General features: G+C 69.6%; 35 protein-coding genes and 10 pseudogenes. 24 read left to right on the top strand and 21 right to left on the bottom strand.

All coding sequences use genetic code 11. From position 1 onward, the window contains the following. Nucleotides 1-91: 91 nt before the first annotated feature. Together ABT063_RS45545 and ABT063_RS45540 are read right to left on the bottom strand one after the other, a co-directional pair. On the bottom strand, nt 92-484 hold the full coding sequence (locus tag ABT063_RS45545) for a PIN domain-containing protein (protein WP_351067002.1): 393 nt from the start codon (nt 482-484) through the stop codon (nt 92-94). Continuing rightward, nucleotides 481-747: a hypothetical protein gene (locus ABT063_RS45540; protein ID WP_093779986.1), complete on the bottom strand. Its 267-nt coding sequence runs from the start codon at nt 745-747 to the stop codon at nt 481-483. The genes ABT063_RS45545 and ABT063_RS45540 overlap by 4 nt, the downstream gene beginning before the upstream one ends. Nucleotides 748-1,169: 422 nt before the next feature. On the opposite strand from ABT063_RS45540, the gene ABT063_RS45535 reads away from it, so the two are divergent. Next, the gene (locus ABT063_RS45535) at nt 1,170-2,243 is read left to right on the top strand and encodes a tyrosine-type recombinase/integrase (protein ID WP_351067001.1); all 1,074 of its coding nucleotides are present in this window, start codon (nt 1,170-1,172) and stop codon (nt 2,241-2,243) included. 223 nt (nt 2,244-2,466) lie between these two features. Here the strand turns inward: ABT063_RS45535 and ABT063_RS45530 are convergent, their stop codons facing one another. Both ABT063_RS45530 and ABT063_RS45525 read right to left on the bottom strand, forming a co-directional pair. Next, on the bottom strand, nt 2,467-2,742 hold the full coding sequence (locus ABT063_RS45530; RefSeq protein WP_351066999.1) for a tyrosine-type recombinase/integrase: 276 nt from the start codon (nt 2,740-2,742) through the stop codon (nt 2,467-2,469). 2 nt (nt 2,743-2,744) lie between these two features. Next, nucleotides 2,745-2,867, bottom strand: a pseudogene (locus tag ABT063_RS45525) (XRE family transcriptional regulator); the annotation flags it as partial. On the opposite strand from ABT063_RS45525, the pseudogene ABT063_RS45520 reads away from it, so the two are divergent. The 7 genes and pseudogenes from ABT063_RS45520 to ABT063_RS52490 all read left to right on the top strand — a co-directional run. Continuing rightward, nucleotides 2,868-3,179, top strand: a pseudogene (locus ABT063_RS45520) (tetratricopeptide repeat protein); the annotation flags it as partial. It lies immediately after the preceding pseudogene. 1 nt (nt 3,180) lies between these two features. Continuing rightward, nucleotides 3,181-3,717, top strand: a complete 537-nt coding sequence (locus ABT063_RS45515; protein WP_351066997.1) for an NUDIX domain-containing protein — start codon at nt 3,181-3,183, stop codon at nt 3,715-3,717. Then, the gene (locus ABT063_RS45510; RefSeq protein ID WP_351066996.1) at nt 3,714-4,175 is read left to right on the top strand and encodes a hypothetical protein; all 462 of its coding nucleotides are present in this window, start codon (nt 3,714-3,716) and stop codon (nt 4,173-4,175) included. The genes ABT063_RS45515 and ABT063_RS45510 overlap by 4 nt, the downstream gene beginning before the upstream one ends. A 164-nt stretch (nt 4,176-4,339) precedes the next feature. Beyond that, the gene (locus ABT063_RS45505) at nt 4,340-4,726 is read left to right on the top strand and encodes a hypothetical protein (RefSeq protein WP_351066995.1); all 387 of its coding nucleotides are present in this window, start codon (nt 4,340-4,342) and stop codon (nt 4,724-4,726) included. Nucleotides 4,727-4,779: 53 nt separating this feature from the next. Then, nucleotides 4,780-5,229, top strand: coding sequence for a hypothetical protein (locus ABT063_RS45500; RefSeq protein WP_502991019.1), 450 nt, complete (start codon nt 4,780-4,782; stop codon nt 5,227-5,229). Beyond that, nucleotides 5,226-5,841: pseudogene (locus ABT063_RS52495) on the top strand (YopA family protein); the annotation flags it as partial. The gene ABT063_RS45500 and the pseudogene ABT063_RS52495, both read left to right, overlap by 4 nt. 27 nt (nt 5,842-5,868) lie before the next feature. Further along, nucleotides 5,869-6,453, top strand: a complete 585-nt coding sequence (locus ABT063_RS52490; protein WP_502991022.1) for a hypothetical protein — start codon at nt 5,869-5,871, stop codon at nt 6,451-6,453. Here ABT063_RS52490 and ABT063_RS45495 read toward each other — a convergent pair. From ABT063_RS45495 to ABT063_RS45475, 5 genes and pseudogenes are all read right to left on the bottom strand, one after another. Further along, nucleotides 6,388-7,191 carry a DUF6000 family protein gene (locus ABT063_RS45495; RefSeq protein ID WP_351066993.1) on the bottom strand — a complete coding sequence of 268 codons (804 nt, stop codon included), beginning with the start codon at nt 7,189-7,191 and terminating at the stop codon, nt 6,388-6,390. The genes ABT063_RS52490 and ABT063_RS45495 overlap by 66 nt on opposite strands. Nucleotides 7,192-7,194: 3 nt before the next feature. Then, nucleotides 7,195-7,926, bottom strand: coding sequence for a HEAT repeat domain-containing protein (locus tag ABT063_RS45490; RefSeq protein WP_351066991.1), 732 nt, complete (start codon nt 7,924-7,926; stop codon nt 7,195-7,197). Between the two features lie 205 nt (nt 7,927-8,131). After that, nucleotides 8,132-9,268: a glycosyltransferase family 4 protein gene (locus ABT063_RS45485; protein WP_351066989.1), complete on the bottom strand. Its 1,137-nt coding sequence runs from the start codon at nt 9,266-9,268 to the stop codon at nt 8,132-8,134. Nucleotides 9,269-9,275: 7 nt separating this feature from the next. Continuing rightward, a pseudogene (locus tag ABT063_RS52485) lies at nt 9,276-9,896 on the bottom strand (FkbM family methyltransferase); the annotation flags it as partial. Between the two features lie 204 nt (nt 9,897-10,100). Next, nucleotides 10,101-11,398: pseudogene (locus ABT063_RS45475) on the bottom strand (glycosyltransferase 87 family protein); the annotation flags it as partial. Here ABT063_RS45475 and ABT063_RS45470 point away from each other — a divergent pair. Beyond that, the gene (locus ABT063_RS45470; RefSeq protein WP_351066985.1) at nt 11,393-12,715 is read left to right on the top strand and encodes an MFS transporter; all 1,323 of its coding nucleotides are present in this window, start codon (nt 11,393-11,395) and stop codon (nt 12,713-12,715) included. The pseudogene ABT063_RS45475 and the gene ABT063_RS45470 overlap by 6 nt on opposite strands. A gap of 529 nt (nt 12,716-13,244) precedes the next feature. On the opposite strand, the gene ABT063_RS45465 is transcribed toward ABT063_RS45470, so the two are convergent. Then, on the bottom strand, nt 13,245-14,180 hold the full coding sequence (locus ABT063_RS45465; protein WP_351067009.1) for a LysR family transcriptional regulator: 936 nt from the start codon (nt 14,178-14,180) through the stop codon (nt 13,245-13,247). A gap of 205 nt (nt 14,181-14,385) precedes the next feature. Between ABT063_RS45465 and ABT063_RS45460 the strand changes: the two are divergent. Both ABT063_RS45460 and ABT063_RS45455 read left to right on the top strand, forming a co-directional pair. Next, nucleotides 14,386-15,100, top strand: a pseudogene (locus ABT063_RS45460) (PHP domain-containing protein); the annotation flags it as partial. Between the two features lie 123 nt (nt 15,101-15,223). Next, nucleotides 15,224-17,404, top strand: a complete 2,181-nt coding sequence (locus tag ABT063_RS45455; RefSeq protein WP_351066984.1) for a DEAD/DEAH box helicase — start codon at nt 15,224-15,226, stop codon at nt 17,402-17,404. Between the two features lie 13 nt (nt 17,405-17,417). Here ABT063_RS45455 and ABT063_RS45450 read toward each other — a convergent pair. Beyond that, a pseudogene (locus tag ABT063_RS45450) lies at nt 17,418-18,165 on the bottom strand (LysR family substrate-binding domain-containing protein); the annotation flags it as partial. On the opposite strand from ABT063_RS45450, the pseudogene ABT063_RS45445 reads away from it, so the two are divergent. The 3 genes and pseudogenes from ABT063_RS45445 to ABT063_RS52480 form a co-directional block, all read left to right on the top strand. Next, nucleotides 18,160-18,609 (top strand): annotated as a pseudogene (locus ABT063_RS45445) (SDR family NAD(P)-dependent oxidoreductase); the annotation flags it as partial. The pseudogenes ABT063_RS45450 and ABT063_RS45445 overlap by 6 nt on opposite strands. Before the next feature lie 226 nt (nt 18,610-18,835). Then, complete coding sequence (locus tag ABT063_RS45440) at nt 18,836-20,395, top strand: S8 family peptidase (RefSeq protein WP_351066982.1); 1,560 nt, start codon at nt 18,836-18,838, stop codon at nt 20,393-20,395. Between the two features lie 32 nt (nt 20,396-20,427). Continuing rightward, on the top strand, nt 20,428-20,712 hold the full coding sequence (locus tag ABT063_RS52480) for a hypothetical protein (RefSeq protein WP_502991018.1): 285 nt from the start codon (nt 20,428-20,430) through the stop codon (nt 20,710-20,712). Between the two features lie 138 nt (nt 20,713-20,850). On the opposite strand, the gene ABT063_RS52475 is transcribed toward ABT063_RS52480, so the two are convergent. Next, nucleotides 20,851-21,165, bottom strand: coding sequence for a hypothetical protein (locus ABT063_RS52475; protein ID WP_502991017.1), 315 nt, complete (start codon nt 21,163-21,165; stop codon nt 20,851-20,853). A gap of 237 nt (nt 21,166-21,402) precedes the next feature. Between ABT063_RS52475 and ABT063_RS45430 the strand changes: the two genes are divergently transcribed. The 6 genes and pseudogenes from ABT063_RS45430 (at nt 21,403) to ABT063_RS45405 (ending at nt 28,132) form a co-directional block, all read left to right on the top strand. Then, a complete protein-coding gene (locus tag ABT063_RS45430) occupies nt 21,403-22,614 on the top strand; it encodes a DUF4190 domain-containing protein (protein WP_351066980.1) in 1,212 nt (403 codons plus the stop codon). A gap of 147 nt (nt 22,615-22,761) precedes the next feature. After that, nucleotides 22,762-23,514: a GntR family transcriptional regulator gene (locus ABT063_RS45425; RefSeq protein ID WP_351066979.1), complete on the top strand. Its 753-nt coding sequence runs from the start codon at nt 22,762-22,764 to the stop codon at nt 23,512-23,514. Between the two features lie 354 nt (nt 23,515-23,868). Further along, nucleotides 23,869-24,108, top strand: a pseudogene (locus ABT063_RS45420) (SPOR domain-containing protein); the annotation flags it as partial. Nucleotides 24,109-24,156: 48 nt separating this feature from the next. Next, entirely contained in the window at nt 24,157-24,561 is a 405-nt protein-coding gene (locus tag ABT063_RS45415; protein ID WP_351066978.1) for a (deoxy)nucleoside triphosphate pyrophosphohydrolase, read from the top strand. 179 nt (nt 24,562-24,740) lie between these two features. Further along, entirely contained in the window at nt 24,741-25,148 is a 408-nt protein-coding gene (locus ABT063_RS45410) for an ATP-binding protein (protein WP_502991021.1), read from the top strand. Between the two features lie 359 nt (nt 25,149-25,507). Further along, a complete protein-coding gene (locus ABT063_RS45405; protein ID WP_351066975.1) occupies nt 25,508-28,132 on the top strand; it encodes a SpoIIE family protein phosphatase in 2,625 nt (874 codons plus the stop codon). Between the two features lie 30 nt (nt 28,133-28,162). Here ABT063_RS45405 and ABT063_RS45400 read toward each other — a convergent pair whose 3' ends face one another. The 5 genes from ABT063_RS45400 to ABT063_RS45380 all read right to left on the bottom strand — a co-directional run bounded on the left by ABT063_RS45400 (nt 28,163) and on the right by ABT063_RS45380 (nt 35,707). Further along, entirely contained in the window at nt 28,163-28,360 is a 198-nt protein-coding gene (locus ABT063_RS45400) for a DUF397 domain-containing protein (protein ID WP_351066973.1), read from the bottom strand. Between the two features lie 8 nt (nt 28,361-28,368). After that, nucleotides 28,369-29,184: a helix-turn-helix domain-containing protein gene (locus ABT063_RS45395; RefSeq protein ID WP_351067007.1), complete on the bottom strand. Its 816-nt coding sequence runs from the start codon at nt 29,182-29,184 to the stop codon at nt 28,369-28,371. Between the two features lie 944 nt (nt 29,185-30,128). Further along, entirely contained in the window at nt 30,129-30,989 is an 861-nt protein-coding gene (locus ABT063_RS45390) for an immunity 49 family protein (RefSeq protein ID WP_351066971.1), read from the bottom strand. Nucleotides 30,990-31,001: 12 nt separating this feature from the next. Beyond that, complete coding sequence (locus ABT063_RS45385) at nt 31,002-33,917, bottom strand: hypothetical protein (RefSeq protein ID WP_351067006.1); 2,916 nt, start codon at nt 33,915-33,917, stop codon at nt 31,002-31,004. Nucleotides 33,918-34,018: 101 nt separating this feature from the next. Then, nucleotides 34,019-35,707: a hypothetical protein gene (locus tag ABT063_RS45380; RefSeq protein WP_351066970.1), complete on the bottom strand. Its 1,689-nt coding sequence runs from the start codon at nt 35,705-35,707 to the stop codon at nt 34,019-34,021. A gap of 126 nt (nt 35,708-35,833) precedes the next feature. Between ABT063_RS45380 and ABT063_RS45375 the strand changes: the two genes are divergently transcribed. The 3 genes and pseudogenes from ABT063_RS45375 (at nt 35,834) to ABT063_RS45365 (ending at nt 38,360) form a co-directional block, all read left to right on the top strand. Beyond that, a complete protein-coding gene (locus tag ABT063_RS45375) occupies nt 35,834-36,985 on the top strand; it encodes a glycoside hydrolase family 18 protein (protein ID WP_351066969.1) in 1,152 nt (383 codons plus the stop codon). Between the two features lie 88 nt (nt 36,986-37,073). After that, nucleotides 37,074-37,301: pseudogene (locus ABT063_RS45370) on the top strand (aminoglycoside phosphotransferase family protein); the annotation flags it as partial. A 105-nt stretch (nt 37,302-37,406) separates the two neighbouring features. After that, nucleotides 37,407-38,360 carry a class I SAM-dependent methyltransferase gene (locus ABT063_RS45365; RefSeq protein WP_502991020.1) on the top strand — a complete coding sequence of 318 codons (954 nt, stop codon included), beginning with the start codon at nt 37,407-37,409 and terminating at the stop codon, nt 38,358-38,360. Nucleotides 38,361-38,371: 11 nt separating this feature from the next. Here the strand turns inward: ABT063_RS45365 and ABT063_RS45360 are convergent, their stop codons facing one another. From ABT063_RS45360 to ABT063_RS45345, 4 genes are read right to left on the bottom strand one after another with little or no spacing between them, the layout of a single operon-like run. Further along, the gene (locus ABT063_RS45360; RefSeq protein ID WP_351066967.1) at nt 38,372-39,148 is read right to left on the bottom strand and encodes a succinate dehydrogenase/fumarate reductase iron-sulfur subunit; all 777 of its coding nucleotides are present in this window, start codon (nt 39,146-39,148) and stop codon (nt 38,372-38,374) included. After that, nucleotides 39,145-41,079: a fumarate reductase/succinate dehydrogenase flavoprotein subunit gene (locus tag ABT063_RS45355; protein ID WP_351066966.1), complete on the bottom strand. Its 1,935-nt coding sequence runs from the start codon at nt 41,077-41,079 to the stop codon at nt 39,145-39,147. The genes ABT063_RS45360 and ABT063_RS45355 overlap by 4 nt, the downstream gene beginning before the upstream one ends. Next, nucleotides 41,079-41,915: a succinate dehydrogenase subunit SdhC gene (gene sdhC, locus ABT063_RS45350; protein ID WP_351066965.1), complete on the bottom strand. Its 837-nt coding sequence runs from the start codon at nt 41,913-41,915 to the stop codon at nt 41,079-41,081. Before sdhC ends, ABT063_RS45355 begins: the two co-directional genes overlap by 1 nt. Before the next feature lie 38 nt (nt 41,916-41,953). Beyond that, a complete protein-coding gene (locus ABT063_RS45345; protein WP_095753737.1) occupies nt 41,954-42,244 on the bottom strand; it encodes an Rv0250c family protein in 291 nt (96 codons plus the stop codon). A 347-nt stretch (nt 42,245-42,591) separates the two neighbouring features. Here ABT063_RS45345 and ABT063_RS45340 point away from each other — a divergent pair, with 347 nt between their 5' ends. Beyond that, nucleotides 42,592-44,874: an ABC transporter family substrate-binding protein gene (locus ABT063_RS45340; RefSeq protein ID WP_502991016.1), complete on the top strand. Its 2,283-nt coding sequence runs from the start codon at nt 42,592-42,594 to the stop codon at nt 44,872-44,874. Nucleotides 44,875-45,035 lie beyond the last annotated feature (161 nt).

Raw genomic sequence — 45,035 nt, 5'->3', positions numbered from 1 at the left:
CCTCGGACAGCGTGATCTCCACAGCAGAGGGACCCGGATGTGACATACCAACAGGCTACTTACTAACCCTCAGGATTTCTGGCGCATCACACTAGACGGTGCGGATGACAGGGGCGGGTTTGATGTCCTGGGCGTCGATGAGGGTGCGGATGTCGTCCGGGTCCGAGGTCCAGATGATGGCGCCGAGGCTGGCTGCCATGGTCACGACGGTGGCGTCGACGATGTCGGAGGTGCCGGCCTTGCCGCAGAGGATGCCTGCGGTTTTGGCGGTTTCGAGGCCGACGGGTACGACGTGGCACCCGGCGAGGAACTTGCCGAGTCTGACCTGGCGGCGGGAGTCCCGCCATGCCTGGCTGACGACGACGGAGGGGACGTGGATGTCCCGTCCGTCGTCCAGGGCCAGGCTGTGGCGGGCCCACATACGGCGGTCGTCGTTGTCGATGGCGATGAGTACCCCGGCGTCGTACAGGTAGGGGATGTTCACGCGGCCGAGGCTCCCGAGCTGCTGAGGTACTCGGCGTCGGCGGCGGCCAGGTCCGCGCGGGCGGCGGCGAGCTCTTCCGGGGTGAAGGCGCCGTGTTCGGCCTGCCACTCCTGGATGACGGCCCGGCCAGCCCGCAGGCGCAGCTCGCGTTCGGCTGCTCCGGCGACGAGGCGGGAGAGCGGGATGCCTTCTTCCTCGGCGGCTCCGGCCAGGGCTTCGACCAGGGATTCGTCGAGAGTGATAGTCACCTTCTTGGTAGCCATACATCAACCATAGCGTGGTATGGCCTTCGATGCTGAAGCGCGGATCACGTGGCGGGGAGCGCGGAGGGCGTGAGTGCATCCAGCGAGGAGGGCCTCGCTGAGTCGATGGCCCGCGGGGCTGTGGGTGAGGCTGGGTCCACATTCCCCGGAAAGGGCGGATTAATGATGAATGTCTTGCTCGGCCCTGAGATGGCGGTGCACGGTTTCGAGCACGGGTCAGGCGAAGGATCGGGGGTTGGGTGGCGAGCGTTTTTCAGAGGTGCAAGAGGGATGTCCGGGACCGGAACTTTCCCTGTGATCGTCCGCGGTGTCGGCATGGGTGGACGGTGCGGTATCGGGAACCGGGTGGTAGGCGCGGGCGGCAGCGGGAGAGGTCGTTTCCCCGTCGGGTGGGCTCGGATGGCGCGGACTCTTTCGCCGACATGGTCGAGAACGACAAGAAGGCTGGCATTCGCTTCGATCCTGCACGTGGGCTTGTGCCGTTGCGGGCCTGGGCTCAGGAGTGGCTGGAGCGGCGGGTTATCGGTGAGTCGACGCGCAGCAACTACGAAGGGTTCATCCGTAACCATCTAGTGCCGCGCTTGGGACGGAAGATGCTGGCCGGGTTGGCGCGGCGCGACTTCGAGGAGTTCGCCAAGGACGTGTATGCATCCGGTGCGGGGTTGGCGGTCTCCACGGTCAATGACCGGATGGTGATGGTGGCCGCCATGCTGGAGGCGGCCGTCGTCGACAAACGCATCCCGAATAATCCCGCACGCGGCGTCCGGATATCCCGGGCGGCCCCGTGCGCGGTGGACGCAGACGAGATTCCCACGCTGGACGAGGTCGATCTGATCGCGGAACGCATCACCCCGCAGTACCGGCTCACGGTCTACCTGCAGGCGGGTACCGGCCAGCGCCCCAGCGAGGCCCTGGCCTTCTCCACCGAGTGTCGACGATCTGGCTTCGTCAGGATCCGCTGGCAGGTCAGCGCCAAGGCTCACCGCGATGACTGCCGCACGGTTTTCGTGCCGCTCAAACACCGGGCGGAGGGGGAGTACCGGGACGTCCCGGCCGCCCCGTTCGTCGAGCAGGAGATCGACGACCACCTGTCGCGGTGGGAGCCGGTGCCTGTGACCTTCACCGGGCAGCGGGGCAAGCGACGACGGCTGGAGGTCTTCTTCGCCCCGCGCCAGCGTGGCAAGGGCGTGATGCCCACCGCCTCCACCTACGGCTACCACTTCAAGGAGGCGTGCCTGTCGGCCGGCCTGGTCGACGTGGACGGCAAGGCAAAATACACGCCCGGCAGCCTGCGGCACTTCTTCGCCTCGACCGCGTTGGCGAACGGCGTACCGATCCGCGAGGTCTCGCGCTGGCTCGGCCACAAGTCGATCAAGACCACCGTGGACATCTACGGTCACCTTGTCCCCGAGGCATGGGATCGTTGTCGAGACATCATGCAGAACGCCATGCGCCCTGCGGTCGAGGACTCGCAGGAGTCTGTCCCCGCGGCTTGACGTGCTGGATGTGCTGGATGAGTCCCGACGGTGCTGGATGGGTGCTGGATACGATCACTTGAAGGGACGTTTCTGCAGATGGGAGCACTGCATTGAATGTTCCGCTTCAACGTCTAATACGTCCGGCGAAAGGCCGTCTGACCTGCGGCGGAGCGGGTTGCGGCCTTTGCGGTCCGCACAGAGTCCGCAGCGTGCTGGACGAGTCCGGCGCGCGGGGGAGCGGCTACGCCGCTTCGTCGACCGGTGGCTGGGCATCGGCGGACCGGTCCGCGTACGCCTTGTCGACGGCGGCCCGGGTCCGCTCCTCGGAGTCGGGCCACAGGTGGGTGTAGATGTTCAGCGTCATGGCCGCGTTGGTGTGGCCGAGGCGCTCGGAGACCGTCTTCACGGACTCGCCGTGCTTGATCAGCAGGCTGGCGTAGTGATGCCGGAGGGCATGGGGTCCGGTGCCCTTCGGTATGCCGGCCTTCGCGCAGGCGGGCCGCCAGGACCCGTCCATGACGCCTTGATGTGGTCGGCGATGGCGACCACGGCGTGGGGTAGGCGGTCGCGCGCGTCTCGGGCCTCGTAGAACGCTTCGACGGCCTCTTGGACGAGTCGCCGACTGTCGATGTCGAGCCCCTCCTGACCGACCTCGCCGACCACATCGGCACCGAGCAGCAGCACCGAGACGCCCTCACCCGCTGGGACCCGGAGAAGTACAAGCGCGTCCACGCCCTCACCCACGCCGACCTCGGCGACAGCCTCGCCGCTCAGGCCCGCGCCGACGAAGCCGTCGCCGCCTGGACCCAGGCCCTGATCCTGATGGAGGGCATGACCTCCGACCGCACCCGCAAGGCGATCACCTCGATCCGCTCCACCCTCGCGGTCTACCAGCGCCGCCGCGTTCCCGGCGCCGCCGATCTCGCCCGCCGCGCCCGCGAGGCCCTCGCCTAACATGCCCAACAACCCGCCCGACGAAGGGAACACCGTGACCCAGCAGACCGACGACCAGCCGAAGGCCCTCAAGCCGGCGCTCGAATCGATGACCCTGCTGGTCGCCGCCGTCATCGTCCACGACAAGGCCACCAACCGTGTAGTCCTTCTCCAACGCAGCGAGAACGCCAAGTTAGCCCAGGGCATGTGGGACCTCCCCGTCGGCAAGAACGAGCCGGGCGAACCCATCACCGAAACCGCCGTCCGCGAGCTCTACGAGGAGACCGGCCTCACCGTGAAGCCCGAGTCCCTCAAGGTCGCCCACATCATCCACGGCGCCTGGGGCGTCGAGGCCCCCAACGGCTTCCTCACGGTCGTCTTCGCTGCCCACGAATGGACCGGCGAACCCGAGAACCGCGAACCCGGCAAGCACTCCCAGGTCCGCTGGGTCGACGCCAACGCCATTCCCGAGGCGTTCGTGGATACCACGGCCAGCGCCCTCCACCACTACCTGAATCACGGTTCGGAAGTCTCGCTGGACGGCTGGTCGGCAGCGTGAGCATCACGCTGCTTCACCTCATACCCAAGGACCCGCACTTTTCGCCTGCGCCAGCTGCGAGCGAGGCTGCGCAGGCCCGGCTACAGCAACTGGTTCCCGAGGCGTTGGGCGGTTACGACGTTTGGGACATCCCCGGCACAGCCTTCATTGATCCCGGGGAGAACTGGTGTGGTGTTCGGTGCCCCGTATGCGGCTCCGATATCGAAGACTGGTGGGGCAACGCGATGGACACTGCAGCCCGTCCGGACGGCTATTTCGATGCACTTGCCGTGACGATGCCCTGTTGCTCTGCCCAGACGGACTTGAACGCCCTCGGCTACGTCTGGGCTGCGGGTTTCGCCAGGTACAGCCTCGTAACCACAGATCCAGAATGCGAGCTGCCACTACCACCAGTCAGCATCCAGGCGCTGGAGGACCTCCTGGACACGGACCTGCGACAGGTCATCGCCCGGTACTGACGTCAAGCGCTGGCTTCGCTATGCAGGGCCGCTCGGAAACAGAAGCTCGTACGGCAGGTGATCGTCGTCCGGTACGCGCGGCACGTAGTCCGGGGCCGTGCGTGCAGCCACAGCCAGCAGGCGAGCGGCAGCCTCCTTCTCGGAGATGGAGGCAGCCCGAGGGCGTGCAGAAGGCGGTCGCGCTCGGCGTCGAAGTCCGGGTGGTCTGCCCGAAGGTCCGAGCCAAGCTCGCTGATCGCGAAGCTCTTCGCCAGGTCGCGCCAGAAGGGCAGTACCGCGATGAGCGTGATGGCCTCGACGAGGTCGGCGCCGATCAACGTGGCCTGGCCCTCGGAATCGGCATACAGGACAGGCCGCTCCTCGGCCCCGGCTTCCCCGCAGAGGAAGTACGTGCCGCCGGCGCCGCATCCGGCTACCGGGTGCAGCGGCCTGCCAGAGGGGAGTACAAGATCCTCGATGGGATCCCGGCGATCTATGTCGAAGTCACCTGGCCAGGCCAGCGCGGCAGCCAGCGACGAGTCTTGCTCGAGACGGCGAAGCAGAGCGTCTGATGCGGTCATGGGCGGAAGGTAACAGCGCCCTCGGACAGTGGGGTTTGGTTGCCATGCTGCGTGACGCCGAAGGCGCTGTCATTGGCGTGTGGCACAGTGCGGCCATTAGCTACGACCTGGCAGTCTGGGAAGGCGACAAACCCGCTGACAATGCGATGGCGGGAGAGGCCTTCACCCAGCTGTACGACCGCTACATCGACACGGACGAAGAGTTTCCACCGTCACCGCATATCGCCAAGTACGTAGCCGCGCTCCTGGCGCGATGGGTGGATCTCACGGAGGAAGAGGAAGACACCTCTCCGTGGTCGACCGGGCCGTTGATCGGTGAGGCGGCGGGCCCGTTGATCTACTTCCCGATGCGCTACAGCACGGCCGAGGAGGCTTCGGCCTACGCTGCGGACGTTGCGGCATCGATGGGACTTGTCTGCTTCGACCCGCAGGCAGGGGGGCTGAGGCCATATCCGTCCCAAGAAGCTCAAGCGTGCGTAAGGGTGGAGAGATGAGAGATTCCCTGTGGGAGGGAGCATCGTCACCGATCCGGGGCGTATACCCCTTCAACATGCCAGGCGAATCAGTTGCACTGTACGACGGCCCCATAGGTGGTGTTGAGGAGGAAGAAGCTGCTGGTCGCGTAGAGCTGACTTGCTCGCCCAAGCTAGGCCTCGACTGGAGCCTGATAGGTGAGTCGGATTTCTCCTTGGAGCTTCGCGACGAGGTGTCGCTGCAGTTGCTGCGGCCCTATGGTGTGGCTTCCCTGCGCGTCAGCTTCCGTGGACAACGCGATGGATGGGCTAACGGGGCAGAACTTGGCGATCCTGCCGTACCGTTGAAGCGAGTCGTTGCGCACTGGTTCAATTTGCCGAAATTCCAGGGGCAGTATCACCTGACTGAGAGGACAGGTGAAGGCGAGCGGCTTTGGTCAGGTGGGCGCTGGCTGCATGAGATCGGTGACTGGAAGATCGTCATCGACGTGAGGCCCGATCATAAAGACATCTGGGTGGATCTCCATAAGGTTCATGGGTCTCGGCCGATGGGTGGCGCCGCTCCTCCCGGTTGGAATAGATGTAAATGGCGAGGTTGCGTGGGAGGAATGGCGATCCCTCCTCTGCGACCCTGCGCGCAAGGTCAGCTCGGGATGGTGGGTGCCATTCGATTCCGAGGCTCTCGCCAGTCTCCTCGACGTGCTGATCCCTGCATTCGCTGACCCTGACAGAGCGGAGCCGCTCCGTTTGCAGATCAACTATGCGGTCACCGCCACAAACGACACGGGGTTCGTCGAGCAGAGGGTCATGATTGGGGCTGCTGGCCTTGAGCATTTGATGTGGGAGCGACTCGTCTTCAGTGGTCGTCTCACTCGGAACCAGTACAAGGCGCGCCCAGCGCATTCGCTGCTACGCGAGGTCCTGCAAGACGCGGGGATTCCGAAGTCAATCGATCCGAAACAGCTGCCTGCGCTTACAAGATTGGTCAGCATGAGAAGGCAGGAATCCGGGGCAGACATGGATGGGCCTGATGTCGTGACGTGGGTTCGGAACAGGTTGGTGCACCCTACGGGATCTCAAGACGTCGTTTACCAGGTACCGGGAGTTGTGATGGAGACCTGGCTAATCACGCGCCATTATCTTTCTCTGCTGATCCTGGAGTCTTTGGGGTACCGAGGGTCATACCGCAACCTGGCCAAGAGGGGCGGGTGGGTTGGCGAGGCCGAGCGTGTGCCCTGGGCATGACGCGAGGCCCACTCTGGAGCGCTTGGCAGAGGTGGGTAGTAGGCAGGTCGGACAACGGGCACTGGCAGAGCAGCAATCCTCCGCGCGTCTCGCGCGCTCCTGAACATCAGGGCATGCCCAGCTGTTGGCAAAGTCGCATTGGAGGTCCGTCCAGCGGCGAAGCTCGGCGGGGGTGTAAGCGGGGTGGTCGTGGAGGTGGGTCAGGGCGTTGACCCACTGGTCCCAGAGGCCGCCGGGCTGGGTGAAGCGGTCGGCGTGGTGGGTGCCGAGGTGGGCGTCGAGGCGGAGGAGGGCACCGAGGGCTGCGGGCTGGTCGTAGCGGAGGTCGGTGCGGGGGAGGTAGCGGTCGAGGTAGGCGGTGAGGATCTCGGCGTCCGCGTAGGTGCCGAAGCGGGCCAGGGCGAAGCAGTAGGCGCCACCGGAGAAACAGAACTCGCTGGCTAGTAGCAGGTCGCCGATGCGTTCGCGGAACGTGTCGCGTCGGCCTACGCCGATCAGCCAGGCGGCAGTGAGGCGTGAGCGCCACTCGTAGCCGAGGAGGGCCTCCAGCTCGGCATCGGTGATCGTGGCTGCGTCGTCGATGAGGTGTCGGGCGAAGAGTTCGGCGTGTGGCCACCCGGGTCGCAGGACGCGACCGCTTTTCAGGTCGCGGTAGCGCGGGCGGCCCGAGTCCTTCCTCGTCACGTAGCGCTCGATTACGTAGCCGTAGCCGATTTCCTCAGGGTGCTGGAACGGCATCGGTCACCTCTCCGGGTACAGGTCGGTACGGTCGATCCAGGTGGGGGCGACGAAGATGTTGTCGCCGGTGGGGGCTTCGGAGGCTTCCAGCAGGGACCACGTGCGGGACTCTTCGACCAGGTGCTCCCAGGGCGCAGTCCAGTCGAGTTCCCAATCCAGGCCAGTGCCGGAGATGCTGTACGTGCGGCCGGCGTCCACGCGCCAGAACTGGGAGTAGAGGATCACCTGGGCATGGTCGGCGAGGTCGTTGATGATCTCGGTGAAGTGGGCCATGGGCCAGCCAGGGGCATCATCTGCGGCGGTGGCCCGTAGGCGCGCGGTGAGTGGAGGGACGACAGGGCTACGGGCGCCGAGTTCGGTCAGCGCCCAGCGGATGCCGACAGACTCGGTCCAGTCCGGTGGGGTCGCCCGTACCAGGCAGGCGCGGTAGGCGCGGCGCAGGGGCTCGATGGCGCCGTCGATCTCCAGGCTTGCCAGGGCCATGGCCGCCCATTCGCGGACGGTCGGGTTGTCGCTGTCCAGCAGGCCGATGAGAGCGGGGCCGCAACGGGGATCGCCCACCTCCTCGAAGACCTCAATGGCGGTCAGCTGACCGAAGCCGCCGAGGGAAGGCAGGCCGTTGATGACGGCGGGTATGGCGTCGGCGCCGATCCAGATCAGCTCCGCGCGGGCGTCGTAGGACGCGTCGGCCTTGCCGTCGAGCTGCTGGACGAGTGTCTCGTTGTGGGAGGTCATGACGCGGAGTGGTCCCGGCGCCAGAAAGTGGGGAGCCACCAGCAGAGCACCGAGAGGTCCTCGGGCCACGGGGCGCAGTCCTCGGCTGCCCTGGCCCATCTCCAGTTGGATGCGCCCAGTATCGTGCCCTTTTGCGGCGTCCGGCCCTGGGTTCGAGTGTCCGCTCCCGGCGGCCCCGCTCACCCCGCCGTGCGCCCGGCCCTGTTCACCTCAACCCCAGCAGGGCCGCCAGCTGCTCGTAGCCCTGGTCCCAGCCCCACTCCTGCCGCACCCGTTCCCGGCCCTTCCGGCCCATCTCGTGGGCGAGCCCGGCGTCGCCCAGCAGCACCGTCAGCCGGTCGGCGAGCGCCCGTACGTCGCGGCCGTCGACCAGGAACCCGGTCTCCCCGTCCCGTACCGTGTCCGGCGCGCCGCCCGAGTCGCCGACGACGCTCGGCAGTCCCGCCGCGGCGGCCTCCAGGAAGACGATCCCGAGGCCCTCCACCTCCATGCCCGCCCTGCGGGTACGGCACGGCATGGCGAAGACCTGCGCCGCGGCGTAGAAGTCGGGCATGTCCGCGTGGGGGTGACCGCCCGCGAAGACCACGGAGCCGGTCAGCCCCTCGGCGGCCGCGAGCCGGCGCAGGGCTCGTTCGTGCGGGCCGTCGCCGACCAGGAGCAGGATCGCGTCGGGAATCGTTCGGTGCACCGGGGGAAGCGCCCGTACGAGGGTGTCCTGTCCCTTGCGGGGGATCAGCCGTGCCGCGCACAGCACGATGGGTCGGCTGTCGAGGCCGTACCGGTCGCGTACCCGAGCCGCGCCGTCCGCGGAGCCGTGGAAGGCGTCGGGGTTCACGCCGGGTGCCAGTCGCCGCATGCGCGCCGCCGCCTCGGGACCGACGGCCGCGGCGACCCGCGCTCTCGTGTACGCACCGAGGTAGGTGACGCAGTCCACCCGGGCACCGATGCGGCGCAGCAGTCCCCGGGCCCCGGGCGTGCGTGCCCACCACACCTCGTGCCCGTGCGTGGTGGCGACCAGCCGCTCGACGTCAGTGCGGCGGCGCAGCTCCCCCGCCATCAACCCGAGCGGGGCCGCGGCCCCGAACCAGACGCTGTCGCAGTCGAATGCGCGGGCCAGCTCCACCGCCCGTGCGGTGACGCGCCGGGTCGGCAGCAGCATGTGGGCGCGGTCCCGGACCACGGGGAACGGCAGCCGGGCGTCGTAGGCGCTGTCGCCCGGTGTGGAGGAGGTGTAGACGGCGACCCGGTCGGGCGGGAAGCGGGCCGTCATGGCGTGGACGAAGGTTTCGATACCGCCCTGATGGGGTGGGAAGTCGTTGGTGACGACGAGCGTGCGCGGCATGGTCGGGTCAGTCCTCCAGCGGCTTCACGGTGAACAAGTAGGTGCGGTGTGCCGCGCTGACCCGGTCCACGGGACGCCAGTCGCCGTCCCGCCACAGGAACATCGAGTAGCCCGCGGATCGCAGCCCGTCGGCCAGCTCGTCGACGTCGGCGCCGTTCTTGGCCAGGTGCCGTTGCTCGATCGCCAGCAACAGCGTGGGGCGGTCACGCAGCAGCGTCCGGGCCGCCCCGGCCGGCACCAGCGGTTCCGCTCCTTCGACGTCCGCCCTGATGAAGTCGACGCGGGGCAGGGCGGCTGCCGTCACCACCGCGTCCACCGTGCTGACGCGCACGTTCAGCCGCCGCTCACCCGCACACTCGGTGTTGGGGCAGAGCCCTTGGGCCCCGTCGGTGACGCATGCCCGTCCGTGCTCGGGAGGCCGGCGCCGGTAGGGCAGGCCAGGGACCGCCGTGTCCTTCGGACGGGCGCCGAGTGCGACGCGGTGCGCGCGTGCCCGGCCGTGGCTCAGCAGGCGGATGCCGGCGCTGAGTACGCGGTACGGACCGGGCAGCGGCTCGAAGCTGTGCACGCTGCCCTTCGGACCGACCGCACCCGACAGGGCGTAGGTGGAGAGCCCGTACTTTGCCCCGATGTCGAGGCAGATGTCGCCTTCGCCCACCACCTTGTGGAGGCCGTCGATCTCGTCCTCCACGAAGGAGACGCGACGGCTGAGGACGCAGAGCAGAGAGTAGGTCCCACTCACAGGGCGTTCGGCGGCCCGGGGCGGGGTGAATCGTGTGGGCTTGGCTGCTCCTGCGCGGGCCGGGCGGCGGCCGGCCGACACGAGTCGGAACCAACCGACCAGCACCAGCGGGTAGACGACGTATCCGAAGCGGGTCGCCGGGATCAGGCACATGGCGAGACCGAGACCCAGCGCGAGCCGGTCCGCCGCGGCGATGGTGGTGCGCGGTGGCCGGGTGACGAGCGAGACGGCCACCGCGACCGCGCTCACCGCCAGCGCCGCGACCGCGAGGACGAAGCCCCCTGGGACATAACGCGCCAGGAGGTAACCGGGCAGCGGGCTGGTCGCCGGTGATCCGGTGCCGCCCTCTCCGAGCGGGAAGAGGAACAGGTGCTCGGTGAAGGCCCGCGGGTCGGCGAGAGCGACCGGGAGCACCGCGAGGGCGGCCAGCGTGACGGCCGTGGCGGCGGCGCGCACGGCGGCCCTGCGCCCGGCGGTGACCGCGAGCAGAGCCAGCCCCACGGGCAACAGCGGCCAGGCGGTCCACTTCAGCGCTGCCGCCGCGCCCAGGGCAAGCCCACGGCCACCACCGACCCGCCTCGGCCCGCGAGGGCGAGGGCCAGACACATCAGACCGATGACCGGCAGGTCGACACCGCCGACAGCGAGCGGCAGCGCGACCGCCGGAGCAGCGGCGAGCCACAGCAGGACGCTTCCGGTGGACGGGCGCGAGGTGCTGCCGCGCGTCCCGCGAGGAGACAGGAACACCACGGCGGCGAGGGCCATGGCCCCGAGGAACACCACGGCGGCGAGGGCCATGGCCCCGAGGAACACCGCGGCGAACCAGAGCCGCGCGTCCGCGAGCGGGCTCTCACCAAGGACGGCTCGGGGCAGGCCGAACAGCGCCATCCCGGGCAGGTACGGGTTGTAGTCCCGTAGTTCCGCCGGGTCCGCCACGTAAGGGCTGCCGGAATCCAGCAGCAGACCGCCGGCGCGTTCGACGACCTCGACCTCCATCTGGCGCGAACCGTGGGCGACCAGGAACAGCAGAGGTATGAGGACCGACCCGGTGGCGGCGACCGCCGCACTCAGCCGGCCCCAGGGCCGCGAGGCCCGGTGTGCGATGACCGCGGCCGTGCCGTACCCGACGGCCGCGCAGGCGCCCCACACCTGGTGGGGGCCCAGGTCCGTCCGCAGGCAGAGCAGCAGCGCGAACCCCGAGCAGACCGCCCAGCAGACCGTCTCCCAGCGGGCGACCGTGGCCCGCCTCCGCTCCTCGGACCGAGGGCGCGGGGCCGGGAGGGGGGCGGGGGCCGTCGTACCCGCCGCCGGGGCGACCGGTACGACGGCGCGTACGGACGCCGCCAAGGACGCCTGCGAATCGATCGGTCCCCGTGACAGCCCGTGCATCCGTACCCCCTGGTGTTCTTCGGTGCTCTGGGGGACAGGATCGGCCGCCGCAAGGTCCTTTACATCACCTTGCTGTCCATCGGCATCGCCACGGCGGCGATCGGAGCGCTGCCCACGTACGCGACCATCGGCGCGCTCGCGCCGGCCCTCCTGGTGCTGTGCCGACTCGTCCAGGGCTTCTCCGCGGGCGGTGAGTCCGTGGGCGCACCGACCTTCGTGTTCGAGCACGCCCCGGTACACCGCCGCGGCTACTGGCTGAACATCACGCTCGCCGCCACCGCACTGCCCTCCGTCGTGGCCGGCACCCTGATCCTGGTCCTCAGCAAGTCCATGAGCGACGACGCGTTCACGTCGTGGGGCTGGCGCATCCCCTTCCTGCTCGCCCTTCCGGCGGCGTTCTTCGGCCTGTGGATCCGCCTGCGCACCGAGGAGAGCGAGGTCTTCCAGCGGATCAAGGCCGAGACGGCGGGCCGCAAGCGCAGCCCGATCCGCCAGGCGTTCCGCGAGAACAAGGTGCGGATGCTTCAGGTCGTCTTCGTGCTCGGCCTGACCGCCATGGGCTTCTACTCGCTGGCCGGCTACTTCGTCACCTACGTCCAGACCGCCGGCGGTCTCAGCCGGGAACAGTCGCTGCTGCTCAACGCGGCGGCCATGACGGCCTACACGGTGCGGGTCGGCGCCGCTTACTCCGTTCTGGAGGTGCCCGCGGGCGCCGGGTCGGACCAGGATGTGCTCGACCACTTCGATGAGGTCTTCGCAGCGGTCGACATGCCGTTCGTGATCTTCAACCCCGGGAAGCCCGGCACCCGGGAAAGCACGCTGTCCCTGAAGACGTTCGCCGCACTGTGCGAGCGCCCGAACGTGAAGATCCTCAAGACGACAGCGGATCCCGGCTTCAACAACCAACTGCGGGACGTCGCGAAGGGAACCGGAGTCCGCGTGTCGGATCCCCTGGAGGAACACTTCTTCGAGAACCTGCTCGAGCACGGCCAGGCGCTGCTCTACTGCGACCCGGAGGGCTACCTGTACCAGTCGGCACACCATCGGCCGATCGAGGAGTACATCCGCCTCTGCGGCGAGGGCCGCGTACAGCAGGCGAAGGAAGTCTTCGATTCGCTGGCGGCCCTCCGGAAGGTCTACCGGAAGTGGATCATCGGCCCGCTGGAGAACGGACACATGCCGAACGCGGCGCTGAAGAAGTGGTGCGAGCTGAGCGGCATGGCCGGCGGGAGCGTCAGGCATCCGCTGAAGGAGCTCACCGCCGCCGAGTCCGCCGAGCTGGAGCACGATCTGAAGCAGGCTCTGGGATCCCGCTGACCGGGCTGACCCGGCCCGCACGCCAACGCCCACCCCCACCCTTCAGCCCGGTCGGCAGGTCCAGCATCCGGACTTCCGCGACTTCGGAAAGTCAACCAGCTACCACTACTGAATTCCCGGTGGTCGTCACTGAGTCGGTCCCCCAGTCGGGACGGAACGCGTACGCGAGCGTTCAGGACCAGGCCCAGTGCGCCGAGCTGGTCTTCCTGCCCGTCTCGGTACGCCGTGGTGCTGTGGATCACCCGGTATCCGGACGCCGCCGTCAACGAGCTGCGGGTGCTGGCCGCGAGCGAGTGTGAGCACGACATCCTGGACGAGGACGTCGCCTGGGTCCCCGCTCAAGCACGCCAACCTCAACGTCCTGGGCCGCTACACCTTCCGCGCCTCTACCCCGGCGGTGGCACGTCGCGGCCCCTGAGTGAGGCAGAGGTGGATGGCTTGGGCGAGGACGACGAGGAGTAGGGAATGAAGCATCCGGCATTTCCCTCTGACCAGCCGGCTCATGGCTTCTCCGGGCCATTCGGCGGTTCTAGGCGCGCTGAGCCCACTTCGGTGTCCAGAACCCGCCGTCGGGGCGGCCGGGGTATGTAGAGGTGAGGTGGTTACGCAGTGCAGTGAGGGCAGGGTGCGGGTTGTCGGTGCGCCAGATCAGTGAGTGTGGGTAGACCGGGGTCGGGTCGTGCAGAGGGATGCGCCGCAGGTCGTGGCCGGCAGGCCAGACCAACGGAGTCCGCTCGCTGACGAAGGTCGCCAGCGTCGAGGAGTCCGCGATCGTGTCGAGGAGAGGCTCGATACCGAAGTTGGGGCCGACCGAGTCGATGGTGAGACCGAACGTGGCGGCGAGTTCGTCATAGTAGGCGGCCCACTCGGTGCCAGGCATGTTGCCGGGCATCCAGATCCGGCGCCCGGCGAGCTGGGCGGGAGCGATCGCGCGGGCGGCGGCGAACTCGTGAGCCGGTCCGGTGAACAGGTGCAGCGGTTCATCGAAGACCGGAGTGGCCTCGATCCCGTCGGGGAGTTGGCGGCCCGGCATGCTTACGGCGCGGAAGGTCGCGTCGATCGTCCCGGACCGGACGGCGGCGATGGCCGTCTCGGAGTCGAACAGGGTCACGACATCAAGATCGGTCTCGGGATACGCACGGTGGAAGTCGCGCAGCAGACCCGCCACTGAGAGCCGGCGGCCGATCACGTCGACGCGCAACGCCCGGCTCCCTGGCCGTACGGAGGCGGCTGCCCGTTCCTCGGCTTGGAGGAGAGCCCGGGCGTAAGGCAGGAACGCCTGTCCGTCGATGGTGAGCCGGGCTCCGCGGGCCGTACGGCTGAACAGCTGTACACCGAGGTCCTTCTCCAGCACGGCGATGCGCTTGGAGACGGCCTGTGGGGTGATCGACAAGTCGGTGGCGGCTTCTTGGAACTGTCCCGCGTCCACGGCGGTGACGAAGGTGCGCACGGCGGTGAGGTCCACGCTGACCATCCAGGTGGACAACCAATCGTTGAGTCTGATCGGCGAAATGGTTGTTTGATTCCCGTACCCCACGCTCGCTTTGATGTCTCTGGTCAACATGTGGTTTGGCAAGCAGTACGGCAGGAGGCGTGCTGCCCGGCGGCCAGATCTGCCGATGCCGGTGCGGTCGGCCACCGACAAGGCCACCATCGCGTCTCTGGCCGGGATGGGGCTTCCTACTCACCCCGGAGGCGACCCACACGTGCCGGATTCCTTCGTCCATGAGGTGGCCCGGCAGGGAATGCCTGCGATCGCGATGAGAGACCACGGCAACATGTTCGGCGCCTATGAGTTCGCGCAGGTCGCGAAGGCCTTCGAGGGGATCAGGCCGATCATCGGCATCGAAGCGTACGTGGCACCCTCCTCTCGGTTCGTCCGGACGCAGGAGTTCTGGGGGCCGGGAGGCCGTCGGAGCGCGGACGGTGAGGGGTCGAAGGATGTCTCCGGTGGCGGCCGTTTCTGGCTCAGCACGCAGGCCAGCTATGAAGGTCAGTTCCCTGCCGGAAAGCCGCGCATGGATCGGGAGCTGATCGCTGAACGACCGGACGGCACCACCGGCTGCCCCTCTGGCGAGATCCAGACCCGCCTGCGACTGAACCAGTACGACGAGGCGAAGGCTGCTGCCGCGGCCTACCAGGAGATCTTCGGCCGCGAGAACTACTTCCTGGAGCTGATGGACCACGGCTTGGACATCGAGCGTGAGGTCCGTGAGGGCCTGCTGCGTCTGGCCGAGGAACTGAACATTCCCCTCCTGGCCACCAACGACGCGCACTACGTCACCGAGGACCAGGCGGATGCCCACGACAGCCTGCTGTGCATCGGTGTCCGGCAAGAACAAGGACGACCCGGGCCGCTTCCGTTTCAACGGCTCCGGCTACTACCGTCGCCCTCGACCTCGCCCACCGGCCGAGCGGTTCGCCGTACGCTCGTCGTCACGGTCCGCCCGCTCAACGACCTCCGGCAATGGCACGATGCCCTGAGCACGGTGAGGAAGGCGGGGCCGGATGGGGCGTGCGGAGCGCGAGGCGGTCGGCCGGGGGGCGCGGCTGGCGGAGGCGGCGGGGCGGGTCGCCGAGGACTACGAGCGGGCCGTCGAGGGCGTGCGAGAGGCGCTGCGGCCGATTCACGACGGGCTGGCCGAGCAGGAGCTGAAGGGCATCCCCCTCGCGCGGCTGCGGGACGTCACCGAGGGCCGGCTGAGGTTCGGGGAGCTGGAGAAGGGCGGCTTCCGGACCGTTCAGGACGTGCTGGACGCCGGGACGTACCGGTTGCGGCAGACGCCCGGGGTCGGGCAGCGCACCGCGGACCAGGCGGTCGCGGCGGCTCGGCAGATAGCCGACGCCGTCCGGGAGTCCGTCGCCGTACGGATCGACGTGGACCGCCCCGAGCCGCGCACCACCGCGCTGGTCGTCGCCCTCCACCTGCTGGTGGAGGCCGGCCCGCGGGCGCGGCGCGCGGCCGAGGCGGGTACGGCGCTGGCGGCTCGGCTCCGGCCGCTGCTGGCGGACGCCCGGCCCGCCGCCGGGCGCTGGCGCATGCTGCTCGCCGGGCGAGAGGGGCGGGAGCGGGCGCTGGCGGCCGTCGACGGGCTCCGGCGGCTGACCGAGGAGGCCGAGCGGGACGGCGTACCGGAGCGGTTCGCCCAGGCCTCGGTCGACCTGCTGCGCCGGCCCGAGAACGAACTCGCCGCCTGGGTCGACTTCGAGCTGCGGTCGGCCGAGTACTACAGCCTCCTCGCGGAGATCTCCGGCCGCGGCCCCGACAGCGCGGCGGCCGAGGGATACCTGCCCGACGAGGTGGCCGAACGGGTACGGCGGCAGCGGCTGGACGACGCCCACTGCCGGGTCTCGCTACGCGGCTACCAGGCGTTCGGCGCCCGCTTCGCGCTCGCCCAGCGCCGGGTCCTGCTCGGCGACGAGATGGGGCTCGGCAAGACCGTGCAGGCCATCGCCGCCCTCGCGCACCTCGCGGCCGAGGGGCAGAGCCACTTCATGGTCGTCTGCCCGGCGAGCGTGCTGATCAACTGGACCCGGGAGATCGAGACGCGCAGCACCCTGCGGGCGATGCCGCTGCACGGCCCCGACCGGCAGGAGGCGTTCGCCGACTGGAAGGGACGGGGCGGCGTCGCGATCAGCACCTTCGACGCGCTGCGCGGCTTTCCCACGCCGGGCGGCGGCGAACTCGGCATGCTCGTCGTCGACGAGGCGCACTACGTGAAGAACCCGCAGACCCGACGGGCCGAGGCCGTGACCGCCTGGGCCGAACGCTGTGAGCGCGTCCTCTTCCTGACCGGCACCCCCATGGAGAACCGGGTCGCGGAGTTCCGCAACCTGGTGCGGATCCTCCGGCCGGACTTCGCCGACTCGGTCGACGACCAGGACTCGGTGGCCGGATCCAAGGCGTTCCGCAAGGCGGTCGCGCCCGTCTATCTGCGCCGCAACCAGCAGGACGTGCTCACCGAACTCCCCGTGCTCCAGCACACCGACGAGTGGGAGGAGCTGAGCGCCGCGGACGAGGAGGCCTACCGCGAGGCCGTACGGGCCGGCAACTTCATGGCGATGCGCCGCGCGGCGTACGCGCGTCCGCGGCGCTCGGCGAAGCTCGACCGGCTGCGCGAACTCGTCGAAGAGGCCGCCGAGAGCGAGCTGAAGGTGGTGATCTTCTCCGCCTTCCGCGATGTCCTCGACGTCGTACGAGATGCCCTCGGTGCCGGAAGCGGGCGGGTCTTCGGGCCGATCACCGGGAGCGTCCCGCCCGGGCGCCGGCAGCAGCTCGTGGACGAGTTCTCCGCCGCGCCCGGCCACGCGGCGCTGCTCGCCCAGATCGAGGCGGGCGGCGTCGGGCTCAACATGCAGGCCGCGTCCGTCGTCATCCTCTGCGAGCCGCAGATCAAGCCCACCATCGAGCACCAGGCCGTGGCCCGCGCCCACCGCATGGGGCAGGTCCGCCCGGTCCAAGTGCACCGGCTGCTCGCGACGGGCGGCGTGGACGAGCGCATGGTGCGGATGCTGGAGAACAAGACCCGCCTGTTCGACGCCTACGCGCGGCGCAGCGCCGTCGCCGAGTCGACGCCGGACGCGGTCGACGTCTCGGACGTCTCGCTGGCCCGCCGGATCGTGGAGGAGGAGCAGGCACGGCTGGGGGTGACGGAGGGGGCGAACGCCGGGGCGGAAGGGGACGCGTGAGGCGCCGTACCGCTCACCCCGCGCCCACCACTGCCCGGCACGCCTGCGCGTACGCCCCTACCAGCGGACGGCGTTCGTCCTCCCGGCGCCAGGCCAGGACGTAGCGGCTGGGGCTGACGCCGTGTACCGGGCGGGTGATCACGCCGCCCAGGGTGAGGAGCGGTACGTTGCCCGTGGCCACGAGGCAGATGCCGAGGCCGGCGACCAGGGCCTCGTACGTCTCCTCCGTGCTCGCGATCTCGGCGCCGATCCGGGCGGGGCGGCCGTCGCGGGCGTCCAGGGCGAGCCAGTAGTCGCGCAGCGGCCCGGTGCTCTCGGGCAGCGCGAGGAACGGCTCGTCGAGCAGGTCCGCGAAGTCGATCTCGGCGTGGGCGGCGAGGGGGTGCGTCTCGGGGAGGGCGACCTGGAGGGGTTCCTCGGCGATCACCGTCCAGGCGTAGCGGTCCTGGTCGGGCAGCGGCAGCCAGACGAAGGCGACGTCCGCGTCGCCGTCGGCGAGGCCCGCCGTCGGGTCCTCCCAGTTCACCTGCCGCAGCCGGACGGCGGTCTCCGGGTGCGCGGCCGTGAAGCGGGAGCGGATGGCGGGCAGGAGGCCGCCGCGGCCCGGGCTGGTGCTCATCCCGACGACCAGGGTGTTGCGCTGCGCCGCCCGGGCCGCCTCCACCGCCCCCGCCCCCTCCGCCCAGGCGGCCAGCACCCGCCGGGGCGTGCGGCAGCAGTGCCGTACCGGCGCCGGCGAGCGCCACACCCTGCTGGGGGCGATCGTGCAGATGAGCAGCGTGGGCGGGCAGGGCTCCTTCGCGGGCTTCTCGGCGTACAGCGCAACGAAGTTCGCCCTGGAGGGCATGTCCGAGGCGCTCGCGGACGAGGTCCAGGAGTTCGGCATCAAGGTGCTCATCGTCGAACCGGGGGCGTTCCGCACCGCGCTCTTCGACAGCAGCAGGGCGGGCGTCAGCGCGGACAGCGGGGTGTACGCCAAGGTGAGCGAGACCCGTGGGTTCGTGGCCGGTGGAGACGGCGCCCAGCCCGGCGACCCGGCGAAGGCGGCGGCCGTCATCCTGGCCGCGTTGAACGCCGAGCGGACGCCGCTGAGGCTGCCGCTCGGAGAAGACAGCGTCACCACCGTCCTCGGCCACCTCGACCAGGTCCGCGAGGAGGTGCTGGCCTGGGAGAAGCGGACCCGCGCCACGGCGTTCGACGACTGACGACCACTGGCTGACGACCGGCTGACGGATCGCCAGGGCCCTGCACATCCGTGCAGGGCCCTTGTGGAATTCCTTCGCAAGCCCCAATCTTTCGGCTGACGCACAGTTGCGGCACAGGAGTTTGACATGCCCCTGACCGCCTCGCGTCGGGCTCTGTTGCGCGTGCATCACCGCACCACCGCACCAACCCCCACCAGCGCACCACCAATGGAGGAGGACCCCTCACATGGCAGTGATGCGTCAAAACCGGCGAAGACTGGCAGCGATCAGCGCCATGGCCACCGCGGCGCTCGCCGCGGGCCTCGTCTCCGCCCTCCCCGCCGCGGCCGCCCCCGAGGGCCGTATCCAGTACGAGGGCGCCGCGAACGCCGTCGACGGCAGCTACATCGTCACCCTCAAGACCGCGAAGGCCGGTTCCGCCGCGGGCCGCGCCCTCGCCGCGAAGTACGGCGCCGGCATCGAGCGCACGTACACCAAGGCCCTCAACGGCTACGCCATCGAGGCCACCGAGACCGAGGCGAAACGTCTCTCCGCCGACCCGGCCGTCGCCTCCGTCGTGCAGAACCGCACCTTCGGCATCACCGCCACCCAGCCCAACCCGCCCTCCTGGGGCCTGGACCGCATCGACCAGAAGAACCTGCCGCTGAACAGCTCGTACACCTACCCGGACAGCGCCGGGCAGGGCGTGACGGCGTACGTCATCGACACCGGCGTCCGCATCACGCACAGCGATTTCGGCGGACGCGCCTTGGACGGCTACGACGCCATCGACAACGACAACACCGCCCAGGACGGCCACGGCCACGGCACGCACGTCGCCGGCACGGTCGCCGGAAGCGCCTACGGCGTAGCCAAGAAGGCCAAGATCGTCGGCGTCCGCGTGCTGAACAACTCCGGTCAGGGCACCACCGCCCAGGTCGTCGCCGGTATCGACTGGGTCGCCCGCAACGCCGTCAAGCCGGCCGTCGCCAACATGTCCCTCGGCGGCCCCGCCGACACCGCCCTCGACACCGCCGTCCGCAACGCCGTGGCCTCCGGCGTCACCTTCGCGGTCGCGGCGGGCAACGAGTCCACCAACGCCTCCACCAAGTCCCCGGCCCGCGTCGCCGAGGCGATCACGGTCGGCGCCACGACGTCCGGCGACGCCCGCGCCAGCTACTCCAACTACGGTTCGGCCCTGGACCTGTTCGCGCCGGGCTCGTCCATCACCTCGGCCTGGCGCACCAGCGACACGGCCACCAACACCATCTCCGGTACGTCCATGGCGAGTCCGCACGTCGCCGGAGCGGCCGCCCTCCACCTGGCCGACAACCCCACGGCCACCCCCGCCCAGGTCTCCTCCGCGCTGACGGCCGCCGCCACGACCGGCGTCGTCACCAGCCCGGGCACCGGCTCACCCAACCGGCTCCTGTACGTCGGCGGCGGTACGACCACCCCGCCCGGCCCGCGCTTCGAGAACACCGCGGACTACACGATCAGCGACAACTCCACGGTCGAGTCCCCGGTGACCGTCTCCGGCGTCTCCGGCAACGCGCCCTCGGCCCTGGCCGTCGAGGTGCACATCGTCCACACGTACATCGGCGACCTCCAGGTGCAGCTGATCGCCCCCGACGGCACGGCGTACACGCTCAAGGGGTACGGCACCGGCGGCAGTTCGGACGACATCAACACCACGTACTCGGTGAACGCCTCCGCCGAGGTCGCGAACGGCTCGTGGAAGCTGCGGGTCAGCGACAACGCGGCGCGGGACGTCGGTCGGATCGACGCCTGGGCGCTGCAGTTCTGACGACTCGTCAATGACTCGTCAATGACTCGTGAATGACGGTACTCGTCCTCGCGGAAGGGCGTCGGGTCGGTGACCCCGCCCGCCGCGAGGACGAGGCTCGTCTCCCGGTGGACGGCGAGGAAGCCGAAGGGGCGGTCGAAGGTGGCGCAGGCCGCGGTCGACTCGTACTCCGGCTCCCGCGGCTGTCCCAGCCCAGCCACGCGATGTCCATCGCGGTCACCGCCGCCGCCCGGAACCCGTCCGCGCCGAAGGCCGCCGTCGCCGACCGACCTCCCGCCGCGAGGCCCAGCGGACCCGCGCCGATGCCCGGGAAGTGACCGGGGTTTGCGTCGACCGCCGTACCGAGCCCGAACAGCTCCGGACGTTCCAGCAGGTCGTGGTCGGCGTCCAGCGTGAACTCCACGGTGTCGAGCGTCAGGCTCGGCGGCCAGGCCCTGCCGACTCCGGCCGCAGCGTCACCGGCATGCGCTCGACCAGCCCGCCCCTCCGCCGGGCCGCCCACGCGTCCAGGGCCCGCCGGTCGGCGTCGAGGTCACGGTGAGCACCCCGTGCGCCTCGGCCGGCAGCCCGGCCGCCCACTCCTTCCGCAACTCCACGGTCCGCACGGTCCACAGCCCCAGGGCGCAGTCCAGACCCGCCACGGACTCCATCACGGCCAGCGACTCCCGTTCGGCGTTGGCCGCTTGGTCCGCCGGCACCCCGATCGCCTCCGCCGGCTCCGCCCGAGCCGCCCCCGTCGCCCCGTCCGCGAGGAAGGGAGCAACGGCCACACCCCCGCGGCCGAGAACACCGTGCCGCCGGAGGATTCCTCCGCCCACCTCGCGGTCAACCCGTTCACTGCCCGGATCGTCGCATTTCCGACCGGCGTTCCGCCCCAACCAGCACCGCGCTTACCATGCGCTCTGTCGTACGTCAGTTCCGCACCGTCATCGTCACCGTAAGCGTCACTGTCGGCGTCACCGACATCGCCCCCGGCCCCGCCGCCCGAACCAGGAAGCACGGTACTCGTGTCCATACCTCCGCCCCCTGGGCCCTACCAGCCCCAGGAACCCCAAGGGCCGTACCCGCAGGGCCAGTACCCGCCGCCTCCGCCGGCCGCGCAGGGACCGTACAACCCCTACGCCCCCTACGGCCCGCCGCCCTACCAGGGCTGGGGCCAGGGCTACATGCCGTACAACCAGCCGACGCCGGTCAACGGGCTCGCCATCGCCGCCCTCGTCCTGGGGATCCTCTGCTGCCTGCCGGCCGTGGGGCTCGTGCTCGGGCTGATCGCGCTCGGTCAGATCAGGAAGAAGGGCGAGCGCGGCCGGGGCATGGCCATCGCCGGTTCCGTGCTGTCGTCCCTGGGGCTCGCCCTGTGGGTGCTGGTGCTCGCCACGAACGGTGTGTCGGACTTCTGGGACGGGTTCAAGGACGCGGCGAGCAGCAGCGCTTCGCTGAAGAAGGGCGAGTGCTTCGACTCGCCCACGGGCCTGGAGGGTTCGTTCTACGACCTCGACGAGGTGCCCTGCGCCGGCGAGCACGACGGTGAGGTGTTCGCCGTGGTCAGGCTGCCGGGCGGCGCCTTCCCGGGTGACGGCGAGGTCACGCGGATCGCCGAGGACAAGTGCTACACGCTCCAGACCTCGTACGCCATGGACACCTGGGCCGTACCGGACCACGTCGACGTGTACTACATCGTGCCGTCGGCCGACAGCTGGCGCACCGGCGACCGGGAGATCACCTGCGCGTACGGCAACACGGACGCGGACGCGAGCCTGAGCGGGGGCTCGCTGCGCAACGACGAGACGACGCTCGACGCGGACCAACTCGCCTACCTGAAGGCGGCCAACGTCCAGGATGCGGCGCTGGACACGATTCCCGAGGCCAGTGCCGAGGACGATCTGGCGGCCAGCCAGCAGTGGGCCGCACGGATGGTGGCCGCGCTCAACGCGGAGGCCGGGATGCTGCGCGACCACGCCTGGCCCGCCGACGCGAAGAAGCCGGTCGCGGCCGTCCTCAAGGAAGTGGAGGCACTGCGGGAGCCGTGGGAGAAGGCGGCCGGGGCGACCGACGTGGACGGCTTCTACCTGGCCTACGGCGAGGCGCTGGAGCTGGAGGACCGCGACCTGACCATCACCGCGCGCAAGGCTCTGGGGCTCGCCACGACCCCGCCGTCGTACGAGGAGGACGGCAGCGGCTCAGGCACCGGGGGCGGAGGCGGCGATCTTGAGGTGTGAGGACGGCCATAGCGGGGAGAAAGTGCCTGCGTAAAGCCCCTCGCGGGCACAAGTCATCACATCGAGTGATTCTCTGGCCTTTGCTTGCACGGCACAACCCACGGTTGCCACGCTGTAGCTGTCTGTACAACCTGATGGGAGCGGCCAGTGACATTCGGTGAGCAGCCGGCGTACCTGCGTGTCGCGGGTGATCTCCGCAAGAAGATCGTCGACGGTTCGCTGCCACCGCACACCCGCCTCCCGTCCCAGGCCAGGATCCGCGAGGAGTACGGCGTCTCGGACACGGTCGCCCTCGAGGCGCGCAAGGTGCTGATGGCCGAGGGGCTGGTCGAGGGCCGCTCCGGCTCCGGGACGTATGTGCGCGAGCGGCCCGAGCCCCGCCGTATCGCCCGCTCCGGCTACCGTCCGGCCAGCGGTGCCACGCCCTTCCGGCAGGAGCAGGCCGAGGGTGAGGGGCGCGGCACCTGGGAGTCCAGCAGCGAGCAGGCCGAGGCGAGCGCCACGGTCGCCGAGCGGCTCGCCATCCGGCCCGGCGACCGCGTGATGTGCACGAAGTACGTCTTCCGGGACGCCGGCGAGGTGATGATGCTCTCCACCTCCTGGGAGCCCCTCGCCGTCACCGGCCGTACGCCGGTGATGCTGCCCGAGGAGGGCCCGCTGGGCGGTATGGGCGTCGTCGAGCGCATGGCCGCCATCGACGTGATCGTGGACAACGTCACCGAGGAGGTCGGCGCCCGTCCCGGCCTCGCCGAGGAGCTGCTGGCCCTGGGTGGTGTTCCCGGCCATGTGGTCCTGGTCGTCCAGCGCACGTACTACGCCTCGGGCCGCCCGGTGGAGACGGCCGACGTGGTGATCCCGGCCGACCGGTACCGGGTGGCGTATCACCTGCCGGTGAAGTAGAGCCTCTTGTACGTGATGTAACGCCCCGTGCTCGTGAAGTGCCGCACTCCGCACGTGAGGTGGCACACACTCCCTCTGAAGCGGCGCACGCCCTCCTGGCAGTTGCCCCCGGCGAACGCCCAACCGGCGTCCCCCCGAACGGCGTTGGAATCCGGCCGTCTTCGCAGGTCGGCGCGGGCGTGCGCGCCGTCCCGCTGACAGGATGCATTGACGTGCGCCGGGGGCGCGTTCGATGATGTGCGCCCCCTGGCGCGCTGGTCTGGCTTGGCTGGTTGCGTACCTCTTTGTGAAAAGGCGTGTTCGCTGCGTAAAGGTTGGGCGTAGGCTCGGGCATATGCGGATTGCGGTTTCCTTAGCGGGCGGGGCACGGCGCAGGCCGTGGGCGGGAAGTGGAGGGGCGCGATGAACGACGACACGATCACTCTCCCTTGGCTCGTCATACGGCAGGACGACAACGGCAATCGCTACCGCGTGGGCCGGTACGCGACCCGGGCCGAGGCCCAGAAGATCGCGGACAGCCTCGACGGTCGCGGCCACAAACAGCTCTACTGGGTCGAGCGGATCGGGCAGAACGGCGCGAGCGCGGCCGACTGAGCGGGCCCGTGCCCGTTGTCTCACGCCTGCTCCCGTAGGCTCCGGCGCATGACGGAACGGATCGTGGTGGTGGGGGCCGCCCTGCTCGACGGCGACCGCCTGCTCGCCGCGCGCCGCAGCGCGCCCCCGGAGTTGGCCGGGCGCTGGGAGCTCCCCGGCGGCAAGGTCGAGGCGGGCGAGACACCCGAAGCGGCGCTCGTGCGCGAGCTGCGCGAGGAACTCGGCGTCGAGGTCGACCCCGTCGAGCGCGTCCCGGGGGAGTGGCCCCTGAAGCCGCCGTACGTCCTGAAGGTGTGGACCGCGCGGCTGCTGCCCGGCTCCGGCGAGCCCAAGCCCCTCCAGGACCACGACGCACTGCGCTGGCTCGCGCCCGCCGAGATCTGGCACGTGAACTGGCTGGACCAGGACGTGCCCGCCGTGCGCGAGGTGCTCGCGCGGCTGGGGCCTGTCTGACAGAGTCGCTGTCTGGCAGAGCCGCCCGACATTTCCCGCCCGCCCCGGCGCGCGCTGATCACTCCGTACGCCGTTCGCGCCACTGTGCGCCGGCGGGTGCGGTACTGGCCACGTGATATCGGGTATGTGCCCATTAACCCCACGAAACCGGACATGGGGTGAGCTGGCCGGCCTGGGATGTGATCGGCGTGATCGACACCGAAGGTGACCGCGCCGAGTGGACCTTCCCCGCGGACCCGGGCGCCGTACGCACGGCCCGCGCCGTCGTGCGCGGCCGGCTGCGCGACTGGAACCTCGACAGCCTCGCCGACCTGGCGGCGCTGTTGGTCAGCGAACTGGTGACCAACTCCCTGCGGCACGCCACGGGCCCCATCGGCGTACGGCTCGTACGCCCCGCGGGCCTGGGCGGCGTACTGCTGGTCGAGGTCTCCGACCCGCTGCCGGACCCGCCCCGCGAGCGCGTCGCCCGGCCCGACGACGAGGGCGGCCGCGGACTGCAACTGGTGGCCCATTCCTCGCGCCGCTGGGGTACCCGGCCGGACGAGGAGGGCAAGACGGTCTGGTTCGAACTCGCGGTACCGCCGTGATGCCAACTCGCGGAACGGGGAGATGCCAACTCGCGGTACGGGGAGATGCCAACTCGCGGTACGGGGGAGATTCCAACTCGCGGTACCGGGATGAACGATCCGTCCGCGAAAGGGCTGTACGTCCACGTCCGCGCTGTCCAGCGATTGGTTCAGGCCAGTGGCGGTTGTGCGCGGGAGTGATTCGACGACGTGTCCGCTGGTTAGAAGACTGTAGGTGTTGTCACGGTCCGGTCCAAAAACCATCGGGACCGTGCTGTGATCGTGAACACCGTGTTGTGCGGCGCCGTAGTGCTGGATACTGCGGGCAGCCGCCGCCGGTGACCGGTGCCGGACGCGGTGAGCTGGAGGGGACGGTTCGCGTGAGCGAGATACCAGCGAAGGCCACGGAGTCCGAGGACCCGTCGGACGGCGCGAGGGCAGGGGCCACGGGTGATGCCGTGGCGGAAGCCGCGTCGGGCGATGCGCCGCCCGCTGACGCCATCTGGCAGAGCAGTCCGCCCGGCTCCATCTACGACTACATCAAGGTCGCGTCCTTCTCCATCGGCCCCGACGGGCTGGTGGACCAGTGGAGCCTGCGCGCCGAACAGCTCTTCGGTATCTCCGCCGAGCACGCGGTCGGCATGGACCCCATCGAGGCGTTCATCGACCCCGACCTGCGCGAGCAGGGCCAGCGCAAGATGGCCGAGATCCTGGACGGCCGGGAGTGGACCGGAGTCGTCCCCTTCCGGGTGCCGGACACGGCGGACGGTGAGCGCGGCCGGCACGGCCTCGCCGAGGTCTACGTCATGCCGACGCGGACCGAGGGCGGCGAGAAGGCCGCCGTGTGCATAGTCGTCGACGTGCGCACTCTGCGCAGCATCGAGACCGACCTCGCCGCCTCGCAGTCCATTTTCGGCCAATCTCCCTTCGGCTTCCTGCTCATCGACACCGATCTGCGGGTACGACGCGCCAACCAGCAGTTCGCCAACACCTTCGGCGGCAGCCCCGACGACCACCGCGGCCGCGGTGTCTACGACTACCTGCAGCGCCCCGAGGCCGAGCGGGTCGCCGCGACCCTGCGCCGGGTGCTGGAAACCGGCAACTCCATCACGGACATGCACATCACGGGCTTCGTGCCGGGCTCCGAGGAGCGCCGCCACTGGTCCGTCAACCTCTATCGCGTGCACAGCGGTTCCGGCCGTCCCATCGGCATCGCCTGGCTCGGACTCGACATCACCTCCCGCCGCGCCGCCGCCCGCGAGGCCGCCGCCGCCCGGCGCAACCTCGCCCTCCTGAACGAGGCCGGTGCCCGCATCGGCAACTCCCTCGACCTGGAGACCACCGCGCGCGAACTCCTCGACGTCGTCGTGCCCGGATTCTGCGACCTGGCCACCGTCGACCTCTACCAGGGCCTCCTGGCCGGCGACGAGACCCCGCCGGGCCTGGCCGACGGCAGCGCCGAGCTGCGCCGCGTCGCCTTCGCCAGCGCCGTCTCCGACGCGCCCTTCACCGGCTCCGGCAAGCCCGTCGCGGTCGGCGCGGTCCACCACTACCCCTTCAACTCGCCCTGCTCGGACGCCCTGCGCACCGCCCGCCCGCGGTACGTCCCCGCCGAGGAGGGCGGCCTCGTCCAGTCCACGCTCGCCGTGCCGATGGTCGCCCACGACACGGTCGTAGGCCTTGCGCAGTTCTCCCGGACGAAGGGCAGCGAGCCGTTCGGCGACCGGGACCGGGACCTGGCGGTGGAGTTGGCGGCGCGGGCGGCGGTCTGCATCGACAACGCGCGCCTCTACCGGCGCGAGCACGAGCGCGCGCTGATACTGCAACGGTCCCTGCTCCCGCCCGGCGACCCGGTGGCCTCCGGCCTCGACATCGCCTGCCGCTACCTGCCCGGCAACTCCTCCGCCGACCGGCCCAGCGAGGTCGGCGGCGACTGGTTCGACGTCATCGAACTGCCGGGGCACCGCACGGCGTTGGTGGTGGGGGACGTGATGGGCCGGGGCCTTCGGGCAGCGGTCGCGATGGGCGAACTCCGCTCCGCGGTGCGAACGCTGGCGTTGCTGGACCTGGAACCGGCGGAGGTCCTCTCGGCGTTGGACGAGATCGCCCGCGGCCTGGGCGCCCCGGGCGGCGTCCAGCAGGCCACTCGCGCGGCCCGCCGCCCGCGCGAGGCCGACCTGTCCGAGGTGTACCTGGCGACGTGCGTGTACGCGGTCTACGACTCGGTGACGAGGCGCTGCACCTTCGCCAACGCGGGTCATCTGCCGCCGGTGCTGGTCGAGCCCGGCGAGACGGCGCTGATGCTCGACGTGCCGCCGGGCATGCCGCTGGGTGTGGGGGGCGAACCCTTCGAGGAGGTGGAGGTCGAACTCCCCGAGGGTGCTCTGCTCGCGCTCTACACGGATGGACTGGTCGAATCCCGCGACCATCCGCTGGACGAGGGCCTCCAGGCATTCGTGGGAGCGTTGACGGACCCCGCCCGCCCCCTGGAGGACGTCTGCGACCACGTCCTCAACACCCTCGACACCCACCACGGCGAGGACGACATCGCGTTGCTGATGGCACGTGTCCAGGGCCTGCCCGCCGACTCGGTCGGCGACTGGACACTGCCGCGCGAGCCGCGCAGCGTGGGCCGGGCGCGGGAGTACGCGCGGGGGCAGTTGCTGTCGTGGGACCTCGAACCGCTGGTCGACACGACAGAGTTGCTGGTCAGCGAGCTGGTGACGAACGCGTTGCGGTACGGCGAGGGTGAGATCAGGCTGCGGTTGCTGTTGGACCGCACGTTGGTGTGCGAGGTCTGGGACGCGGGCCTGGTCCAGCCGCGCCGACGCCGCGCCCGCGACACGGACGAGGGCGGCCGGGGCCTGCAACTGGTCGGGCTTCTCAGCGCGGCGTGGGGGTCGCGGCGGACGCCGCGGGGGAAGACGGTGTGGTTCGAACTGCCGTTGCCGGATGGGGAGAGGGGGATGGTGGATCCGGCGGAGGCGTTGTTGAGTTTGTTCTGACGGGGGTGTGTGCGGCGGGGCTCGGGGCTCTCAGGGCTTGGTGTTGGGGGTTTTCAGGGCTTCGACGAAGGTGGTGAAGGCTTCGGTTGGGATGGTGAGGATGCGGTCGGTCGGGGCCTTCGAGTCGCGTATCGCTATGCGGGTATGGCGGTTCGCGATCTCTACACAGTTGTTGCCGTCGCCGCTTCCCGAGTAGGACGACTTCTGCCAGTTGTCTGGGGTGGTCATGGTGCGCCTCACAACTCCTTCGCCAGCCTGTGCATGAAGTCACGCGACCGCTCTGGGCCAAGTGACGCGGCCTCCACTTTACGGAAGAGCGTTCGAAATGTACTGAGTTGGGCCTCGGAATCGACGAACGCCGCGCCTTGGGGCGCGTCGCGTACCGCTGTGTCCAGCTTGGGTACGGCACCGCCTGCGTACATCATGATGTTTGTTGCTCCGGCGAAGCCGTCCAGGTCGAAGGGGATGACGCGTACGGTGATGTGGGGCGCTTCGGAGCACTCCAGGATGCGGGTGAGCTGAGCACGTGCGGCGGGCCGGTCGCCGACCCTGATGCGCAGGGCCGCCTCGTGGATCACCGCTTCGTACGGCACAGGGACAGGCCTCTCGATGATCAGCTTGCGCTCCATGCGGTGGCGGACGCGTAGCTCAAGGTCGCCTTCGGGGAGTTCGGGAACTCGGTACGAGAAGATGGCGCGGGCGTAGTCTTCCGTCTGGAGCAGACCGGGTACGTGCAGGAACTCCATGTCGAGGCGGTATCTGGCGTGGTACTCCAACTCGGCGAGGTCTAGAAACGACGTGGGCAGCCGGCCTCGGTACTCCTCCCACCAGCCGCGGGTCCGATCGGTCGCCATCGTGACCAGGGCCTCGATGAGCTCGTCGTCCGTACAGGAGTACTGAGCGGCAAGTCGTCGTACGCGCTCCTCGCTCACGCCCGCCGTGCCGAACTCGATCTGGCTGATCTGAGCCGAATCCGTCCCGAGCAGTGCAGCGGCTTCGAGCCCGTTGAGTGTGGGCCCTGACCATTCGGCAGGAGATCCACCCCGACCAATTCGACAGCACTGCCGAACTCCTCACGTGGCTGTCCACCAAGGCGGACGACCGGCACAGCCTCAAGGCCGGGACAGTTCACCTGGGCTGGATCAGGTTCTGTGAATCGGACCGGTTCGAGCCGCTCGTCGTTCGAGATGGCGAGGTCGCGTGGCCGTAGATTACGGCCTCCGCAGGGAGAGTTGCGGATCCTCTGGGTGGTCGTCGGCTCAGTACTCGATCTTGCCGATCCAGGCGTACTCCAGGAGCGCCTTGGGCAGGTAGGCGGACTCGACTTCCACGGGGATGCCCTGTTGTGCGGTCCTCGTCGGCGGTCCAGTACGCCTTGTGTCGGCGCAGCGCGTCGGCCAGCGCCTGGTTGAACTCCGTGGGGGTCGCGGCGGATGACGCGGTAGAGCAGGATCATCGGCGGATAAAGGATCAGAGCGAGTTCTGCCTCTGTGTTCCGAACGACCTGAGCCGGCCGCGGCTTGAACGGGCACCGTTGGGCCGCCCGCTTCTTGGTCAGTGTCGTGCTTCCGCGAGCCGAGTCAAGGGCGCTCCACCTCGCTGCGCTGCGCTGCGTTCCGCGTCGCCTTCGGCGATCGGCCTGCGGCCGACCCTTGACTCGGCTCGCTCCAGCACGGGGGAGAAGCGAGCGGGCGGTCGGGAAAGCGGGGGCCGGGTTGGCGGCCCATTGGGGTTGGTTGAGGGGTGGGCCGGGGTTGGGGCGCGGTCGCGCCTCGCCTGCACGCCGGGCTGGTTCAGCGGCTTGCTGCCGGTGGGCGGTGGGGCAGGGGAACTGGAGAGTCGGGCCGCTCCCCCTCTGCCAGGTCGGCCTCGCGCGGCAGGTATCACGAAGCAATTGGAGGATTTGTTCCACCGGTGAGTCTTCTGAGCTGGGGTTTTCCGGTTGGAGGGTGGAACACTTCCTCCAATTGCTGGGGCGTGGTCCCCTCGGGGCGGCTCAGGTGGGGAATTCGCCGATCCAGGCGCGGTTCAGCAACTGGCTGGGGATGTAGTCGGATTCGACGTCGATCGGGAAGCTGGCGTCATAGGCGAGGCAGGCGATGGCAAGGGGACCGAGCGCGAGGTAGCCCTCGACGGTTTCTTCGCGTGCCTCGGATGCAGTCCAGAACGACTTGTGGAGTTCCAGAGCTTCGGTGAGGGCCTGATTGAAACCGTCGTGATCTTTGCGCAGAAATTGGTGGAAGAGGTTGATCGGCTGGTACAGAATCTTGTCCAAGACTTCTCGATCGGCAAACTGCGCTGCGTCCGGTGAGGACATCTGGATCGCGGTGACGAGTTTCTCGCCCAATCCCGGACGCTCCAACCAGTATGTTTGCAGGGCGTCGATCCAGTGGTACACATACTCGTCGTACTCCACCCCTGAAGAGCGCAGAAGGTCGAGCGGAATTTCGCACAGCTGTGTCATTCGAGTCTGTTCGCGGCACACGATCGAAAACCAGAACGCGGTGAGCCAGTTTCCTGCATTGGCGTAATATTGCGGGCCTGTTGCCGGGATGGTCCGCATCTGATCCGAAATGCGGCACTCAACAGCGCCCTCCCTCTGAACGGCCGCCGCGAACGCCGCGGAGCTCACCTGCATCGCGGTCACAGTGGCTTCCCAGGTGCGGAGGCGCGATGCGTTGGGGTTGACTGCCAGGCAGGCGCGAAGGTAGGTGTCTGCTCCTCCCATCGCCCCGTCGAACATGAGTGGCGAGCGCTCCAGGACGGCAATCGTTCGCGTGAGTCCCTCGCCCAGGGTTTGCGCGTATCCCTCGTCATCAGGCCCGGGGCTGCCATGCCGAGCTACCCTCACCGTCACAGAACTCTCCCGTCAGCCAATGTTGAACTGGTGCTTCTCGTAGCCAGCGTACCGACCTCCGTCGGCTTTCCCCTTTATGAGAACGTAGTCCACCTTGCCTTCGGCGAGAGCAATCTTCAGCTCGGCTGCCAGCCGGGGCTCACTGGGATGCTTTCGACCTCTGTTTTCCATTTGCTTGAGAATATCCATGAAGTACTCCCTTGATCCTTGCATGGCGCTTCTCTTGCCATCGAGGAAGGGGACGTCCCTTTTGCCCATCTTGGTGCCGACATTCGACTTGGCCTCGATGACGACGAACCCGCCGTCTTCGCGGCGCCACACCTGATCGAATTGGTCGTTGCCGTTGGCGGGCCCGTACAGCGTCTCCTTGGTGGAGTTCGGATAATGCTCGGGAATGAACTGATGTTCCGCGATCGCCTCACCGTACGACTCAGCCGCCTTCGTACGTTCGTTCATAGCGGCCTTGTACTCGTTGCCGGCATCGAGCAACGCCGAGTCCGAGTCGTCCATTCCTCCGAGGGTCCCCCGGTGTCGGTCGGCGCTCATGGAATAGTCAATTGAGCTCCTCCGGTGGGCTGCCGCCTCGTCCAGCTTCTGGAGTGTCTCCGGGCTCAGCACTTCGTGCCGGCCTCGGCCCAATTCGGCCCCGTCAACGTATTTTGCGGGGATGGGGGGCGGTGCATCGGACGCCGCGGACTTGACCTTCGTGACGGGATCCACGTCCAGTTGGACCGGCACGAGTCCGCTTTCGTCCGTAACCGTTGTGTCGAGTCGACGACCGTCGGCGTAGTAGTGGTCCTTGAAGTATCCCGGCTCGTGATTTGCGCGGTAAACCTGTATTTCCTTGATCTGCTCCGGGGTAAGCGAACCCGGCGGACCGTACGGGTTGTCGCCGTCCCGCATGAAGGGGGGTCGTTCAGGACTCGACGGGCGGTCAGGTGTTGGCGTGTCATCGCCGTGCCTGCCCGCATCACCGAGCGCGTCGTCGCCGGCCCCACCGAGGTCGTCCAGGCTGCTGCCGCCTGGAGGTATTTCGGGGCCGTGACCGGGCAGTCCGTCGGTGGTGCTGCCGCCGGGCAGGTCGTGGCCACCGGGACCGGTACCACCGGTGCCGAGGTCGTTGGTGTGGCTGGCGGGCCGATGGTCGGCTGTTCCGGCGCCGGGTACCTGGCTGTCCGGGATGGTGCTGGGCGTGTGGTGGTCGAGGCTGTTGGTCGGCAGGCTGTCGCCGACTCCGCCTCCGGGGAGATTGCCGGCGGTGCCGCCGGGGAGGTTGTCGCCCAGCCCGGTGCCGGGAAGGTCGCCGCCTGCGTGGACCGCTGGGGTGGTGGGGATGTCCGCGCCGACCCGGCCGACGTCGCCGAGGTTGTTGTCCACGCTGTCGCCGAGGCGGATGTGCTGGCCCGCCTGATCGGCGGTGTTGGTGGCCGCGCCGACCAGGGCCGGTTCCCTGACCGGGGAGTCCACGCGTGGCACGTCCGCGCCCGCAGGCGGGTCGCCGGCCGACGGCCGGTCCACGATGTCCGTGGGGCCGGGGGCCTTGGCGTCCATCTGGACGGTGCCTCGCTCGTCCAGGATGTTGCCCTCGCGGTCGACGAACAGCATCGGCTCGCCCTCGGGCGTGTTCAGCCGCTCTGCCCCCGCAGGCAGGACCGGGGTGTCGTCGGGCAGCTTGATGTTGCCGTCCGGGAGACGGGTCGCGCCGTCGGGGATCGTCGCGCCCTCGGGCAGGTTCACCGTGCCGTCGGGCAGTCGGACGGTGCCTTCAGGCAGGGTGATCGCGTTGTCGGGGAGGGCGGGGATGTCGATGTTCCCGACGCCCTTCAGGGCCGCACTGATGTCGCCGATCTTCGACAATCCGGCGCCCGCGCCCTTGGCGATGTAGGTCATCGGGTCGATGACGCGGCCCGCCTTGCCCGCCACGGACAGCGCCTTGGCCACCGCACCCGCCTTGCCCGCACCCGCCACACCGGCACCCGCCCCACCGGTGAAGACGGTGGTCAGGACGTTGAAGGTGACCGCTCCGGCCGCGCGGGCGGGGTTCTTGCCCCACTCGTCCCACGCCACCAGCGCCTTGCCCGTCTCCTTCATCGCTGTACGGGAGTCCCGCAGCCAGGAGGGCATCTTGTCGTCCGGCAGCGTCCAGAACAGCGCGCCCGCCCCCGGAATTGCGGTGATCGCCAGGCCGGTGGCCAGCTGGGCCAGGCCTTTCCAGGCCTGGCCCATGGCCTCCCAGCCGCCGAACCCGACCAGGGTGCCGAGGCCCTTGATGGTGCCCCAGATGCCGTCGACGATGAGGCCGTCCCAGACGAAGGACTTCACCCAGTGGCCGACCTCGTACCAGTGGTGCTTCTCCTCCACCGGGTCGCCCCAGGGCACCTGGGCGTTCTTCATGTCCTCGGCGGAGAAGCCGTACTGGTCCTTGCGGTCGGAGCCGTCCCCGGCGACCATCTGCGTCCCGCCCCACAAGGCGGTGATCTTGTTGTGGCAGGTCCGCTCCGCGGCCCAGAACGCCGCCACCGTCGCGGTGATCTCGTCTCGCAGCTGGTTGTGCTCGTCGACCTTGTCGCCGTCGTACTCCCACTCGTCGTCGTCCTTGACGGAGTCGACGAACGTGACGGCCTTGGCCTTGAGTTCCTTCAGCTTGGCGTCCAGCGGCCGGATCTCCGTCGCGTACGACTCCAGGGCCGACGACACCGTCTCCAGGTCCGTGGCGAAATCGTCCGCCCGCTCCTTCACCGGCTTCGTCGTCGCGAACAACTGCTCCGCCTCCGGAGCCGTGTAGTACGCCGACAATCCCTGGAACTGCGAATGCACATCCTCGCCGGTCTTACGGACATGACCGGCGTCCTTCTTCAAGTCCGCGTAGTCAATCTCCAGTTGCGGCAGGTTACCCGTGAACTGGGGTATCTGCTCCGGCTTGATCACGCTCAACCGCCCCCGCTCGTCCGCGCGTCAGCGGACCAACTCACACCAAGATCGGATCATCATACAAATGGGCTTGCGGGGCTGTCCAAGGCAGAAATGCCTTACCGCAGTAGGAAGTTGCGACGATTCCGTGTGCGCGGTCCGCCGAAGCTCGCGGGTCGGCCGCCGCTCAGCAGGACGCCGCCCGCGACAGCGCCACCGGCCCCGTTCGCGAGCGCATGCTCGGGCCGCCCGGCGATCGGCGTGCCGTGCACCCGCACGTCCTGCTCCGCGAGGTCGTGGGCGTGCCGGGCCAGGGTGTGGGCGCGTACCAGGTCGGTGAGGGTCGTGGCGTCCAGCAGGTCCTGGTTCGCTGCCGCGAACCGGATGCGGGCGTCGGCGCCCACCTCGCCCCGGTGCGTGGTGATGAAGGCGTCCGCGGCGGCGGTGGCGCTGCCCGCGGTGAGGCGGGCGGCCGCCGGGAGGGCCCCGGACCGGCCGGTGGTGGCCGGGGCGAGGGCCTCCACCACCCGGCTCAGGACGGCCAGCGGGTCGTACGGACGCCCGCCGGTCAGCTCCTGTCGTACGGAGGCCAGCACGGCGTCGGCGTGCAGGACCCGCGACCGCAGCTCTCCCACGGGGATGCCCAGCAGAGCGGAGTCCGGCACCGCACCCGGTCCGGCCTCCGGCACCGCACCAGCCACGGCGCCCATCCCCGCGTCCGCCGGCTGCGCCCACTCCTCGGCGGCCGGCAGCACCCCCCGCACCTCCCAAAGCTCCGCCTCCGCCCCCGTCAACGCGGCCGGCACCAGCTCCGCGGCGAATCTCAGCTCGGCGGCGAGTCGGTCGATGCCGTCCACGAAGACGGCGGCCTGGGCGATTCCGCCCTCGGCGGCGCGCAGGTGGCCGGCCGCCTCTTCCGCATCGTCCAAGTCGGCCTTCTGGCGGGCCTGGTTGAGGTGGACGGTGGCGAACAGCAGGCGGTCCTTGGCCTGTTCGAAGTATCCGGTGACCGGGGCGGTGGCGGAAGGTGCGTACAGCCTGGCGAGGTTGGTGAGCGTCGCCTCCGTGGTCGCCGTACGCCCGGTGAGGTCGCGGAAGCGTTCCTCCGCCACTGTCAGTGCCTCGTCGATCTCCCGCTCCAAGGCGCGGAGTTGGTCGAAGGCGGGTGCCTCGGCGTCCAGGCGTCGGCCCGACTCCTGGCATCGGCCCACGATTCCCGTGAGTGCCTGTCGCCGGGACGTCTCGTCCGTCGGGACGCCGGCCTCGTACTGCCGGCGTATCCGGAAGGCGGCCGTCAGTTCCGACTCCGCAGCCTGTACGGCCTGCGTGAAGGGGGCGGCGGCCTCCGCTCCGAAACGGGCCTCGGCGAAGCCGAGTTCCTCGCGGCTGGTGCGGATCCAGTCGTCGGCCTCGGTCAGAAAGGCGCGGGATTGGTCGTCCAGGTCGGTCAGGGGCGGGGTCCAGCCGGCGGGGGGTGCGGCGAGGGTGCCGCCGGGTGTCGTACGGGTTCTGGCCCGTCGGGTGCGGCGTATGTATCCGTAGCCCGCCAGGGCGACGGCCGCGGCCACCACGACGAGTGGCAGGACGAGGTCGGCGGCGGATGTCTCCTCGTCCTCCTGCGCGGCGGCGCTCGCGCTCGCGGTGGGTCCGGCCCCGTGGATCGCAACCGGAGTGTCCGTGCTGATCGTCATCCCCGGCAACACCAGCCACGCCACCCCGACCGCACCGCCCAGTACGGCGAGCGCCACCCGCACGCATATGTGCGAGGCGGCGCGCCGCGGCCGGCCCCGGATCGACGATGGCGTCACATTTCGGAGCGTATGGGGAGGAATGCGAGCTCGCGACCGGGGTGGGGTGGGTGGGGGTACGCCAGTGGTGGCCTAGTGGCCTATGGGGGAGGGGAACGCACAATGGAACGTTCTGGGGGGATGGGGATGGAAGCAGCGCAGGAGCAGGAACAGGATCAGGAGCAGGAACCGGATCAGGATCAGGATCAGGATCAGGAGAGCAGGGGAAACGACCCAGCCGCCGCCGACAGTGACGGCGAGCAGGCCCCACCGGAGCCCAGACCCAGCCGCCGCCCCTGGCTCCGCTGGGCCCGCCGTACCGCCCTCACCCTCGTCCTCGTCATCCTCCTCCCGCTCCTCGCCGCCGAGATCGCCCTCCGCGTGAACTACACCGGCGACCCGGCGGACGGCACCTACACGAGGAACAAGGACGCGATCTGGCTCGGCCACGCCTGGGTCGACGGCCGTAAGAAGGGCGCTGACGTCACCGCCCTCGCCCGCCGCCTGGAGACCACCGGAATCCGCGACCTGTACGTCCACTCCGGGCCCCTGGAGCACGACGGCACGCTGCCCGCGTCGGTCTATCCGCGGGCACGTTGGTTCATCGACGCAGTGCACCGCGAAGCACCCGGCATACGGGTCCAGGCCTGGCTCGGTGACGTGCTCGCCACCGAGAGCCCGGACGGGATGCGGCTGGAACGCCCCGCGACGCGCGCAGCCGTCGTCGCCTCCACCCGGCAGATCCTGGCCGTCGGCTTCGACGGCGTCCACTTCGACCTGGAGCCACTGCACTCCGGCGACCGCGACTACCTCACCCTTCTCGACTCCCTGCGCCGCGTCACCCGCGCGCAGGACGCGCAGCTGTCGATCGCCGCCCACCAGATCGACCCGGTTCCGGCCTTCCACTCCTTCTGGGGGACGTTCACCGGGCACCCGAAGTGGTGGTCGCAGGAGTTCTTCGGGCAGGTCGCCCGCCGTGTCGACCAGATCGCGGTGATGTCGTACGACACCATCCAGCCGTTGGAGAGCACGTACGGCGGTTACGTCGCCCAGCAGACCTCGCTGGCCCTGGAGGTCACCCCGCAGTCCACCGACCTGCTCATGGGGCTCCCCTTCTTCCACGAGAACCGGTTCGGCCACTGGAGCCACGCCGAGACCGTGCCCGCCGCCGTGCGAGGCGTCCGCCTCGGCCTGTCCCGCACGGACGCCGACCGCGCCAACTTCGGCGTCGCCCTGTACGTGGACTTCGCGGCGAAGGAGAAGGACTGGACGGCGTACCGGGAGGGCTGGGTGCGGTGAGGAACCAGCCGCGCTGAAAACCGGCTGCGGCCGACCGGGCCGGGTGTCACGATCCGACGCGTGACCGGCACCCGAAAGCCCCAGCCGCTACTTCGACGTGGAGTTGGAGCACGTGTTCCTGCGGCTGCGCTTCGGCCCGCACTACGACGCCCTGCGCGCACCGGACATGGACGAGGACCGCCTCCGCCTCTACCGCCTGTCCATGCACCTGGGTCTGGTGTCCGGCCCCCTCCGCCTCCTCGACGGCGACTTCCCCGACCCGGAGTTCATGCGCGCCATCGCCGAGCACAACCTGCGCAGGGCACTGGAACTGGTCGGGCGACACGGTTTGGCATCCCGTAGCCCAGACGTCATGCGTGCTTCGTCCGCAGGGGGACATCTGTTAGTTGTGAGCGATCTGTGCGCGCCCTACGGTCCACGGATGCGAGCGTTACTCACCAGCAAGGCTGCCCGGCGTGCTCTGCGCCCGATAGCCGACCTCATCGATCAGCGCATCGAGCGCCATGTTCGCCGCGCCCTCCAGAACGCCTCGGCCGCCGGAAAGACACCGGTCGCCACGAGCACTCCCGACGCCGCGTTGCAGCAGGAACTCAAGCAGCTGCGCAACCGCCAGCGGCCCCTGGAGCTGTTCTTCGACGGGACCGGGCGCGGCGCCTCCCGGCTGCCGTCCGGGCCCCACCTCAACCGCACGATCACCGAGCTGGCCCAGGTGACCGGGGACAAGGACGGTGCCGAGCGCAATGTCGCCCAGGCGTTCCGGCTGCTCATCGCGATGGAGGCGCTCGGGGTCGGCCGGATCGCCGGCGGCACCATGAACATCGTCGGCAAGCTGTCCGCCGTACCGCTGCTCAAGCCGCCGAACGACGACGTCCTGGAGATCGGCACGCTGTACGGGATGTTCGGCGCGTCCCTGATCCGGATGATGGAGCGCGCTGGGCGTGAGCCGCGGCTGACGATCGTCGACCCGCTCGCGGGCACGCAGTTGCAGCCCGGGACCTCCATCGGCGACGACGCGTCGGGCACGCCCGTGCAGGGTGCCGCGGTGCGCACCAACCTGGCCCTGGCGGGCGCGGCCGGTGCCGCGGCGCGGATCCAGCAGGGGTTCTCGGAGGACCCCGAGGTGCGTGCCCTGGTCTCCGACCGTGCCTACGGCGTGGTCATCGTCGACGGCGACCACTCCGCCGCCGGTGTCGCGGCGGACCTGAGGTGGGCCGAGCAGATCGTCGCGCCCGGCGGGATCGTCGTGCTGGACGACTTCGGGCACCCCAAGTGGCCCGGCATCAAGGAGGCCTTCGAGAAGCACATGGCCACCGACACCCGGTTCACCTTCCTCGGCCAGGTGGCGCACTCGGGATATCTGAGGGCCTCAGCATGACGAAGAGGGCCTCAGCCTGACGAGGACCGCCGCCGGATCTTGTTCCCGAGCCACACGAGCGGGTCGTACTTGCGGTCGACGGCCCGCTCCTTCAACGGGATCAGCGCGTTGTCCGTGATCTTGATGCCCTCGGGGCAGACCTCCGTGCAGCACTTGGTGATGTTGCAGTAACCGAGGCCGTGCTCGTCCTGGGCGGCCTTCTTGCGGTCGAGGCCGGTCTCGGCCGCCGCGTCCAGCGGATGCATGTCCAGTTCCGCGACCCGCATCAGGAAGCGCGGGCCGGCGAACGCCGTCTTGTTCTCCTCGTGGTCGCGGACCACATGGCAGGTGTCCTGGCACAGGAAGCACTCGATGCACTTGCGGAACTCCTGCGACCGGTCCACGTCCTCCTGCATCATCCGGTACTCGCCCGGGCCGAGCCCCTCCGGCGGCACGAAGGACGGCACCTCGCGCGCCTTGGTGTAGTTGAAGCCGACGTCCGTGACCAGATCCCGTACGACGGGGAAGGCGCGCAGGGGCGTGACGGTGATCGTCTCCTCGCGGGTGAACACCGACATGCGGGTCATGCACATCAGACGCGGGCGCCCGTTGATCTCCGCCGAGCACGAACCGCACTTGCCCGCCTTGCAGTTCCAGCGGACGGCGAGATCGGGGGCCTGGGTGGCCTGGAGGCGGTGGATGATGTCGAGGACGACCTCGCCGTCGTTCACCTCGACCTTGTAGTCCTCCAGGCCGCCTCCCTCGACGTCACCCCGCCACACCTTGAAGTGGGCGTCGTAGCTGCTCATTCGTACAGCTCCTCTTCGGCGAGGTACTTGACCAGCTCCTCCTTGTCGAAGAGGGCGAGCAGGTCGGGACGGATGGCTTCGGTGGTCTCCCGTACGAGGTCGATCTGGCCGCTGACCGGGTCCGTCGCCGCCAACCCGCCCGTCGGGTCGGTGAGTTGGCACAGCAGGTTGAGGCGGCGCCACTTGCGGTCCATCGTCGGGTGGTCCTCGCGGGTGTGGCCGCCGCGCGACTCCGTGCGCTCCAGCGCGGCCCGGGCCACGCACTCGCTGACCAGGAGCATGTTCCGCATGTCCAGGGCGAGGTGCCAGCCGGGGTTGAACTGGCGGTGGCCCTCCACGCCGGCCCGCCGGGCCCGTACGCGCAGGTCGGCCAGCTTCTCCAGGGCCTGCTTCATCTCGGTCTCGCGGCGGATGATGCCGACGAGGTCGTTCATCGTCTGCTGGAGTTCCTGGTGGAGGGTGTACGGGTTCTCCGGCGGGCCGGAGGCCGGCTCCTCGCTCTCGGCCGAGAAGGGGCGCAGGGCTTCGGCGGCGGCGGCGTCCACCTGGACGTCGTCCACCGACGGGCGGCCGGCCGCGAGCCCCGTCGCGTACTCGGCCGCGTGCCAGCCCGCCCGGCGTCCGAAGACCAGCAGGTCGGAGAGGGAATTGCCGCCGAGGCGGTTGGAGCCGTGCATGCCGCCCGCCACCTCACCGGCCGCGTACAGGCCCGGCACCCCGCGTGCGGCGGCGGTGTCGGACTCGACGGCGATACCGCCCATCACGTAGTGACAGGTGGGGCCGACCTCCATCGGCTCCGCGGTGATGTCGACGTCGGCCAGCTCCTTGAACTGGTGGTACATGGAGGGCAGGCGGCGGCGGATGACCTCGGCCGGCATACGGGTGGACACATCCAGGAAGACGCCGCCGTGCGGGGAACCGCGGCCCGCCTTGACCTCGGCGTTGATCGCCCGCGCCACCTCGTCGCGGGGGAGCAGCTCGGGGGGACGCCGGTTGTTGTCCGGGTCCTCGTACCAGCGGTCGCCCTCGTCCTCCGACTGGGCGTACTTCTCCTTGAAGACGTCGGGGATGTAGTCGAACATGAACCGCTTGCCCTCGGAGTTCCTCAGGACCCCGCCGTCGCCGCGCACCGACTCGGTGACCAGGATGCCCTTCACCGACGGCGGCCAGACCATGCCCGTCGGGTGGAACTGCACGAACTCCATGTTGAGGAGGGGTGCCCCGGCCAGCAGCGCCAGCGCGTGGCCGTCGCCCGTGTACTCCCACGAGTTCGACGTCACCTTGAAGGACTTGCCGATGCCGCCGGTCGCGATCACTACGGCGGGTGCTTCGAGGACGAAGAAACGGCCGGTTTCGCGGTCGTAGGCGAAGACCCCCGAGACACGGTTCCCGTCCTTGAGGACCCGGGTGACCGTGCACTCCTGGTACACCTTCAGCCGCGACTCGTAGTCGCCCGTCTCCCGGTGGTCCTCCTGCTGGAGCGAGACGATCTTCTGCTGGAGGGTGCGGATCAGCTCCAGGCCCGTACGGTCGCCGACATGGGCGAGCCGCGGGTACTCGTGGCCGCCGAAGTTGCGCTGCGAGATCCGGCCGTCCTTCGTACGGTCGAAGAGGGCGCCCCAGGTCTCCAGCTCCCACACCCGCTCCGGGGCCTCCTGTGCGTGCAGCTCGGCCATCCGCCACTGGTTGAGGAACTTGCCGCCGCGCATGGTGTCGCGGAAGTGGACCTGCCAGTTGTCGCCCGCGTTGACATTGCCCATCGCCGCCGCGATGCCGCCCTCGGCCATCACCGTGTGCGCCTTGCCGAACAGCGACTTGCAGATCACCGCCGTACGGGCGCCGCGCTCGCGCGCCTCGATGGCCGCGCGCAGCCCGGCACCGCCGGCGCCGACCACGACGACGTCCCACTCCTGTCGGTCGACCACGGACATCAGAAAAACCTCGGATCGTCGAAAGCACCGGACGCGACGAGATAGACGTAGAAGTCGGCGAGCGCGACGCTCACCAACGACGTCCAGGCCAGCAGCATGTGCCGGGCGTTCAGCTTCCCGATCCACTGCCACGTCCGGTAGCGCACCGGGTGCTTGGAGAAGTGCTTGAGCTTGCCGCCGACGATGTGCCGACACGAGTGGCAGGAGAGCGTGTACGCCCAGATCAGCACGATGTTGACCAGGAACACCAGGGTGCCGAGGCCCATGTGGCCCCACTCGTAGTTCTCGTCGCGGAAGGCGAGCACGGTGTCGTAGGTCAGGATCCCGGCGACGAGGATCGCGGCGTAGAAGAAGTACCGGTGGATGTTCTGCAGGACCAGCGGGAAGCGGGTCTCGCCGGTGTACTTCTTGTGCGGCTCGGCGACCGCGCAGGCCGGGGGCGACATCCAGAAGCCCCGGTAGTAGGCCTTGCGGTAGTAGTAGCAGGTCAGGCGGAAGCCGAGCGGGAAGATCAGGATGATGATCGCGGGGGACAGGCCCCACCAGCTTCCGAAGATCTCCCAGTTGGGCCCCGCGCGCATCGGCTCGCAGCGCTCCGCCAGGCATGGCGAGTAGAACGGCGAGACGTACGGCGCCGCGTAGTAGTCCGTGCCGGCGAAGGCCCGCCAGGTCGAGTAGACGACGAAGGCCAGCAGGCCGGCGGCGGTGGCGGCCGGGGCCAGCCACCAGCGGTCGGTCCGCAGATGCGGGGCGGCGATCGCGGCGCGCGTAGGTGTTCTTACGCCGCCGCTGGTCGGATGGGGTTCTGTGGCGGGGGGCTCCGTACCAGTGGCCAATTCATGACTCCGGTCGGTTCAGGACGGCTCGGGTCGGCTCAGGGGGCGTGGCGGTCGCGGGCGCCGAGTCCCTCGTCGTCCGAGTCGATCCACAGTGAGTCGTCGTACGGCGTGTCGGGGATGGTCACGAGATCGGGGCGCTTGGGCGCGGCGGGCGTGGAGGCCGCCTCACGCAGTAGCGCGACGCTCTCGCGCAGGTGCTCGGCGTCGGTGCGGACCCGGCGGATCTCCAGGCCGCCTCCGCCGATCTGCTGTTCCAGGCGCCGCACCGACCGGTTCAGGTCGTCGAGGCAACGCTGGACTGACGTCAGTTCGTCGTGCACGGACATGACTTGCCCTCACTTCCGCGGGTTCTCAGGCCCAAGGCAGCAACGTTCATGCGCCTGTGAGTGTTGCGCGTCACACCGGCCGGTGGGAAGCGGTGTGCATGGATTGGCTGGGGTGCGTTGGTGCGTGCGGCGTGTGGAGCGGTTGCCGTCTTCGGGGGCCGCGCCCCCTCGGACCCCGTCGCGTTGCGCCGTACGGGTGGGCTTCCCGGCTCTCGTCGTCGTGTCGCCTTCGGTTGGTGAACCCTTTCCTCTTCAGTGTGTGGCCGTAGATCTGATCAGCTCCATATACCCCCAAAAGGGACGATAACCCCTTTCTCCCGTGCCGCGGCTTCCGGAGGTACACACAGATGGCCCACGACGGCGTCGGACCTAGGCCCTCTCGCCAATCTCCCGCCTGCCGCGCGGGGTCTGGCACGAGAGGACCTGGCACAGTCATGCGCTCGGTCGCCTTCCTCACCGCGGGCGCGCTCGCGGTATCCGCGCTCGCCGGATGCAGCTCCGAGGACAAGGCGGGCAAGCCGCTCGCCGGGCAGGACATCGCACCCGCCGCCCGCGCCCGGGTCGCCGACGGCGGCACCCTGCGCTGGGCCGTGGACGCCGTACCGGAGACGCTGAACACCTTCCAGGCCGACGCCGACGCGGCCACCACCCGGATCGCCCAGGCCGTGCTGCCGTCGATGTTCCGGCTGGACGAGAACGGACGGCCGGAACGCAACCCCGACCACCTGGAGTCCGCCGAGGTCGTCGAGACCGAGCCGAAGCAGGTCGTGCTGTACAAGCTGAACCAGCAGGCCGTGTGGAGCGACGGCCGGGAGATCGGCGCCGCCGACTTCGCCGCCCAGTGGCGCGCCCTGTCCGGCAAGGACACCGCCTACTGGACCGCCCGCAACGCCGGCTACGACCGCATCGAGAAGATCGAGCGCGGGGCGAACGACCTGGAGGTCAGGGTCACCTTCGGGCGGCCGTACGCCGACTGGAAGTCGCTGTTCTCGCCGCTGTACCCGAAGGACGTCATGGGCACGCCGGACTCCTTCAACGACGGGGCCAGGCGGAAGCTGAAGGTCACCGCCGGTCCCTTCACCGTGAAGAAGGTCGACAGCAAGGACGACAAGGTCACCCTCACCCGCAATCCGCGTTGGTGGGGCCGCCCCGCCAGGCTCTCCGAGATCGAGCTGCGCGCCGTGCCCCGCGACAAGCGGGCCGCCGAGCTGGCCGCCGGGAAGCTCGACCTGGCCGAGATCGACCCCGAGGCCGCCGGGCGCATCACCCTCGCCGCCCGCTCCCGGGGCAAGGGCACGGCCACCCCGCTCCAGGGGCCGGGCGGCTCCGCCGAGAAGAAGCCCGGGAAGCAGGCCGGGAAGATCACCGAGTACGAGCGTCAGCAGGCGGCCCTCCTCGGCTACGAGGTCCGCAAGTCCCTGGAGCCCGCCTACACCCAGCTCGCCCTCAACGGCGCCGCCGGTCCGCTCGCCGACGAGCGCGTCCGCCGTGCCGTCGCCCGCGCCCTCGATCGCGAGGAACTGGCCAAGGCCGTACTCAAGCCCCTGGGGCTGCCCGCGGTGCCCGTCGGCAGCCACCTCGCGCTGTCCGGCCAGGCGGCCTACGCCGACAACAGCGGCGCGCTCGGCGACCAGGACACCGAGGAGGCGCAGGCGCTGCTCGCGGACGCGGGGTGGGTGCCCGGCGGGCCCCTCAAGAAGGAGAAGAAGAAGGGGGAGAACGCGGCCGGGGCGGAGGGCGAGAAGGGCGAGAAGGGCGAGAAGGACGAGGAGAAGAAGTCGGAAGGCGGCGACGAGGGGACGTACATCGTCGGCGAGAACGACGAGGGCGACGAGGGCAAGGAGATTAAGGAGAGCAAAGAGACCAAGGAGAGCAAGGAGGGTAAGGACAACGAGAGCAACGCGGACAACAAAGCCGACCACGACAAGAAGCACGAGGACGGCTCGACCCAGCTCGCTCAGGAAGGCAAGCAGTACGAGAACAACCTGAAGCCGGGCGGAGCCCCCGGCGCCTACGCCCCCATGGGCACCGCCGCCCCCGCGGGCGCCGCGGCCCGTCCGCTCGCCAAGGACGGCAAGCCGCTCACGCTCCGCTTCGTGCTCCCCTCGAGCCCCGGCTCGCAGACGCTGCGCACCGTCGCCGGCCGTATCAGCCGCATGCTGGAGAAGGTCGGCATCCGTACCGAGGTCTCCAAGGTCTCCGACGAGAGCTACTTCAAGGACCACATCGCGTCCGGCCAGTACGACCTCGCCCTGTACTCCTGGCCCACCTCCGCCTTCCCCGCGACCGACGCCCGCCCCATCTTCGCCAAGCCCGTCCCGGCCGCCGACGGCTCCCTGAACGTCGAGCAGAACTTCACCCGCGTCGGCACCGACCAGGTCGACCAGCTCTTCGACCAGGCCATCGGCACCCTCGACGAGGGCGAGAACCGGAGCCTGATCCGCAAGGCCGACTCCCGCATCTGGGCCGCCGCCGGGTCGATCCCCCTCTACCAGCGTCCCCAGCTGACGGCCGCGCGGAAGAACCTGGTGAACGCCGGAGCCTTCGGTTTCGAGACGCCGGTCTACGAGGACATGGGCTTCCTGAAGAAGGGCGCGAGGCCTTCGGCGAGCCCGACGTCCAAGGGCTGATGCCGTAAGCCGTCTCCAGCTGCCGAGCGGGACCACTCAAGGTAGAGCTGGCACGCCGGGCTAGAAGCGCGTGATTCCGACGGCCGTACGCCTGAGGTGGGGGGCCGGCCCGGGTGAGTGGCGGGGGGCCCCCCGCCGGGGGAACCCCCCCCGACCAGGGG

The sequence above is a fragment of the Streptomyces sp. NPDC002838 genome (genome assembly GCF_040295365.1).
Lineage (GTDB): Bacteria > Actinomycetota > Actinomycetes > Streptomycetales > Streptomycetaceae > Streptomyces.
Note: the sequence above shows the minus strand (reverse complement) of the source record. Positions and strands in the feature narration are given on the sequence as shown.

Bases quoted from the DNA above. Each gene is read 5' to 3' on its own strand.
- ABT063_RS45365 (WP_502991020.1), top strand. From the start codon at position 37,407: ATGCGAGCGTTACTCACCAGCAAGGCTGCCCGGCGTGCTCTGCGCCCG.
- ABT063_RS45515 (WP_351066997.1), top strand. From the start codon at position 3,181: ATGCCCAACAACCCGCCCGACGAAGGGAACACCGTGACCCAGCAGACC.
- ABT063_RS45375 (WP_351066969.1), top strand. From the start codon at position 35,834: ATGGAAGCAGCGCAGGAGCAGGAACAGGATCAGGAGCAGGAACCGGAT.
- ABT063_RS45415 (WP_351066978.1), top strand. From the start codon at position 24,157: ATGACGGAACGGATCGTGGTGGTGGGGGCCGCCCTGCTCGACGGCGAC.
- ABT063_RS45400 (WP_351066973.1), bottom strand. From the start codon at position 28,360: ATGACCACCCCAGACAACTGGCAGAAGTCGTCCTACTCGGGAAGCGGC.
- ABT063_RS45535 (WP_351067001.1), top strand. From the start codon at position 1,170: ATGGTCGAGAACGACAAGAAGGCTGGCATTCGCTTCGATCCTGCACGT.
- ABT063_RS45490 (WP_351066991.1), bottom strand. From the start codon at position 7,926: ATGACCTCCCACAACGAGACACTCGTCCAGCAGCTCGACGGCAAGGCC.
- ABT063_RS45455 (WP_351066984.1), top strand. From the start codon at position 15,224: ATGGGGCGTGCGGAGCGCGAGGCGGTCGGCCGGGGGGCGCGGCTGGCG.
- ABT063_RS52480 (WP_502991018.1), top strand. From the start codon at position 20,428: ATGACGGTACTCGTCCTCGCGGAAGGGCGTCGGGTCGGTGACCCCGCC.
- ABT063_RS45345 (WP_095753737.1), bottom strand. From the start codon at position 42,244: ATGTCCGTGCACGACGAACTGACGTCAGTCCAGCGTTGCCTCGACGAC.
- ABT063_RS45530 (WP_351066999.1), bottom strand. From the start codon at position 2,742: ATGGACGGGTCCTGGCGGCCCGCCTGCGCGAAGGCCGGCATACCGAAG.
- ABT063_RS45495 (WP_351066993.1), bottom strand. From the start codon at position 7,191: ATGCCGTTCCAGCACCCTGAGGAAATCGGCTACGGCTACGTAATCGAG.
- ABT063_RS45355 (WP_351066966.1), bottom strand. From the start codon at position 41,079: ATGTCCGTGGTCGACCGACAGGAGTGGGACGTCGTCGTGGTCGGCGCC.
- ABT063_RS45485 (WP_351066989.1), bottom strand. From the start codon at position 9,268: ATGCCGCGCACGCTCGTCGTCACCAACGACTTCCCACCCCATCAGGGC.
- ABT063_RS45500 (WP_502991019.1), top strand. From the start codon at position 4,780: ATGCTGCGTGACGCCGAAGGCGCTGTCATTGGCGTGTGGCACAGTGCG.
- ABT063_RS45540 (WP_093779986.1), bottom strand. From the start codon at position 747: ATGGCTACCAAGAAGGTGACTATCACTCTCGACGAATCCCTGGTCGAA.
- ABT063_RS45340 (WP_502991016.1), top strand. From the start codon at position 42,592: ATGGCCCACGACGGCGTCGGACCTAGGCCCTCTCGCCAATCTCCCGCC.
- ABT063_RS45360 (WP_351066967.1), bottom strand. From the start codon at position 39,148: ATGAGCAGCTACGACGCCCACTTCAAGGTGTGGCGGGGTGACGTCGAG.
- ABT063_RS45440 (WP_351066982.1), top strand. From the start codon at position 18,836: ATGGCAGTGATGCGTCAAAACCGGCGAAGACTGGCAGCGATCAGCGCC.